Origin of the sequence: Hyalangium sp. (assembly GCF_045802625.1) — a bacterium.
Classification (GTDB): Bacteria; Myxococcota; Myxococcia; order Myxococcales; family Myxococcaceae; genus Hyalangium.
Genome location: NZ_JBJMQP010000037.1, coordinates 1 through 48,904 on the forward strand (window position 1 = coordinate 1; position 48,904 = coordinate 48,904).

General features: G+C 68.4%; 39 protein-coding genes, 1 tRNA gene and 1 pseudogene. 32 read left to right on the forward strand and 9 right to left on the reverse strand.

Going from position 1 to position 48,904, the window contains the following annotated elements; genetic code table 11:
• The 4 genes from ACJ8AT_RS05870 to ACJ8AT_RS05885 all read left to right on the forward strand — a co-directional run.
• Positions 1-513, forward strand: a 513-nt coding sequence (locus ACJ8AT_RS05870; RefSeq protein WP_407736620.1) for a DUF692 family multinuclear iron-containing protein, incomplete at its 5' end; no start/stop codon positions are given.
• Position 514: 1 nt separating this feature from the next.
• Positions 515-1,372: a hypothetical protein gene (locus tag ACJ8AT_RS05875; protein ID WP_407736621.1), complete on the forward strand. Its 858-nt coding sequence runs from the start codon at positions 515-517 to the stop codon at positions 1,370-1,372.
• A 68-nt stretch (positions 1,373-1,440) separates the two neighbouring features.
• On the forward strand, positions 1,441-1,599 hold the full coding sequence (locus ACJ8AT_RS05880; RefSeq protein ID WP_407736622.1) for a hypothetical protein: 159 nt from the start codon (positions 1,441-1,443) through the stop codon (positions 1,597-1,599).
• 16 nt (positions 1,600-1,615) lie between these two features.
• Positions 1,616-2,836, forward strand: coding sequence for an acetyl-CoA carboxylase biotin carboxylase subunit family protein (locus ACJ8AT_RS05885; protein WP_407736623.1), 1,221 nt, complete (start codon positions 1,616-1,618; stop codon positions 2,834-2,836).
• Between the two features lie 9 nt (positions 2,837-2,845).
• On the opposite strand, the gene ACJ8AT_RS05890 is transcribed toward ACJ8AT_RS05885, so the two are convergent.
• From ACJ8AT_RS05890 to ACJ8AT_RS05900, 3 genes are read right to left on the reverse strand one after another with little or no spacing between them, the layout of a single operon-like run.
• Entirely contained in the window at positions 2,846-5,320 is a 2,475-nt protein-coding gene (locus tag ACJ8AT_RS05890; RefSeq protein ID WP_407736624.1) for a biotin/lipoyl-binding protein, read from the reverse strand.
• Positions 5,317-6,405: an HlyD family secretion protein gene (locus ACJ8AT_RS05895; protein ID WP_407736625.1), complete on the reverse strand. Its 1,089-nt coding sequence runs from the start codon at positions 6,403-6,405 to the stop codon at positions 5,317-5,319. The genes ACJ8AT_RS05890 and ACJ8AT_RS05895 overlap by 4 nt, the downstream gene beginning before the upstream one ends.
• Before the next feature lie 56 nt (positions 6,406-6,461).
• Positions 6,462-8,723 (reverse strand): YcaO-like family protein, encoded by a 2,262-nt coding sequence (locus ACJ8AT_RS05900; RefSeq protein ID WP_407736626.1) that lies wholly within the window; start codon positions 8,721-8,723, stop codon positions 6,462-6,464.
• Between the two features lie 240 nt (positions 8,724-8,963).
• Here ACJ8AT_RS05900 and ACJ8AT_RS05905 point away from each other — a divergent pair, with 240 nt between their 5' ends.
• The 4 genes from ACJ8AT_RS05905 (at position 8,964) to ACJ8AT_RS05920 (ending at position 12,731) form a co-directional block, all read left to right on the forward strand.
• Positions 8,964-10,493: a class I SAM-dependent methyltransferase gene (locus ACJ8AT_RS05905; protein ID WP_407736627.1), complete on the forward strand. Its 1,530-nt coding sequence runs from the start codon at positions 8,964-8,966 to the stop codon at positions 10,491-10,493.
• A 120-nt stretch (positions 10,494-10,613) separates the two neighbouring features.
• Positions 10,614-11,939 (forward strand): hypothetical protein, encoded by a 1,326-nt coding sequence (locus ACJ8AT_RS05910; RefSeq protein WP_407736628.1) that lies wholly within the window; start codon positions 10,614-10,616, stop codon positions 11,937-11,939.
• Positions 11,936-12,307 carry a DUF2019 domain-containing protein gene (locus ACJ8AT_RS05915; RefSeq protein WP_407736629.1) on the forward strand — a complete coding sequence of 124 codons (372 nt, stop codon included), beginning with the start codon at positions 11,936-11,938 and terminating at the stop codon, positions 12,305-12,307. The genes ACJ8AT_RS05910 and ACJ8AT_RS05915 overlap by 4 nt, the downstream gene beginning before the upstream one ends.
• A gap of 268 nt (positions 12,308-12,575) precedes the next feature.
• Positions 12,576-12,731 carry a hypothetical protein gene (locus ACJ8AT_RS05920; RefSeq protein ID WP_407736630.1) on the forward strand — a complete coding sequence of 52 codons (156 nt, stop codon included), beginning with the start codon at positions 12,576-12,578 and terminating at the stop codon, positions 12,729-12,731.
• 382 nt (positions 12,732-13,113) lie between these two features.
• Here the strand turns inward: ACJ8AT_RS05920 and ACJ8AT_RS05925 are convergent.
• Both ACJ8AT_RS05925 and ACJ8AT_RS05930 read right to left on the reverse strand, forming a co-directional pair.
• Positions 13,114-13,212: transfer RNA gene (locus tag ACJ8AT_RS05925), tRNA-Sec, on the reverse strand.
• A gap of 52 nt (positions 13,213-13,264) precedes the next feature.
• Complete coding sequence (locus ACJ8AT_RS05930) at positions 13,265-14,338, reverse strand: metallopeptidase family protein (protein WP_407736631.1); 1,074 nt, start codon at positions 14,336-14,338, stop codon at positions 13,265-13,267.
• A 70-nt stretch (positions 14,339-14,408) separates the two neighbouring features.
• Between ACJ8AT_RS05930 and ACJ8AT_RS05935 the strand changes: the two genes are divergently transcribed.
• Positions 14,409-14,765, forward strand: a complete 357-nt coding sequence (locus ACJ8AT_RS05935; protein ID WP_407736632.1) for a response regulator — start codon at positions 14,409-14,411, stop codon at positions 14,763-14,765.
• 145 nt (positions 14,766-14,910) lie between these two features.
• Positions 14,911-16,560 (forward strand): chaperonin GroEL, encoded by a 1,650-nt coding sequence (groL, locus tag ACJ8AT_RS05940; protein WP_407736633.1) that lies wholly within the window; start codon positions 14,911-14,913, stop codon positions 16,558-16,560.
• Positions 16,561-16,652: 92 nt separating this feature from the next.
• Here groL and sinK read toward each other — a convergent pair whose 3' ends face one another.
• On the reverse strand, positions 16,653-18,164 hold the full coding sequence (gene sinK / locus ACJ8AT_RS05945) for a hybrid histidine protein kinase/response regulator SinK (protein WP_407736634.1): 1,512 nt from the start codon (positions 18,162-18,164) through the stop codon (positions 16,653-16,655).
• 130 nt (positions 18,165-18,294) lie between these two features.
• Here sinK and ACJ8AT_RS05950 point away from each other — a divergent pair, with 130 nt between their 5' ends.
• Positions 18,295-18,696 (forward strand): demethoxyubiquinone hydroxylase family protein, encoded by a 402-nt coding sequence (locus tag ACJ8AT_RS05950; protein WP_407736635.1) that lies wholly within the window; start codon positions 18,295-18,297, stop codon positions 18,694-18,696.
• Between the two features lie 12 nt (positions 18,697-18,708).
• Here ACJ8AT_RS05950 and ACJ8AT_RS05955 read toward each other — a convergent pair whose 3' ends face one another.
• The gene (locus ACJ8AT_RS05955) at positions 18,709-20,070 is read right to left on the reverse strand and encodes a diguanylate cyclase (RefSeq protein ID WP_407736636.1); all 1,362 of its coding nucleotides are present in this window, start codon (positions 20,068-20,070) and stop codon (positions 18,709-18,711) included.
• A gap of 47 nt (positions 20,071-20,117) precedes the next feature.
• Here ACJ8AT_RS05955 and ACJ8AT_RS05960 point away from each other — a divergent pair, with 47 nt between their 5' ends.
• From ACJ8AT_RS05960 to ACJ8AT_RS05995, 8 genes are all read left to right on the forward strand, one after another.
• Positions 20,118-20,933: a chemotaxis protein CheW gene (locus ACJ8AT_RS05960; protein ID WP_407736637.1), complete on the forward strand. Its 816-nt coding sequence runs from the start codon at positions 20,118-20,120 to the stop codon at positions 20,931-20,933.
• 117 nt (positions 20,934-21,050) lie between these two features.
• Positions 21,051-22,382, forward strand: a complete 1,332-nt coding sequence (locus ACJ8AT_RS05965) for a PleD family two-component system response regulator (RefSeq protein ID WP_407736638.1) — start codon at positions 21,051-21,053, stop codon at positions 22,380-22,382.
• Between the two features lie 51 nt (positions 22,383-22,433).
• On the forward strand, positions 22,434-25,946 hold the full coding sequence (locus ACJ8AT_RS05970; RefSeq protein WP_407736639.1) for a valine--tRNA ligase: 3,513 nt from the start codon (positions 22,434-22,436) through the stop codon (positions 25,944-25,946).
• 11 nt (positions 25,947-25,957) lie between these two features.
• Positions 25,958-26,839, forward strand: coding sequence for a carboxylating nicotinate-nucleotide diphosphorylase (gene nadC, locus ACJ8AT_RS05975; protein WP_407736640.1), 882 nt, complete (start codon positions 25,958-25,960; stop codon positions 26,837-26,839).
• A gap of 119 nt (positions 26,840-26,958) precedes the next feature.
• Positions 26,959-27,360, forward strand: coding sequence for an acyl-CoA thioesterase (locus tag ACJ8AT_RS05980; RefSeq protein WP_407736641.1), 402 nt, complete (start codon positions 26,959-26,961; stop codon positions 27,358-27,360).
• Between the two features lie 30 nt (positions 27,361-27,390).
• Positions 27,391-28,356, forward strand: coding sequence for a class II fructose-bisphosphatase (gene glpX / locus ACJ8AT_RS05985; protein WP_407736642.1), 966 nt, complete (start codon positions 27,391-27,393; stop codon positions 28,354-28,356).
• A 51-nt stretch (positions 28,357-28,407) separates the two neighbouring features.
• Entirely contained in the window at positions 28,408-28,833 is a 426-nt protein-coding gene (locus ACJ8AT_RS05990) for a type II toxin-antitoxin system RatA family toxin (RefSeq protein ID WP_407736643.1), read from the forward strand.
• 376 nt (positions 28,834-29,209) lie between these two features.
• Positions 29,210-29,383 (forward strand): hypothetical protein, encoded by a 174-nt coding sequence (locus ACJ8AT_RS05995; RefSeq protein ID WP_407736644.1) that lies wholly within the window; start codon positions 29,210-29,212, stop codon positions 29,381-29,383.
• 102 nt (positions 29,384-29,485) lie between these two features.
• Here the strand turns inward: ACJ8AT_RS05995 and ACJ8AT_RS06000 are convergent, their stop codons facing one another.
• Positions 29,486-30,640 carry an ADP-ribosylglycohydrolase family protein gene (locus tag ACJ8AT_RS06000; protein ID WP_407736645.1) on the reverse strand — a complete coding sequence of 385 codons (1,155 nt, stop codon included), beginning with the start codon at positions 30,638-30,640 and terminating at the stop codon, positions 29,486-29,488.
• A 101-nt stretch (positions 30,641-30,741) separates the two neighbouring features.
• On the opposite strand from ACJ8AT_RS06000, the gene eno reads away from it, so the two are divergent.
• The 8 genes from eno to ACJ8AT_RS06040 all read left to right on the forward strand — a co-directional run bounded on the left by eno (position 30,742) and on the right by ACJ8AT_RS06040 (position 39,259).
• Positions 30,742-32,037 carry a phosphopyruvate hydratase gene (eno, locus tag ACJ8AT_RS06005; RefSeq protein ID WP_407736646.1) on the forward strand — a complete coding sequence of 432 codons (1,296 nt, stop codon included), beginning with the start codon at positions 30,742-30,744 and terminating at the stop codon, positions 32,035-32,037.
• Between the two features lie 6 nt (positions 32,038-32,043).
• Positions 32,044-32,829 carry a 5'/3'-nucleotidase SurE gene (surE, locus tag ACJ8AT_RS06010; protein ID WP_407736647.1) on the forward strand — a complete coding sequence of 262 codons (786 nt, stop codon included), beginning with the start codon at positions 32,044-32,046 and terminating at the stop codon, positions 32,827-32,829.
• A 146-nt stretch (positions 32,830-32,975) separates the two neighbouring features.
• Complete coding sequence (locus tag ACJ8AT_RS06015) at positions 32,976-33,782, forward strand: LysM peptidoglycan-binding domain-containing M23 family metallopeptidase (RefSeq protein WP_407736658.1); 807 nt, start codon at positions 32,976-32,978, stop codon at positions 33,780-33,782.
• A 56-nt stretch (positions 33,783-33,838) separates the two neighbouring features.
• A complete protein-coding gene (locus ACJ8AT_RS06020) occupies positions 33,839-35,089 on the forward strand; it encodes a hypothetical protein (RefSeq protein WP_407736648.1) in 1,251 nt (416 codons plus the stop codon).
• 17 nt (positions 35,090-35,106) lie between these two features.
• Positions 35,107-36,246 (forward strand): tetratricopeptide repeat protein, encoded by a 1,140-nt coding sequence (locus ACJ8AT_RS06025; RefSeq protein ID WP_407736649.1) that lies wholly within the window; start codon positions 35,107-35,109, stop codon positions 36,244-36,246.
• A 75-nt stretch (positions 36,247-36,321) separates the two neighbouring features.
• On the forward strand, positions 36,322-37,377 hold the full coding sequence (locus ACJ8AT_RS06030; protein ID WP_407736650.1) for an AAA family ATPase: 1,056 nt from the start codon (positions 36,322-36,324) through the stop codon (positions 37,375-37,377).
• Entirely contained in the window at positions 37,374-38,147 is a 774-nt protein-coding gene (locus ACJ8AT_RS06035) for a hypothetical protein (protein WP_407736651.1), read from the forward strand. The genes ACJ8AT_RS06030 and ACJ8AT_RS06035 overlap by 4 nt, the downstream gene beginning before the upstream one ends.
• Positions 38,148-38,326: 179 nt before the next feature.
• On the forward strand, positions 38,327-39,259 hold the full coding sequence (locus ACJ8AT_RS06040) for a T6SS immunity protein Tli4 family protein (RefSeq protein WP_407736652.1): 933 nt from the start codon (positions 38,327-38,329) through the stop codon (positions 39,257-39,259).
• Positions 39,260-39,287: 28 nt separating this feature from the next.
• Here the strand turns inward: ACJ8AT_RS06040 and lexA are convergent, their stop codons facing one another.
• On the reverse strand, positions 39,288-39,950 hold the full coding sequence (gene lexA, locus ACJ8AT_RS06045; RefSeq protein WP_407736653.1) for a transcriptional repressor LexA: 663 nt from the start codon (positions 39,948-39,950) through the stop codon (positions 39,288-39,290).
• A 207-nt stretch (positions 39,951-40,157) separates the two neighbouring features.
• On the opposite strand from lexA, the gene ACJ8AT_RS06050 reads away from it, so the two are divergent.
• The 5 genes and pseudogenes from ACJ8AT_RS06050 to ACJ8AT_RS06070 form a co-directional block, all read left to right on the forward strand.
• Positions 40,158-43,493 (forward strand): response regulator, encoded by a 3,336-nt coding sequence (locus ACJ8AT_RS06050; protein WP_407736654.1) that lies wholly within the window; start codon positions 40,158-40,160, stop codon positions 43,491-43,493.
• Positions 43,490-45,322, forward strand: coding sequence for an ATP-binding protein (locus ACJ8AT_RS06055; RefSeq protein ID WP_407736655.1), 1,833 nt, complete (start codon positions 43,490-43,492; stop codon positions 45,320-45,322). Before ACJ8AT_RS06050 ends, ACJ8AT_RS06055 begins: the two co-directional genes overlap by 4 nt.
• 35 nt (positions 45,323-45,357) lie before the next feature.
• Entirely contained in the window at positions 45,358-46,338 is a 981-nt protein-coding gene (locus ACJ8AT_RS06060; RefSeq protein WP_407736656.1) for a FecR domain-containing protein, read from the forward strand.
• Positions 46,339-46,501: 163 nt separating this feature from the next.
• Entirely contained in the window at positions 46,502-48,328 is a 1,827-nt protein-coding gene (locus tag ACJ8AT_RS06065; RefSeq protein ID WP_407736657.1) for a hypothetical protein, read from the forward strand.
• A 5-nt stretch (positions 48,329-48,333) separates the two neighbouring features.
• Positions 48,334-48,904: pseudogene (locus ACJ8AT_RS06070) on the forward strand (flagellar motor protein); the annotation flags it as partial.

Here is a 48,904-nt window from a genome sequence, read left to right on the forward strand (position 1 = left end):
GAGGTCGAGCGGGTGGCGGGCCGAGCCGCGGCACTGCAGGACCGGCTCAAGCTGCCGCTGCTGCATGAGAACGCGTTCTATTACGCCCGCTTCCCAGGCTCACATATGGAGGAAGCCGAGTTCATCGCCGAGGTGGTGACGCGCGCCGGAACGTACCTGCAGCTCGATCTCCACAACATCTACGCCAACAGCGTCAACTTCAAAGGCTATGACTGCCAGAAGTACCTTCAGACCCTTCCGCTGGATCGGGTGAGGGCGGTCCACCTCGCGGGCGGCCAGTGGATCGACGGCTGGTATCACGACCTGCACAACAACTCTGTCCCGGAGCCTGTCTGGGAGCTGCTCGCCCAGGTCCTCCGGCACGCACGCAACCTCGAGGTCGTGATCTTGGAAGTGCAGGGCCCCGCGCACACCGCGCGCTCGCGTGCGGTGGACGCGTCCTGGCGCCGGATGATCCGCGACGATCTGCAGCGGGCCCGGTCGCTGTGGACCTCCATCCGAGGAGCCATCTGACATGCCGGCCACGTTCGATTCCAGGCGGGTCTATGACGTCTGGCAGAAGCTGATCAGCGACGAGGAGCTCTACGAGCTGCTGCTGGCCGACCGCCACCGAGAGCTCAAGGCCAGCCGTGGCCTGAGCGAAGAGGAGCTCACCATCCTGGACGAGTTCCGCAAAGAGGCGGGCCTGCGCTGGAATATCGAAAACCTCCGCTTCCGGGCGGCGGACCACGTGATGTCCACGCTGAAGGTGTACCTGCCGCGGACGATCTACCTGCTGACCCAGGGCCAGGAGGATTGGCTCCGTGACATCATCTACGAGTATGTGGCGCTGCACCGTTGGCAGGAGCTGGGCCGCAGCTGTCTCGCCGAGTGCGTGCGCTTCGGGCGCTACGTGCGGGAGCGGATCGCCAAGCGCCGGGTGCTGCCCGACATCGTCGAGCACGTCCTCTCGATGGAGCTTGCCGCCGTGGAGCTGCTGCGCGAGGCGGGCCAGGTGCCTGCCGAGAAGTGGCCACGGGAGCGCCGGGAGCTGGACGACGAGGCGCTCGCCGCCGCTCGTCCCCGCCGAGGCCCCGCGGTGAAAGTCATCGAGCTTCCGGTGGACTTCTCCGATTGGATTCACTCGGTCGACCCGAGCACCGGATCCGTCAAGGAGGGATCCCTCACGCTGCTCATGCTGGTGCCCTCTCCCGAGGAGACCTTCCGGATTCAGCGCATGAGTGAGGGCGCCCGCCTCGTGTTCGAGCGATTCACGGGGGAGCGGACGGCCGCGGAGATTGCCCGGGCCGTGGAGGACGAGCTCGGGCTCGAGCCGGCACAGGTCTACCGGTTGCTGCGACGCTGGCTGTCAGAAGGGGCCCTCCACGCGTAGAGTCCGCGCGTTGACTTCCCGGGGAAGCCCCCCAAGAATAAAAAGTCTTGCTGTCTGGGAGATCCATCATGAAAACCGAAGAGCAGCCGAAGAGTGAGAATGACAAGGCCGTGAAGACTGGCGAGGCAGACACCGCTCCTCAGAAGCCCGCCAAGAAGAAGCTGTCCCTCGAGATCGAGGATCTCTCGGAGACGATGACCCGGCTGGAGCGGAAGATTTCCCCTTGAGCCGTTGGAGCAGGGGATGGGCTTCGTCCTCTTCGTCACTCGCTGGAACGTGGAGGTCACGGTCCACCTCATCGAGGTGACGGCAAAGCTGCCGGGCATCCGGCTCGGGTTGATCACCGGAGAGTCCATCAAGTACCTGCCGGAATCGGCCCGGGACAAGCTGGTCTGCCATGCCGAGGTCAGCGATGTCCTGGACACGGCTCAGCTCCTGACGGCCGCGCGAGCGCTGTCCGCGGAGCATGGACGGATCGAGCGCATCTTCGGCAACTGGGAATACCTCCAGGTGCCGATCGCCGAAGTCCGGGAGACGCTCGGCATCGAGGGCATGGGTGTGGAGGCCGCCCGCAACTTCCGAGACAAGGCGCGGATGAAGGACCGCTGGCGCGCGGCCGGCCTGCCCTGCGCCAGGCACCGGCTGGTGAAGGACGAGGCGGAGGCCCTCCGTTTCGCGCAAGAGGTGGGCTACCCCGTGGTCGTCAAGCCACCGGCCGGTATGGCGGCGCGCTCCACCTTCCGCGCGCAGGAACCAGAGGCGCTGCGAGAGGCCGTCCGGCAGGCGATGACCAGCGCGGGAGGCGCGGCGCTCATCGAGGAGCAGCTCAGTGGGCAGGAGAGCTCCCTCGAGGCGGTCTCACTGGGCGGGAAGGTGCTCTGGCAGTCCTCGAGCCGGTACTTCCTGCACATGCTCAACTTCCTCGAGCGGCCCCAGGAGCCCTACCGGGTGCTGCTCCCCCGGGAGATGCCGGCGCCCGAGCACGACGCCATCTGCCGGCTCGCGCCGAGAGCCCTCCAGGTGCTGGGGATGGAGACCGGCATCTGCCACCTCGAGTGGTTCCTGCGCCCGGATGGCTCGGTGGCCCTCTCCGAGGTGGCGGCGCGTCCGCCGGGCGGGAAGATCTCCACGCTCATCTCCCATGCCCACGACGCGGACTTCCTCCTCGCGTGGGTGCGCCTGCTTCTCTTCGGGGCCTTCGAGTTTCCCGCGCGCCAGTATGCGGCTGGCGTCATCTGCCTTCGCGGCCAGGGCTCGGGACGCGTCCGGGCCGTCACCGGACTGCAGCAGGCGGAGGACGAGCTCGGTGAGCTGATCGTCGAGGCCCAGCTCCCGAAGATCAATCAACCGGCGGCCGAGGGCTACGAGGGGGAGGGCTACATCATCCTCCGCCACCCGGAGACGGCGGTAGTGGAGCAGGGGCTCCGCAGGCTTGGGGACCTCATCCGGGTCGAGATGGCCTGAGACGGTGGGTCACCACAGCGACCAGAGGTCCACGCCGACGAGCCGCCTCAGGGGCAGGTAGGCGAGGTTATAGCCCAGCATCCGGCGCTCGCCATGGATGCGGGCATGGCCGCGCATTCCCTGCCGGCCCTCCGCGAAGGCGAAGGGCTCCGTGAAGGCTGTCAGGCCGCCAGCGGGCGAGGAGGCCGCGGCGAGGGGGAGCCGCTTGAGCTGAGTGTGGAGCTCCCGGTCCGGAACGCCGTCAGCCCGAAGCTCCACGCGGTCTCCCGGACGAACCTCTCGCAGCGGCGAGGTGGCCCCAAGCTGGAGCTCGGCGATCACCTGGTCCAGGTCGTGGATTTCAACCACGAGGTCGCCCTTCTTCACGGCGGCCCCCAGGCGCTCCTCGGGACGCGGCGTCACGACGATCCCCGCGATCGGGCTGGTCAACGTGAGCCGCCCGCGGAGGCTCTCCAACTCGTCCCTGCGCGCCATGAGCGCCTCCAGCGCCGCCCGGGCCTGCGCGATGGCCTCCGGGCGGGCTCCGGCCTCGAGCAACGCCAGCTCCTGACGTGCCGCCTTGGCCTCCTTGCCCGTCCGGGTCGCCGCGCTCGTGCTCCCCTCGGCGCCCGCCGCCGAGAGCACTCCACGCTCCGCCTGCACCACCGAGCGCATGGCCTCCGCCTGCCCCCAAGCCGCCACCGCCGTCGCGCGCTCCAACCGCCGCGCCAGGACGGCCTTCTCGACCGGCCGGGCGCCTGCCTCCAGCAGTGCAAGCTCCGCTCGGGCCTTCTCGAGCTCCGCGGCGTTGACCTCCAGATCCCGGTCGAGTCGCTCATCCCGGAGGCGGGCGATGAGTTGTCCCTTCTCGACCCGGTCGCCCTCCCGGACGGCCATCTCCGCGATCAGCCCATCCGTCTCGGCCCGGAGGTAGATCCGCTGCCGGGGCGCGAGGACGAATGGCACATCCACCATGACCGGCCATGGCACCACGAGCGTGCAGCCCGTCAGGACCACGGCGCCCGCCCCCATGGCCATGAGCCGTGAGCGAGACAGCGCGCGCCAGTTCCTCGCCACGAACACCGCCGCGCGCCAGATCCGGTGGCCGATCGTCCTCCACGTGAGGACTCCGACGGCCATGACGCCCAGGACCAGCCCGAGGCCCCGGAGCCGCTCGATGAGCGGAGTGAAGACAAGGTACGTGTAGATGAATACGACCCAGCTGACGGTGAACGCTGCGCTGAGCGGAGCGTAGAGGAGGAACGCCCTCCGCTCCCGAGGTTGCACCGCGAGGGTCGGTGCCGGCATGCCCAGCAGCCGGTGCCGCAGGTGCACCCCGACGTACTCGAAGGACCGCTCCCGGAGGTTGGGGATCTCCAACGCGTCGGCCAGCGCGTAGTAGCCGTCGTACTTGACGAAGGGAATCACGTTCACGGCCACCGCGAGGCCGGTGTTGATGCCGAAGGCCAGCAGGAGCGCGGGGTAGATGGCCACGCTCTTGGGCACCACGGCCAGCAGCGCCACCAGCGTCGACGACACCATCACGGAGCCCACGGTCCCGGCCATCTGGACCAGGAGCTTGTGGCGCTTCTTCTCGAAGAGATAGCTGCTGCTGGTATCGCAGTAGGGGAGGGGCTGGATGTGGAATTGGAGGAAGATGCCAATCTCATGCACCGGCCCGCCGTAGTATTTGCAGGCCAACCCGTGGCTCATCTCGTGGATGAAGTCGGCGCCGAGGCTCAGGATGATGGCGAGCACGATGTCCCAGGGACCGATCGAGACATCCTCGAAGGAGAGGTCCACGTAGGTGTGCACGGCCCACGCGGCGAAGGCCGCCATCGACAGCACCCCCGCCCAGCTGAACAGGAAGGGGCCGATGGTCCGCGCCAGGAACCCGAGCAGGCGATCCGGGTCGATCAAGGGAATGGTGGGGTAGTCCGTGTTGCGGACGGCTGTGGCCCGGATATACGCCTGCTCGATGACGCGCAGCAGCTCCTGACAGCGCGCGTCGTCGGGATGGACCTCGCGGAACGAGCTCAACCATTCCACCGCGGAGGAGAAGTCCCCCGCTTCGAGGCAGGCCAGCCCCTCGCGCAGGAGGGTGAGATCCGAGTGCGCCATCAGCTCCAAAGGAGGCCGGGACGTGTCACCGCCAACCCCATATCCATGCCGCCGCAGCGCTCGGGCGATCCTCGCGTGGACCGATCCCCTCGGGATTTCGTACGCGGTGATATCCAGCAGCAGCTCCTTGCGGGCGTGCTCGATGAACCGCTCCAGGGACCGCAGCGGGATGTGCACCTCGAACGACTCGCCGAGCTCTTCGCACAGGGCCTCCAGGCTCTTCTTGCCGTCGAGGGCGCGCAGCATGGCCGCCTGGAGCGGGTTGTAGCGGAAGTACCCGCCGCGCACCGGGTCTCGGACAAGCACCACCTCCTCGCCGCCCAGCGTCACCTCGTTGTACTCGAGGTCGGTCCTGCTCCTGATCGGGCGGGCAGACGGACTCATAGGAGGAAGCGGACGCGAATCCATCGCACGAGGCGACGGCTCATCAGGCTCAGGATGGACTGGCGGTCCGCGTGGATTTCTCCGTAGCCGGTCATGTTCTGCTTGAGGAGCTGGCGGGGATCCTCCAGCTCGGTGACCACCCGCACGCACTCCAGCCCGTTGTGCTGCTCCACCGTGGCGCCCATGAACAGCACCTTCCCCTCGAAGGCCTCTGTCGGGTGGCTGGTCACCTTGACAGTCACGGGCAGCCCTGGCCGCAGGGCGTCCAGCTCCCGCTCGGGAACGAAGATCTCCGCCCGCATGGCTCCGGTGCTCGCGATCTCACAGACCTGGTCGCCCGCGGCCACGCGCTCGTGCAGGCGCTCCTTGAACTTCGGCGTCACCACCACCCCGTCGATGGGAGCCCGGAGGATCACCATGTCCGCCAGGCGCTGCTCGACGAAGGCGAGCTCCGCCTGCGCGCGCCGGAGCTCGGCCTCCTCGGCGGCAATCTCCTCCGGCCGTGTGCCGGCCAGCAGCTGCGCGAGCAGGGCCTGGGCCTCGGCGAGCTCGCTCTCGGCCACCCGCACGTTTCGCTCGGCCTCGTCCACCGACTGCTGGGACACGAAGCCGTTGCGCAGCAGTCCCTGCTGCCGCAGCAGCTCGCTCCGGGCGAAGGCGGCGCTGCTCTCCCGCGCGGCGATCACCGCCCGCTGCCGGGCGATCTCCTCCGGCCGCACACCGTTCCGCAGGCGCAGCAGGTTGGCGCGGATGCGCTCGACCTGGGCCTCGGCCTCACGCTTCTCGGCGGAGAGCTGCCGGTCATCGAGGCGGGCCAGGAGCTGGCCCTCGCGGACCACCGCCCCCTCATCCACGGCAATCTCGGAGAGCACGCCCTCCATCGCCGCCCGCACGTGGCGGCGCTGCGCGGGGAGGATCACACACTCGGCGGTCACCTCCAGCCGGTAGGGGATGACGGCGAGCGCGGCCAGTGCGAGCACCAGCGCCAGCGCGCCCTGGATCGCTCGGCGCTCGAGTGGCCCCATCCGCCTGGCTTGCCGCCACAGGCTCTCGCGCTCTTCCTTCGTGGACGCAGGCTCGGGCACGCTCGAAGGCTTGGGTGACACCGGCCCTTCCCTGGAAGGCTCTGGTCCGGAGCCGTTCACGAGAGCATGGGTCCCAGGTAGAGCTCGTCCACGTTGAACCGCGCGCCCGAGGGATCTCCCATCACGCGCCGGTAGTCCAGGACGCGCTCCGGGATACAGGTGGGCGGCGACTGGATCTGGTTCATCACCCCGCTCACGAAGGCGCGTACCACCTTGACCTCCGGAATCTCCGGACGGGAGAAGTCATACAGGCACACGTCCGCCCGGGGAATGCAGCGGGAGATCCGCTCGACGCACAGGCGGATTGCGCTGGGGATGTCCCGCACCTGGGGCGCCTTGGCCTGCAGCTCGGCGAAGCTCTTGGTTCCGCTGACGCGCCGGAACTGCTGGTGCAGCTCGGGGTTCCTCTCGAAGATGCTCACCTCGGAGTTGGCCTGGTGCGCGGACTGCGTCATGACCAGGATCGAGGCCAGGAACTGATACGCCTCGGTCAGCGCGCGCCGCAGGGCGATCACCGGATCCAGGTGGCTGCCCTGGCCTGGGCTCAGATAGGCCGTGTAGTCCCGCCGGGAGCGCAGGAGGACCTGCAGGCTCGGGATTTCGAGGTCATTCGTCAGCTCACGGATGAGGACCTCGAAGCCAGCGGCCTGGAAGCGTTCGATGAGCGCAACGGACTGCGGATCCGGCAGGGTCGCCGGATCAATGCTGGGCATCGCCAGCCCGGTGCGCATGGACGAAAACCACGCATCATGCTCGATGACCTCGAGGAGCCCCTGCAACAGCGCGTCCTCGAGGGTGCACCCGGCCGACACGCCCGACGAGCCGGGCATGGGCATGGCCATGCGGTGGCCTCGGAAGGAGACATCCGACCAGACGAAGAGCGCCGGGGCGGGCAGGAGGATCGGACGCTCACGCCGGAGGCAGTAGCCCCAGACCCAGTCCATCGGCTCGCGCTCGTTGAAGGGGCGCCGCCCGGGAACGTCATACGGCTCGAGCAGTCCCTGGACGTAGAAAGGCATGTCGATGGCCTGCTCCCGGACCTCGGCGTAGGGCGCTCGGAGGACACGCACGCCGCCGTGGTAGCGGGACAAGTGGCGCTCGAGCCACTCGAACGCTCCGGAGCACCAGGCCTGGTCCGCGCTCATTCCCTTGCCGAAGTTGTTCTCGGGGAGCTCGGAGGGCAGGACCAGCGGAGCGCCCGGCTCGAGCCGCTGCTCCGCGCGAGCATGGAAGAAGGGAACCTCTTCCAGCGGCTGGTGGTACGGGGCGGTGAGCCGGCCGCCACTCATGTGGAGTGTGACGTTCAGCTTCTCCAGGGCCGCCAGCGCACGCTCGCGCGCCTCGGAGGAGCTGACCGACCGGAGCCCGCCGGTGCGGTCGCGGATGGGACGCGCTGAGGACCAGTCCACACGAGGGGGAGGCGGCATCTGCTCCAACCGCGTCGCTGGCGGCGCCAGCGTCAGCCCGTGGCATAGCCCGCACTCGGTGCTGGGCTCCGCCTGCAGGAACGCCTTGCCCCCGGCGCCGTCCACGCGGAGCACCCGCCCGATGAGCGAGGGATACGCCGAGCCCGTCACCAGCCGCTCGAGCTCGAGCACCGCCTCCCTCCCTCCGAGCTCGCGCACGTGCGCGGGCAAGGGCCTCGACGGGTGGCCCAGTTGGAGGGAGGGCAACACGTCCCTCAGGTTGTAGCCCTGATCCCCCTGCGCGAAGGCCGTCCAGCAGGCGCACTCGAAGCAGGCGGTCTTCCAGGGGATGACGGTGGGCCCGACCGAGAGCTCCTCCCCCCAGCGCACCATGGGGAGCAGGGGCGTACGGCTCTTCAGGGCGGCCGCGTTGACCTGGAGCAGCACCCGGCCCGGCACGCCGTCCAGGCAGAAGACCACCGCCGCGGCCTGGGAGAATCGGCTGGCGAGCGTCTCTTCCCAGGCCCTGTCCGGCACCCCTTCCACGGCGAGCCCGAGCTCACGCAGGCCGCGGAGCACCGGCTCCGCCATCGGCCCGGTGCCCAGCACCAGCACCGGCCGCTCCGGGCGGGCTTGCGCGCGAGCTGAGGCGCTGCGCTGCAAGAGCGTTCCCTCCAGCGCATCGAGCAGGTGCTGGATGCTCTCCACGTCGTAGTCGGACGAGAGCGCCTCGCAGATCTCCCCAGCCGTCCGGCGCCCATCCACCAACGACAGCAGCCGGTCGAGGTCGGCGGGAGCTACGCCCCCCAGCGAGCGCAGCAGGCGCCACCCGCGTACGAGACAAAGCCTCCCCCGCGCATCAGGTACTACCTGCACAGTGGGATCCACCACCGGGATGCTCGCCGAGTCCATGCGTGCCCTCTCTCCGAAGCGCGGAGGCGCGAGAGGATAGAGGTTCGCGCCGGGCGTTTCACGGCGCTCCGCGTCACCTCACTCCATGGGTATGCCCCGGTCTCGGTATGGTATGGAGCCACGATGAGCGACTCCGTCGTCCTCGACCCCGCCGTCGAGCTGTTCGAGACTGGACCGTCGGGCTGGGCGCTGTGCCACAACGCTCTGTGTACCGGCCTCATCGTCCCTCCGGGAGAGGGGTTGCTGGACCTGCTGCGCGAGCTGGCTCAGCCGCGGACCATGAGCGCGCTGGTCGATGAGTATGGGGATCGGGATCTGGTCGAAGCCATCGTCGGGGGGCTGCTCGAGCGAGGCTTTGCGCATCGCGCCGGCGAAGACCTGCGGGGCTCCCGCGAGCGAGTGCGCTCCCAGGCAGGCTTGCGGGACACCCTCCCGGTCGATCTCGACACGCCCGGTGCGCTTGAGAACGCACTGGGAGTGGCTGCCCGCAGCGAGCCGCCCCCCGCCCTCGAGCTCACGTGCGCCCGTCTGGCCGACCATGCCGAGGCGCTGTCGCATCTTGCCGAGCTGCGCGGCAGCGGCCGGCTGCGGCTTCATGGAGTCACGGTTTTGACCTCGAACCTCGAGGTCCCCGTCGGCCTTCTGTCCCAGCTCCTCCGTCTCGGTGCGGCGATCGAGCTCCTCGGGTTGCCCTGGCCGCATCCCGCGACGACGCCCGAGGGAGTGTTGGCCGCGGTGGCAGCCCGCCTGGAGGTCGGTGTCCGCCTGCGCGTGGACGCCGCCGCGCTCACGCCCGCCGCGGTGGACGCGTGCGCGGAGTGGATGGAGCGTGAGCGCATCAGCTTCGTCTCGCTGGCGCCGGACGGACAGATACCTCCGGAGCTTCTGGCCGGGAGCGCTGAACGACTCGAGGAGCGTGTCTGTAATGTCCGCTTGGTGGATCTGCCCGCGGATCCCATCATCGTGGGCTTCGCGCGTGCGCCCGCCAGCGGCGCCGGCTCCAGCTTCCTGCGCGCCCACATGGCGCCCCATCTCAAGCGTCGCATCAAGTACCTCCTGGCACTGGAAGGCCGCATGACCTGGGCCCAGCATCCGGCCGCGGAGGATGCCTGGCTTCGCCCCGAGGATGACTTCCTCGCGAGCCACCCCGAGCTGCTGCGGCTCGGTCCCGGCAAGGTGGTGGCGGAGCTCTGCGCGGGGCTCGGCCGCATGGGGAGGCGGCTGGCCCGTCATGTCGCGCCTGGAGGGACGATCCTCGGTTTTGAGAAAGAGGAGTTCTACATGGATCGTGGCCGCCGGTTCGCCGCCGAGGGCGCGTACAGCGGCGTCCAGCTCCGAAGAGGCCTTGCCCAGCGCACGCCGCTTCCGGACGCCTCGGTGGATGCCGCGTTCATGGAGTGGCCCGGGGGCGTCCTGCGTGCCGGGCTGACGGGGAGGGCCGTGGCCGAGATGACGCGCGTGCTCCGACCCGGCGGTCGCCTGGTGGTCTCGGCCAGACTGTGCCAGGTGGATCTCTACGGCTTGGGGAATCCCCCTGAGACACGAGACGTCGACAGCTATCGCAAGCTGGAGAGCGCGTTGGAGGGCACCCCGCTAAGGAGGGTGCTCCTGAAGGTGTGGAACTTCAAACAGCAGATGGATGGACAGCCGCGCCTGTGGTTCGTCGAGCGCTTCGTGCCCCGCCTCGTCGAGCCCCTCGCCGGGCAGCACTATCCAGAATTCGATCCGAGCGTCGACCTGAATGCAACGCTCGTCGCGGAGAAGCCCTGAACTGCTGTTCCCACCGCTTCAGGTGTCCGTGAACTCCCGTGATTGACGGGCTTGTCATGGCGCCCCTGTAATCTCGGGTGGTGCTCCCGACGCGCGGGAGCCATGGCCAGGAGGCTTCATATGCCACGCTGGGCGGTTCTGCTGCTGTTCTCGTTCCTCGCGGGGTGCACCCCAACGAAGGTCGTCCGCCTGGACACAGGCCGGGGCGAGCCCAGCATCCACGTCCCGCGCCGCGACGTGGAGCCGGTGGCAGTGAGCGAAAAGGAGTTCAAGGAGGCCGTAGCGCAACACGCCCCCTCCGTGCCAGCCGTGGAGCGTCCCCTGGAGTACGCCGGGCGGCTGTTCGGAGTGCCCGAGCGAAGCGGCTGGTATCGGTACGAGGGCAAGAGCCAGCGGCTCATGGCCTCGGAGCCGGGCAGCCACCAGAACCTGCGCCTGCTGCCCGAGGACGAGGAACTCAAGCGCCGCTACCTGCTGTGGTGCGAGCAAAGGTGGGGAGGCGGGGATTGCCTGCGCCTGCTGGTGGACAAGCCCTTTCTGGATGGGGATGCCAAGTACGCCCTGGCCATGGCGATTGCCCAGAGCAAGGTGCTGGGGGCCATGAAGGAAGAACTCGCCCGGCAGGTGAGCCCCCAGGCGGTGATGGCCACGGTCGTCGGTGGCCTGACCATGTACGCGATCTTGCTCGCGCTGCCCGAGCCGGTGAGCAAGGGCGTGGCCGCGCTGCTGACGGCGGGGGCCATGGCGTACCTGGGCTGGGACACGGTGTGGCGCCTCATTGATGGGTGGCTGGTGCTGATGAAGGAAGTGGATCAAGCCACCACCTTCGAGGCCATCTCCGCGTCCGGAGAGAAGTTCGGGGACACGATGGGGGAGAAGGCGGCCCGAGCGTTCGTCATGCTGGCCACCGTGGCGATGGGGAACACGGCGGCGGGGATGGCGGCGACCCTGCCGAAGCTGCCTGGGGCCGGGCAGGCGGCGGTGGTGGCCGAGACGCAGTTGAACATCCGCTTCACGGCCCCAGCGCTGACTCAGGTGGAGTCGGTCGCCATCAGTGCCGAGGGCGTCACCATTGCGCTGGCCCCCCATGCAGTCGCCATGACAGCGGGGGGGGCTGATGGTGCGACCAAGGCTGACTTCAGGGCCTTCAAATCCATGAGGGACTTCAAGAACGCGATGGGCTCTGCGGGCGAGGGCAAGAACTGGCACCATATCGTCGAGCAGACACCGGGTAACGTCGAGCGCTTCGGCCCCGAGGCCCTGCACAACACTGAAAATGTGATTGCGATTGATTCCAACGTACACAGGGAAATCAGTGCATTCTACTCGTCCAAGCAGGAACTCACGGACGGCATGGTTGTCCGCGAATGGCTGAGAGGGAAGAGCTACGAGGAGCAGCGGGCCTTCGGACTGATGATCTTGAGGCGGTTTGGGGTCATCCCATGAAAGAAGCTGCGCTGAAGGCACTGGAGATGGATAAGCTCATTGAGAGGTACAGAATCTCTTCAGCAAAGCACGGCCGCGCCATTTCAGAGGGTAAGCCTGGAGCCGCCAATAGAGAGTTCGACACCCTCGTGTCGCTCCGAAAAGAATTGCGTTCACGAGGTGAGGAAGGATGGCAGCGTCTGCGCGGCTTGCTTGGCGACCCTGAGCCGGGAACCCGATACTGGGCTGCCACTTTTCTGCTAGAGTTCGCGCCCCATGAAGCCGAGCGCGCGCTAGATGAGCTTGCAAGTATTCCCAAGAGCCTTGTGGGGTTTAGCGCAGAAATGGTTCTCAGAAAGTGGAAGGACGGAACCTTCAAGCCTGCGTGATCACCTCGTGTGTGGAGAGGCTGACGCCACTGCACTGTGTCCTCCATGCGGTGCGCGCATGGAGGGTATGGCGCCCATATGGAGCAGGTGCTTACCGCCGCTGAGAAAGGCTATTCGGGTTGCTCTACAACTCCGCGCCGCAAGTGGATCGCAATAATTCGTCTTGGCGGCGCGCCCTGAGGCATCCCCTCATTTTGCAAGCAGGCAAGCAAGCGTTGACTGGGCTGTCTGATGCAATAAGTAGGGTGCAGCGGCCACTACTTGGCCGGTGAGGTCATCGGCCATCAACGAGGAGCAGGTCCATACCTTCCTGGAGGGGTTGTTCGGGCAGGATCTCCACGCCAAGCGAGTGCTGTCGCTGTCGCTGGCGACGCTGGGCGTCATCCACGCGGCCAGTCTGTCGGTGTACGCCATCGGGCAGTGAGTATGTAGCCCCGCAAGCGAGCGGATGCGATGGTGGGTACCGACTTTACTCCCCCCAGGGCCGTCGGTGCTCAACATGAAGTCCACGTAGTCACCTCCGCCAGGGCCGTCCTCCGAGACATGAGCGGCAACCTTCCACGGGGGCGTACTGGCAGGACGGTGGAGGATGGGCAAACTACGCCCGAAGAGACCGGGGACCGGGCTGAGGGCCCGAGAAGCCTTCTGCGTCGAGGATGGGGCGGACGTCATCGTAGAAGGACATCTGTATGCTCCTCTGTTGTACGCAATCTGTACGTAACCGACTGAACGCCTGCGCATCCGTCCGAACGCTGCGACCCTCGCCCGGTACCAGCCGCAACCGCCCGATTTCAGAGGGGAATAAGTGGCGGTAGGGCATGAGAATCGAACTCACCAGGGACCGCTCTCACGGCCCCTCACCGGTTTTGAAGACCGGGCCGGCCACCAGATCCGGAGGCCCTACCACTCGCGATTAGTGCCGCCCCTTCGGCATCGCGTCAATCTCGCTCGACACGCTCAGTCCAGCCCGCGCTCCCACAGGTCATCCTCGTCGAGCCCTACCAGGTGCCCCACCTCGTGCATCACGGTGATCCCGATCTGCTCGATGAGCTCCTCCCGCGTCTTCGCGAAGCGCTCCAGGTTCTTCTGGTACAGCACGATCGCCGCGGGGAAGTGATCGTACGCGCTCGTCACGCTCCGCTCGCCCACCGGCGTGCCTCGGAACACCCCCAGGATGCACGGCGACAGGGGAGGGGACTGGCCCGTCAAATCCTCGTCCGACGGAATGTCCTCCACCGAGATCGTCGCGTTGTCCAGGTAGCCCTTCACCCGCTCGGGCAGCGCCTTCACCGCCGCCTCCAACGCCCGATCGAACTCCTCCTCGGACAGCTCCACCGGCGGCGGGAACTCCTCCGGCATCAGCGCCTGCGCCTTCGCGAACCGCCTCTTCGCCTCCTTCACCTCCCCGCGCCGCTCCGCCATCAACCCCAGGTAGTGGTACGCCCAGGCCTCGTCCGGCGCGTCCTTCAACACCCGCTCGAACGCCCCCTGCGCCTCCGCGAAACGGCACAGCTCGAACAGCGCGATTCCTCGCTCCACCGACGCGTCCACCGAGCGCGGCATCAGCTCCAGCGCGGCGTCCAGGTGGGCCAGCGCTTGCTCGCACTCGCCCACCTGATTCAGCCCCATGCCTTCCAGGAAGAGGAACTCGAACACCAGCTCCACCTCGTCCGCGTGTTCCGCCAGCTTCCGGCCCCGGCCACACAAGGCGAGCCCCTCTTCCAACGCTTCGCGGTCTTCGCCTACCCGACAGATGAGGAAATCCGCCGCGCCCAGCAGGAGCTCCAGATCCTCCGGGCCCGCCTTCAACGCCTGGTGATAGGCCTGGGCTGCTTCTTCCAGCCTCTCCAACTCCGCCAGCGCCGCGGCGCGGTAGTGCAGGACCCAGGGATGCCTTGGCGCCTCCGTCAGCAGCGCGTCCGCCTGCGCCAGCACCGCCTCGAAGTCTTCCTCCTCGAAGGCCCGCGCCGCTCCCTCCAGCCGCTCCTCCACGTCCCCCAGCCCCGCGCGCTTCGCCGTCCGCTTCCCCATGAGGGCCTCATATCCAAGCCCCACTGTGCGTTGTCAACGCGGAGGGTGGTGGTTACCTTCGGTGCCTCCCGTGAACCTCCTCGTCGTCGATGATGACCTGAGCCTGTGCGCCAGCCTCTCCTACTTCCTGGAGAGGCATGGATACACGGTCTACTCGGCCGCGGATGCCCTGCAGGCCCTGGATGTTCTCGAGCGCGAGCCCATCGGCCTCATCATCACCGACTACCTCATGCCCCACGTGGACGGCATCCGCTTCACCGAGATGCTCAAGGCCGACCCTCGCTTCCAGTCCATCCCTGTGCTGCTCGTCACCGCCTCCGTGGATGACTCCATCTCGGACAAGGGGCTGCGCAAGGGCGTGGCGATGACCCTCCAGAAGCCGGTGGATGTGGGCCAGCTGCTCAACCTCGTGCGCTTCGCCGAGTAGTCCCGCCAACCCTCCAGCCGTCCTTCCGTCCACACCCGTCACCTTCCGTGTTGACAACCCCGGCCCGACCCTTATTTTGGCGCTCGCCAGGGCCGAGTGCTAACGGCCAAGATTTCCCATTCCCTAGTAGTTCCAGGAGGTTACGATGGCAGCGAAGGAGATTTTCTTCCACCAGGCCGCCCGTGAGGCCATTCTGCGCGGCGTACGGATCCTGTCCGACGCGGTGGCCGTCACGCTGGGCCCCAAGGGCCGCAACGTGGTCATCGAGAAGAGCTTTGGCTCTCCGACGGTCACCAAGGACGGCGTCACCGTCGCCAAGGAGATCGATCTCGAGAACAAGTTCGAGAACATGGGCGCGCAGATGGTGAAGGAGGTGGCCAGCAAGACCTCCGACAAGGCCGGTGACGGCACCACCACCGCCACGGTGCTCGCCCGGGCCATCTATGAGGAGGGCCTCAAGCTGGTGGCCGCCGGCCACAGCCCCATGGATCTCAAGCGCGGCATCGACAAGGCCGTGGAGACGGTGGTGGCGGAGCTGAAGAAGCTCTCCAAGCCCACCGCGGACAAGAAGGCCATTGCCCAGGTGGGCACCATCTCCGCCAATGGGGACGAGAACATTGGCACCATCATCGCGGACGCGATGGAGAAGGTGGGCAAGGAGGGCGTCATCACCGTCGAGGAGGCCAAGGGCCTGGAGACCACCCTCGACGTGGTGGAGGGCATGCAGTTCGACCGCGGCTACGTCTCGCCCTACTTCGTGACGAACCGCGAGCGCATGGAAGTGGTGATGGATGATGCCTACATCCTCATCAGCGAGAAGAAGGTCTCGTCGATGCAGGACATGATCCCCATCCTCGAGCAGGTGGCGCGCTCGGGCAAGCCGCTGCTCATCATCGCCGACGAGATCGAGGGCGAGGCGCTGGCCACCCTGGTGGTGAACAAGATCCGCGGCGTGCTGAACGTGGCCGCGGTGAAGGCGCCGGGCTTCGGTGATCGCCGCAAGGAGATGCTCAAGGACATCGCCACCCTCACCGGCGGCATGGTGGTCAGCGAGGAGCTGGGCCACAAGTACGAGACCCTCACGCTCAATGATCTCGGCCGCGCCAAGCGCCTCACGGTGGACAAGGACAACACCACGATCGTCGACGGCGCGGGCAAGAAGGCGGACATCGAGGCTCGCATCAAGCTCATCCGCTCGCAGATCGACACCGTCACCAGCGACTACGATCGCGAGAAGCTCCAGGAGCGCCTGGCCAAGCTCGTGGGCGGCGTGGCCGTCATCAACGTGGGCGCGGCCACCGAGACCGAGATGAAGGAGAAGAAGGCTCGTGTGGAGGACGCGCTGCACGCCACCCGCGCGGCCGTCGAGGAGGGCATCGTCCCCGGCGGCGGCGTGGCCTACCTGCGCACCCTGAAGGCGCTGGAGGGGCTGAAGCTGGGCGGTGAGCTGGACTTCGGCGTGGAGATCATCAAGAAGGCCCTCACCCAGCCGCTGTGGAAGATCGCCAGCAACGCGGGCCTCGAGGGCGCCGTGGTCATCAACAAGGTCAAGGAGGGCACCGGCGCGTTCGGCTTCAACGCTCGCACCGAGGTCTACGAGGACCTGGAGAAGGCCGGCGTGATCGATCCGACCAAGGTGGAGCGCACCGCGCTGCAGAACGCGGCCTCGGTCGCCTCGCTGCTGCTGACCACCGAGGCCATGGTGGCCGAGCGCCCGAAGAAGAAGGGCAAGAGCGCTGGCGCTGGCGCTGGCGGCGGCATGCCGGACTACGGCGGCGACGACATGGACTACTGAGCCGCGCGTCAGCGGTTCGTGGACGGTCTCGGGTGAGGCCGTCCACGGCGAGCCCCGGGTCGCCTCGCGAGAGGCCCCGGGGTTTTTGCTTTTCAGGTGGTGCTGAGCTTCAGCGCGCGGGACAGCTCCCGGCTGAGCGCGGCCGCGTCGAAGAAGAGCCGCGGCAGGCAGGCAATGGCACCGGCCCGGAGCGAGTCCAGCGTCGTCTCCATGGTGAGGTGCTCCACCAGGACGATGAAGGGCGCGCCCTGGGCGAGCGCCTTGCCCAGCTCCAGCGCCTTGCGGCCATAGGCGGGCGTGAAGTCCCAGCTCACGAGCACCGCCATGGGCGGCTCCATGGCCACCACCTCGGTGTTGCTGATGAGGCGCGCCTCCAGCCCCAGCCGCCCGAGCGCCTCGGCGATGATGCGCGAGGAGGTGGAGTTGTCGTCCAGCACGTCCACGCGCTTGCCGGCGGCGGGCCGGGGCTGCGCGGGCGGCGCCGCGAGCGCGGAGCGGATGAGGGCGCGCACCTGGCGGATGTCGTCGAAGGGCTTGAGCAGGTAGTCCATCACCCCCAACTCCAGCGCCTCCTGCGTGGTGCCGAGCGAGGGGTAGCCCGTCATCAGCAGGACGCGGGCTTGCGGGTTCATCGCCCGCGCCTGCTGCGCCAGCGCCAGGCCCGAGATGCCCGGCAGGTTCTTGTCGGTGATGATGAGATCCACCGGCTCGTTGCGCAGCAACTCGAGGGCCTCCTCGGCCGTGCCCGCCTCGAGGATCTCGCACTCCTTGCCCATCAGGTCCCGGAAGACCATGCGGATGATGCTCTCGTCATCGACGATCAGCACCCGCTTGCCCTGGGCGGGCGCCTCCACGACGGTGGCGGGGAACGCCACGCGGAAGACGGTGGAGGGCGGCGGCTGGTCCGGCATCGAGTCGTTGGGCGCGAGGCTGAGCTCCGCGTGGTGCTCGTGGGCAATGCGCCGGCACACCGCCAGCCCCAGGCCCGTGCCGCGCTTGCTGCTGGAGACGTAGGGCTCGAAGATCTTCTCCCGCATCTCCCGCGGGATGCCCGGGCCCCAGTCCGCTACGTACATCACCGGCGCCGTGCCCTCGGTGGTGAGCCGCACCTTGATACGCCCGCGGCCGGCCATGGCATCGCGTGCGTTGTTGAGCAGGTTGAGGGTGAGCTGCTCCAGCAGCCGCGAGTTGCCCTGCACGGTGATGTGCTCCGGGGCCTCCACCTCCAGGGCGATATGGGAGGAGTCCGGGTTCAGGGCGAAGAGCTTGGCCGCGGCCCACACGGCGGTGGCCAGCGGCAGGGGCTGCTGGGGCGCGGCCCGGTCGCTGGAGAGGCGGACGAAGTCGGAGATGATCTGCTCCATCCGCTCCACCTGGGCCAGCAGCAGCTTGAGCGGGCCCACGGGCCCGGTCTCCTCGGAGAGCAGCTGGGCGTAGGCCTTCACTCCGAGCAGGGGCTGGCGCAGCTCGTGGAGCACCTCGGCGGCGAGCTGGGTGGGGCCTGCGCTGGTGCGCTGCAACGCCGCGGCGGCGGCCTTCGCCGCTGCCAGGTCACCGACCTCCAGAGCCTGCAGGAGATGAGCGAGCGGGGCGGGAGTCTCCATGCCCGTGCAGCATGGCGGACCCTGTGTCCTTGCGCAACGCACCTTCGCGGAATCCGTTGACCGGAGCCCCGCCCCTGCGGATGCTTCCGCCCCCCGCCCCAGAACCCGGGCCGGGCCGCCGGAGGCTGACATGCCGCAGACCAACCCGTTCCACTCGGTGGTGCCCCCCCGCAAGCTCACCGATTCCGAACTGGCTCGCTCCATCCGCCTGAACATCGAGGCGGAGCTGGACGCCATCAACCTCTATGCCGCGCACATCGAGGCGACGGACAACGAAGAGGCCAAGGCCGTCCTCCGGCACGTGATGGACGAGGAGCGTGAGCACGCCGCGCTCTTCTGGCAGCTCATCGCCCGGCTGGATCCGGCGCAGGCCCACCATGACAGTGAGGCCTCGCGGAAGTACCAGCTCATCGTCACCGGCGCCCCGCACGAGGCCGTGGAGGCCGTGGGCGAGGGCGCAGGGAAGGGTGGGGGCCAGGCGGTGGAGCCCGTGCTCCCCAAGCAGCTCACCGTGGGCAACCTGCGGCGCTGAGGCCGGGAGAGGCTAGCCCGCCACCTTGCGCTCGGCGGGCGTGGCCTCCAGATCCAGGGCCGCCATGTAGATGACGTTCCGGGTGCCGCGCTTGCCGCGGTACATGGCGCGATCGGCCATGTCGAGCAGTGCGCCCTTGTCCCGGGCGTGCTCGGGGAAGCTGGCCACGCCCACGCACGTGGTCAGCGTGATGGAGATGCCCTCGCGCGGCACGAAGTGGTGGTTCTCCATGGTGCGGCGGATCCTCTCGGCCACCTTGAGCGCGCCGCCCGAGTCCGTGCCGCGCAGGAGCACCACGTACTCGTCTCCGCCGTAGCGCACGACGACGTCGCGCTCGCGCACGCAGCCCTTGAGCACCCGCCCCACCTCGACCAGCAGCCGCGAGCCCACCAGGTGGCCGTGGGTGTCGTTCACGGACTTGAAGTGATCCAGGTCCATGAACAGCAGGCTGAAGGTGCCCTCGGTCTGCTGAGCGTTCTTCACCTCGCGATCGAGCACGAGGTGCAGGTAGCGCATGTTGTAGAGGTGGGTGAGATCGTCCATGTAGGCCAGATCTTCCACCTCGGCGAAGCGCCCCAGGTTGCGCAGCGCCATGGCGTAGTGGCGCGAGAGGTATCCGGCCACCTCGCTCACGTTCTCCGGCGGCGGGCTGGAGAAGAAGAGGACGATCTGCCCGAGCGTCAAGTCTCCATCGGTGGCCGGGAAGGTGAGCACGTGCGCGGGGGCCCCCGGCAGTGCCTCCAGGACGCGAGGCGTGCGGGCGCCCTGCAGCTCCGCGGCGAGCACAGGCTCGAGCTCGGCCACCTGCTCCGGCTCCAGTCCGCTCAAGCCGTGGAGCCGCAACGGGCCTCCATCGCGCAGCAGCAGCAGCACGCCGTTGGCCATCGTCTGCGCCTCGATCGCGCTGGAGACGGCGATGGCCAGCCGCTCGCGATCCAGGGTGGTGGCGATGCGCTGCCCCATCTCCAGCAGGGAGACGTACTGGCGCAGCGAGGCGTTCTCCCGCAGCAGATCCCGCGTGGTGAGGGCGCGGCGCACCGCGTGCTGGAGCGCCTCGGGCGCCACGGGCTTGACCAGGTACTCGGCCGCGCCGCTCTTGATGGCGCGCACGGCGGGATCCACCTTGTCCAGGCCGGTGATCACCACCACCTCGATGCCCGGGTAGCGCTCCTTGGTATAGCCGAGCACCTCCATCCCATCGGCACCCGGGAGGATCAGATCCGTCACCACGGCGTCATACGGCGCGGACTCGAGGGCCTGGCGGACCTCGTCGAAGTTCCCCACCGCGGTGACGGAGTGTCCGGACGCACGGAGGTAGTCCCCATACAGGGTCCGAGCCATCTTTTCGTCATCCACGAGGAGGATGCGCGCCATCATCTCTCGCTTACCATCATTGGCTGGGACGCTGCTAGCCTCCGGCCGTGGCTCCTTTCGAAAGCGGACGCCGGCTGTGCCTGCTCGTGGAGGCGGGCGAGACGCGCTACGCCATTGAGGCAACCTCCGTCATGGAGGTGGCCCTTCCGGGCAGTGACGGCACCAGCCTGCGAGGCATGCTCGAGGTGAAGGACTTGTCCGTCCTGCTCGGCGGCGCGCCCGAGCTTGGCACGGGCATGGTGGTGGTGCTGGATGTAAGCCCCACGCTCGCAGTGCGAGTGCGCTCCGTGGTGGAGGTGGCGGACGTGGCGCGTACGCCGTTCTTCCTGCTGCCCGCGGGGCTCGGGGAGACGCTGGCCCCGCTGAGCCGGGGCGCCATCCTCCATAAGGAGCGGCTCTACCTGGAGCTCATCGCCGATTCGCTGGCGCAGCGCGGCGTACTGCGCGGCCTCTCGGCCGTGGCGAGGCCTGTCCACCTGCTCGACAGTCCACCCGAGCGAGCGCTCGTCTTCGAGTCCCAAGGCCGGCTCTTCGGACTGCCGCTGGGGCTGGTGTCCCAGGTTGTCACTCGGGGTGAAGCCTTCAGCCGGCTGCCGGTGCAGAAGGGCGCGGTGGCGGGCGTCTTCCCCCACGCCCAGGTGCTCTGGCCTATCTTCTCGGTGCCCGCCATGCTGGGGGCCGAGCCCCAGGTGGAGGCCTTCTTCGTGCTCGCGGAGATGGCAGGCCAGAACGTGGGGCTGTGTGCCACTCGGGTGCTCGGCGTGTTGCAGCGCTTCGAACCGACGAGCGAGCGTGGCGAATTCACGGCGTCAGGACTGAGCGGCCCCGTACTCTTCCTGGATCTGCAGCACATGTTTTCTTGATTGCTTCAGAGCGCAAACCCTAAGCTGCCCCGATTGACGCCAGGGTGTCCTACGTTTCCAGACGCCTCTGTTTTCCTAACGAATTCTGGGGGTTGATTCCCCCGAGGCCCGACGCCGATGCCGAAGAATCTGTTGGTCGCCGACGACTCGCTCACCATTCGCAAGGTCATCGGGATGATCTTCGCGACGGAGGACTTCCAGGTGACCGCGGTGGACAACGGGTTGGATGCGATCTCCCGTTGCCGCGAGCTGCGCCCGGATGTGGTGCTCGCTGACGTGATGATGCCCGGCAAGAGCGGGTACGAGGTGTGCGAGGCGCTCAAGGGCGACCCCAACACCCAGCACATCCCCGTGCTGCTGCTGGCCGGGACCTTCGAGGCCTTCGACGAGAACCGCGCCCGCGCCGCCCGGGCGGATGATCACGTCACCAAGCCCTTCGAGAGCCAGGTGCTGCTCGACAAGGTGAAGACCCTGGTGGGGCAGAAGTCGAACACGATGCCCGCCTCGGCCGCCACGCAGATCACTCCGCAGGCGGCGGCTCCGGCGCCCGCTGCTCGCCCGCCTGCACCGCAGCCTCCTGGGGCTGCCGCGGGGGCTCCGCGTCCTCCCGGTCCGGGCGCCGTGCCGCGTCCGCCGGGTCCAGGGATGCCGCCGGGTCCTGGAGCTCCGCCGGGTGCTCGCCCTGCCGGGCCTGGGATGCCGCCGGGGCCGGGGATGCCGCCGGGCATGGCGCGTCCGCCGGGGCCTGGAATGCCCGCGGGTCCGGGCGCCGTGCCGCGTCCGCCGGGTCCTGGGATGCCGCCGGGTCCTGGAGCTCCGCCGGGGGCTCGTCCTGCCGGGCCTGGGATGCCGCCGGGGCCGGGCATGGCGCGTCCGCCGGGGCCTGGAATGCCCGCGGGTCCAGGCGTGCCGCGTCCGCCGGGTCCGGGGATGCCGCCGGGTCCTGGAGTTCCGCCGGGAGCTCGTCCTGCCGGGCCTGGGATGCCGCCGGGGCCGGGCATGGCTCGTCCGCCCGGGCCAGGAGCGCCGCCTGCGCCGGGAGCGATTCCTCGGCCACCGGGTGGCGCCGCGCTGCCGTCCGCTCCTCCGGGAGCCCAGCCCGTGCCTCGCGGGAGGGATCCGTTCGGTCTCGGAGCCCAGGCGCCTCAGGCTGCTCCCCAGCCGAGACAGGCCGCGCCCGCAATCTCCATCGAGGACTCCCTGCCCGAGCCGAGCGGTGCCGAGGAGATCTCGATCGACGTCGGAGCGCCCGCGCGGGCCCCTGCCCCGGGCCGAGCCGCTGCGCCCGTAGCGGCGGATGGCGGAGAGGCCCAACTGCGACAGGCGCTGTCGAAGGCCTCGCGTGAGGTCATCGAGAAGATCGCCTGGGAGGTAGTACCGCAGCTCGCCGAGACCATCATCCGAGAGGAGCTGGATCGGCTGATCAAGGACCGAGAGACGCAGCACTGAGTTTCCTACCCGAGCTGATTGCCTGCCGGCCCGCGGGGCCGGCCCCCCGCGATGACTGACACAATCGAGCTGTCCAAGGCCTACGAGCCCACCGAGGTCGAGAGCCGCTGGTCGAAGTTCTGGCTGGAGCGCAAGTACTTCCACGCCGAGGCCACCTCCGACAAACCGCCCTTCAGCATCGTGCTGCCGCCGCCCAACGTGACGGGCAGCCTGCACCTGGGCCACGCGCTGACGGCCGCCATCGAGGACACCCTCATCCGGTGGAAGCGGATGAGCGGCTACAACGCGCTGTGGATGCCGGGCGTCGACCACGCTGGCATCGCCACGCAGATGGTGGTGGAGAAGGAGCTGAAGAAGACGGAGAAGAAGAGCCGGCACGATCTGGGCCGCAAGGAGTTCCTCAAGCGCGTCTGGGAGTGGAAGGATCAGTACGGCAAGCGCATCACCGAGCAGTTCAAGTACCTGGGGGCCTCGCTGGACTGGGAGCGCGAGCGCTTCACCATGGACGAGAAGTCCTCGGCCGCGGTGCGCGAGGTCTTCGTCCGGTTGCACGAGGAAGGGCTCATCTACCGGGCCCAGAAGCTCATCAACTGGTGCCCCTCGTGCCACACGGCGCTGAGCGACCTGGAGGTCGACCACGAGGAGAAGAAGGGCTCGCTCTGGCACATCCGCTACCCGGTGAAGGGCACGGACCGGACGCTCACCGTGGCCACCACGCGTCCGGAGACCATGCTGGGCGACACGGCGGTGGCCATCCACCCGGAGGACGAGCGCTACCAGGGCCTGGCCGGGGGCACCGTGGTGCTGCCGCTGGTGGGCCGAGAGATCCCCATCATCGCGGACGCCGAGCTGGTCAACATGGAGTTCGGCACCGGCGTGGTGAAGGTGACGCCCGCGCACGACTTCAACGACTACCAGACGGGGCTTCGGCACAACCTGCCGATGATCTCCATCTTCGATGACAGCGCGCGCACCAACAAGGAGGCCGGCGCGTACGCGGGGCTGGATCGCTTCGAGGCGCGCAAGAAGGTCCTCGAGGATCTGACGCTGCAGGGGCTCCTGGAGAAAGAGGAGCCGCACAACCTCTCGGTGGGCCAGTGCCAGCGGTGCGGCACGGTGGTGGAGCCGCGCCTGTCTCCGCAGTGGTTCGTGAAGATCGAGCCGCTGGCCAAGCCCGCCATCGAGGCGGTGGAGCAGGGCCGCACGAAGTTCGTCCCCGAGTCCTGGACGGAGACCTACTTCCACTGGATGAACAACATCCACGACTGGTGCATCAGCCGCCAGCTCTGGTGGGGCCACCAGATCCCCGCCTACTACTGCACCGCGTGCAGCCCGAGGGTGGGGGATGACACGGATCTGCCCCTCGACGCGCCCACGGTGCGCGTGGGCGGCGTGGACTTCTCCCGGGCCGATCCGATCGTCTCCCGGCAGCAGCCCACGCACTGCCCCAAGTGCAACGGCACGAACTTCACCCAGGATCCGGACGTGCTGGACACCTGGTTCAGCTCCGCGCTCTGGCCCTTCTCCACGCTGGGCTGGCCGGAGAAGACGCCCGAACTGAAGACCTTCTACCCGACGTCCGTCATGGAGACGGGCCACGACATCATCTTCTTCTGGGTCGCCCGGATGATGATGATGGGCCTGCACTTCATGGGCGATGTGCCCTTCCGCACCGTCTACCTGCACGCGATGGTGCGCGACGAGAAGGGCGAGAAGATGTCGAAGACGAAGGGGAACGTCATCGATCCCCTCGAGATCATCCTGGGCGCCCCGGCGGACAAGCTCCAGGCCACCCTGCGCAACAAGTTCCCCCAGGGCATGCCGGCGTTCGGCGCGGACGCGCTGCGCTTCACGCTGGCCTCGCTCACCCAGCAGGGCCGCGACATCAAGCTGTCGATGGACCGCGTCGCTGGCTACAAGGCGTTCTGCAACAAGCTGTGGAACGCCAGCCGCTTCGTGCTGATGAACCTGGGCGGCTTCCGCCTGGACACGCGCCCCATCAAGGAGCGCGAGCTGACGCTGGCGGATCGGTGGATCCTCGCCCGGCTGCAGCGCGCGATCGTCGACACGCGCCTGGCGCTGGAGACGTATGCCCTCTCCGAGGCCGCCACCACGCTGTACCAGTTCCTCTGGTCCGAGTTCTGTGACTGGTACATCGAGCTGGCCAAGAGCTCGCTCTACGGCGAGGACGAGCGCTCCAAGGACAACACCCGCGCGGTGCTCGTGTTCTGCCTGGAGCGCATCCTGCGGCTGCTGCATCCGTTCATGCCCTTCATCACCGAGGAGATCTGGCAGAAGCTGCCCATCTCTCGTACGGCCGACTCGATCATGATCTCGCCGTATCCGGAGCCGGACTCGCGGCTGGCGGACTTCGCGGCCGAGACGGAGATGGCGCCCGTGGTGGCCGCCATCGAGGGCCTGCGCACCATCCGTGGCGAGAGCAACCTGCCGCCCTCGGCGAAGCTGGTGGCGTACGTGCAGAGCGCCAACCCGGCCCTGCGCGCCACGATCAACCGGTGCCGCGGGTACCTGCTGCCGCTGGCGGGCCTGTCCGAGCTCCGCGTGGAGCCGCCCGGGCGCAAGCCGCCTCAGGCCGCCGCCTACGTGGGCCAGGAGCTGGAGATCTACGTGCCGCTGGCCGGGCTCATCGACGTGGACGCCGAGCGCGAGCGGATGAGCAAGGAGGTGGCGCGGGCGGACCAGGAGCTGGCCAGCGTGCTGCGCAAGCTGGAGAACCCCAACTTCGTCGCGAAGGCCCCGCCGGACGTGGTGGAGAAGGATCGGGCTCGCGTCGAGGAGCTGAAGGCTCGGAAGGCGAAGCTGCAGGAAAACATCGATCGGTTGGCACCGGAGGCTCCCATGACTGAGACCGAGACGACACCCGAAGCAGAGGACACGCTCGCCAATCCCCAGACGGGCCAGGTGAAGGTGGCCCCTCCTAGCGCCCCCGCGGAAGGGGGCGGCGTGGATCTGAGCAAGGAGCTGAAGGGCGAGCTCGAGTCCAGCGCGGACATCGTGAACCCGCAGATCACCGACGCGCTCACCAAGCTGCGGGAGAGCACCAAGGAGGGGCTGTCGGCCAAGGACCACGAGGATCTGGGCGTCGCGTACATGAGCATGGGGCTCGTGGACGACGCGCGGCGTGAGTTCGAGCAGGCCAAGCAGGGCGAGGCGGCCGGTGCGGCGCTCGAGAAGCCCGCGGCGAAGAAGGCCGCGTCGGCGAAGAGCGCCGCGACGAAGGCTCCCGCCCAGAAGGCCGCTGCCAAGAAGGCTCCGGCCAAGGCTGCGGCCAAGAAGGCTCCAGCGAAGAAGGCTGCGGCCAGGAAGGCTCCGGCGAAGAAGGCCGCTGCCAAGAAGGCCCCGGCCAAGAAGGCCGCTACGAAGAAGGCCCCGGCAAAGAAAGTGGCCGCCAAGAAGGCTCCGGCGAAGAAGGACGCTGCCAAGAATGCCCCGGCCAAGAAGGTGGCCGCCAAGAAGGCCCCAGCGAAGAAGGCCGCTGCCAAGAAGGCTCCGGCCAAGAAGGCTCCGGCCAAGAAGGCGGCTGCGAAGAAGGCTCGGCGTTAGGAGGCGGGACTTTGAAGGACTATCTCGACCGCCTCATCGAACTCGCCTTGGATGAAGACCTGGGGGCGGCGGGGGATGTGACCTCCACTGCCCTCGTGCCTCCGGAGGCGAGGGGCTCGGGAGAGCTGGTCGCCAAGGAGCAGCTGGTGCTCGCCGGGCTCCAAGCCTTCACCCGCGTGTTCCACTACGTGGATCCCGAGGTGAAGGTGGAGCCTCTCCGGCGCGACGGGGAGGAGCTCAAGCCCAAGGCCGTCGCGGCCAGGGTCTCCGGGCGGCTTCGCTCGCTGCTGGCCGCCGAGCGCACGGCGCTCAACATCGTCCAGCGGATGTCCGGCATCGCCACGCTCTCCCAGCAGGCCATGACGGCGGTGCGCGGCTCCAAGCTCAAGGTGCTCGATACGCGCAAGACGCCTCCGGGGATGCGCTCCTTGTCGAAGGAGGCCGTCCGCCTGGGCGGTGCCTCCAACCATCGCTTCGGCCTCTTTGACGGCATCCTCATCAAGGACAACCACATCGCGGCCGTGGGGGGCTCCATCACCGAGGCCCTGCGCCGGGCCCGGCAGAACGCGCCGCGGCTGGTGAAGATCGAGATCGAGGTCACCAGCCTCAAGCAGCTCGCCGAGGCCATCGAGGGCGGCGCGGACGTGGTGATGCTCGACAACATGGATGACGCGCAGATCCGCAAGGCGGTGGAGCTCGCTGCGGGCCGGGTGCCGCTCGAGGTCTCCGGTGGCGTCACCCTGGAGCGCCTGTCCCGGCTGTCCAAGCTGGGCGTGGACTTCGTGTCCATGGGCTCGTTGACGCACTCGGCGCGGGCCATGGATCTCTCCCTGGAGATCGCCACGACCCGGGGCTCCGGGCGGGCCCGGGCCAGCAAGAAGCCGCAGGACTGAGCGCGGCCGCGGCTCGCCTCGGCCGGGGACTGTCTCCCGGCCGGGACTGGTCAGAAGCCACCAACTCGCCGCCCCATTGCTTGGAGGGGCTTCGTGGCCCTGTTACGGTCCGCGCCCACATGGTGGAAGCGCGGCTCCGAGTCATCTACGGCGACACCGACCAGATGGGCGTCGTCTATCACGCCAACTACTTCCGCTATTTCGAGTTCTCCCGCATGGAGTTCTTCCGCGCGCGCGGAGGCAGCTACCGCGAGATGGAGGGCGCGGGCTTCATGCTCCCCATCGTCGAGGTCTCCTGCCAGTACAAGGCACCCGCACGCTACGACGATCTGCTCCTCATCCGTCCGAAGGTGAGCGAGCTGCGCCGCGCCTCGCTCATGTTCACCTATGAGGTGGTGCGCGAGGACGAGCCCTCGACGATTCTGTGCACCGGTAGCACCCTCCATGCCTGTGTAGGACGGGACGGCAAGCCCACGCGCTTCCCGGACATGTTCCTGCGCCTGATCGAGCAGTCTCCCTGAAGCTTCCACCGTTTCACCAAGGAGTCCCCAATGGATCGCAACCTGGCTATGGAGGCCGTGCGTGTCACCGAGATGGCGGCCATCGCCTCCGCCCGTCTGATGGGCCGCGGCACCAAGAACGAGTCGGATCAGGCCGCCGTGGATGCCATGCGCCGCGCCTTCGATGCGCTCTACATCGACGGCACCGTCGTCATCGGCGAGGGCGAGCGTGACGAGGCCCCCATGCTCTACATCGGCGAGCGGGTGGGCCGGCGCACCGACGGCGTCCCCGAGGTGGACATCGCCCTGGATCCGCTCGAGGGCACCAACCTGTGCGCCTACGGCCGCCCGGGAGCCATCTCCGTGGTGGCCATGGCCGGCAAGGGCGGGCTGCTCAACGCGCCGGACACCTATATGGAGAAGATCGCCGTGGGCCCCAAGGCCCGGGGCGCCATCGATCTGCGCCGCTCCGCCACGGAGAATCTCCGCGCCGTCGCGGAGATGAAGAAGGTCTACGTGGAGGATCTCACCGTCATGGTGCTTGATCGCGAGCGGCACGCGGACCTGATCAAGGAGGTGCGGGCCGCGGGCGCGCGCATCCGCCTGATCGAGGACGGGGACGTGGCCGGCGCCATCTCCACCTGCTTCGAGGAGACGGGCGTGGACGTGCTGATGGGCATCGGCGGCGCGCCCGAGGGCGTCATCGCCGCGGCGGCCATCCGCTGCGTGGGCGGCGACATGCAGGGCCGCCTCGTGCCGCGCAACAACGGCGAGATCGAGCGCGCGAAGAAGATGGGCATCTCCGACATGAGCAAGATCTACACGGCCGAGGAGCTGGCCAAGGGCGAGGTGATGTTCGCCGCCAGCGGCGTCACCTCGGGCGACTTCCTCCGCGGCGTGCGCTTCTTTGGCGGTGGCTGCGAGACGCACTCGGTGGTCATGCGCAGCAAGACGGGCACCGTCCGCTTCGTGCAATCCATCCACAAGTTCGACAAGAAGCCGGGGTACGCTCCCTAGCGTCGGGCCGCACCCCCATCCTCACCCGTTGCCATCCTCCGGAGAGTCCCCATGGCAGGCGCCACCAAAACGATCCTCATCAACGCTCCCGTGGAGAAGGTGTTCGACACCATCATCCAGTATGAGAAGTACCGGGAGTTCCTCCCCGAGGTGAAGGAGGTCCGCACCTCCAACCGCCAGGGCAGCGAGGTCAATGTCCACTACAAGGTGGATGTGGTGAAGACCATCAAGTACACGATCCGCGTCAAGGAGGAGCGCCCCACCCGCATGTCCTGGACCTTCGTGGAAGGCGAGTTCATGAAGGACAACAAGGGCAGCTGGGTGCTCGAGCCCGCGGGCGAGGGGAAGACCAAGGCCACCTACACCGTCGAGATGGCGCTCGGCGCCCTGGTCCCGAAGACGATCGTCAACGCCCTGGTGGAGACCTCGCTGCCGAAGATGCTCGAGGCCTTCAAGCGCCGGGCAGAGACGCCCTGAACCGCTGTGACTTGGTGCGTCATCCCTTGAGCCGCCTGGACCCACCCAGAGCGAGCGGCCCATGGGGGGCTGTCCTGGGTGGGTTGCGGGGTGGGATGGCCGTGGCCAAGGTCGTTGGTTGGACGGCTTGCGGGCCGCCACAACTGCATTAGAATCAACGTACCCAGTGGCAGCAGGTCGAACGCCAACCATGACATCCCTGACACAGGGGTGCGCCTTCGATGTCGGGCGGTGAACGAGCAGCCGGGCCAGTCGGCAAAGCTGTACCCCAGCGGAACGGGGGACCTAACTTTGCATCAGAAGGGATATGCAGATTGGAACCGGGTTGGGGTGGCGGGCGTACACCGGGGTATGTAGGCTGAGGGAGAGCGAACCCATGCTGGACGCCTTCATCATCGAAGAGATCAAACGCCGCGAGCGCAATCGCGAGGACCGCGATCGCCCCGTGGTGGAACTGCCGCTGCCGGCCCCGCCGGATCGTCCGCACCGTCGCACCGAGACGGACGACGACGAGAAGCCTCAGCGCGGCGTTGTCGTCATCGATCTCTGAGGCCGAGTCCCTTCGGCCTCAGCGTGGCCCTGAGCCCGCGGTAGGTGTCCCCAGGGACGGCCTACCGTGGGCTTCGTGTTTTCAGGCCCGTGGGGGCCGGGCTCAGCTCGGCGCCAGCGCGAGCAGGTGGCGCGGGTGGTAGAGGTTCCACAGCGGCCCGCGCACGGAGCTCATCGCTTCCAGCACCAGACGTTTCCACTCGGCGGGGATGGCCTCCTCGCCGTGGAATGCGCCCAGCAGGGCGCCGGTGATGGCGCCGTGGGCATCCGCATCGCCGCCGCGGTTCACCACATCCACCAGCCCCTCCTCGAGGGTGGGGGCGTGTAGCAGCTCCCAGAAGGCGATCCGGAACGCGGTGCGCACGTACCCGTATTGGCGGTGCAGGTGCAGCTCCGGGCCGTAGAGCATGGGGTTGGGCTGCTGGGCCGCCTCCAGGTCCGCCAGGAGCTGGCCCTTGGCGAGCGTCACCTGCTCGATGTAGTCGGCCGCCGAGCGGGCGAGGGCGGGGGCTCCGATAGAGAGCGCCGTCTGCGCGGCGGTGATGAGCTCCTGGGCCTCCAGCTTCGGGCCGCCGGTGATGGCCTTGGCGATGGCCCCGTTGAGGGCTGCACAGGCGAGCTGGCAGCGCGGATCGAAGTGGGTGAGGGCCGAGTCCTCGAAGGAGGCCAGCATCCGCGCCGCGTCATCCTTGGCGAAGAAGACGCCGATGGGCGCCGTGCGGGCGAGGCTGCCGTTGGTGCTGGAGCGGCGGTGGTTGCGCAGCCAGACGCGGCGCCCGGCGCTCAGCACCGGCAGCCCGGAGTCCATCTCGTCCAGCACCTCGCGGACGGACTCGCTCATGTCGAAGGCGTGGGCCTTCCAGGCGCGGTAGCGGCGGGCGACGTCCGCCGCGTTGAAGCTCTTCACCTCGCGCAGGCTCCAGGCGAGGCAGCAGGCCATCTGCGTCTCGTCCGTCACCTGGCCCTTGCGCAGCTCCACCACGGGCGGCTCCCAGGGGATATCCTCCGGGATTCCCTCCTCGGGGAACTCATCCATCAGGGGATCTTCCTTGGGGAGCCGGGGCTTGATGATGCCGCCGGTGGGCATGCGGCGCAGGCCCATGGCGAGCTGGGGAAAGAGCGGGGCGATCAGGTTCCGGCCGCGCAGCGGGGCCCCCAGCGCATCCCCCACGGCCAGGCCCAGCAGGGCGCCTCGGCCGCGCTGGCCAGGGAGGGGGTCAGGCCCTTGAGGTTCTTTACGGCGAGGCGGCGGGGGCATGACAGGCCTGAACGAAAGGGAGCTTCACAGGTGGACACTGTAGCAGCGGGAGCGGTGTGCAAGCTTGCGAGGCTCGGGGGCCTCCTCTAGAACCCCGCGCCATGACCGAGATCGCTCAGATTCTGGCGCGTGAAGTGCTCGACTCCCGAGGCAACCCCACCGTGGAGGCCGAGGTCCATCTGTCCGGAGGGGCCCGGGGCCGGGCGGCGGTGCCCTCGGGGGCTTCCACCGGTGAACACGAGGTGCTCGAGCTACGGGACGGGGACAAGAACCGTTACCTGGGCAAGGGCGTGAAGAAGGCCGTGGCGAACGTCATGGAGACGATCGCCCCCGAGCTGATGGGCATGGATGCCACCGACCAGGTGTCCGTGGACATGCGGATGCGCGAGCTGGACGGCACACCCAACAAGGGCAAGCTGGGCGCCAACGCCATCCTCGCGGTGTCCATGGCCACGGCGCGTGCGGCGGCGGATGCGTTCGGCCTGCCGCTCTACCGCTACGTGGGCGGCCTGCAGGCGCGCACGCTGCCGGTGCCGCTGATGAACATCCTCAACGGTGGCGCGCACGCGGACACGCGCGTGGACGTGCAGGAGTTCATGGTGGTGCCGGCCGGCGCCTCCTCGTTCGCCGAGGGCGTGCGCTGGGGCGCCGAGGTGTTCCACGCGCTGAAGAAGATCCTCAAGGCCCGCAAGTTCGCCACCGGTGTGGGCGACGAGGGCGGCTACGCCCCGGACCTGCCGGCCAACGAGGAGGCGCTCAAGCTCATCATGGAGGCCATCAGCAGCGCGGGCTTCAAGGCGGGCGAGCAGATCTACCTGGCCATGGATGTGGCGGCGAGCGAGTTCTTCGACAAGGCCAGCAAGAAGTACAAGCTCAAGGGCGAGGGCAAGGAGTACGACTCGTCTGGGATGCTCGACTACTACCGCGGGCTGTGCGACCGCTACCCGATCGTCTCCATCGAGGACGGCATGGCCGAGGACGACTGGGAGGGCTGGAAGAAGCTCACCGACGCCATCGGTGGGAAGATCCAGCTGGTGGGGGATGATCTCTTCGTCACCAACGTGGAGCGGCTCAGCCGCGGCATCCAGAGCGGCACCGCCAACTCCATCCTGGTGAAGGTGAACCAGATCGGCTCGCTGACGGAGACGTTCGACGCCGTGCGCATGGCGCACCGAGCCGGGTACACCTCCATCATGAGCCACCGCTCGGGCGAGACCGAGGACACCACCATCGCCGACCTGGCGGTGGCGCTCGACTGCGGGCAGATCAAGACGGGCTCGGCGTCGCGCTCGGATCGCGTGGCCAAGTACAACCAGCTCTTGCGCATCGAGCAGGAGCTGGGCGCGGGGGCTCGCTACGCGGGCCGCATGGCGATCAAGGCCACCCAGGCGAAGTGAGGCGAAGTGACTTCGGCACGACGGCCTCGCATCCTGGTCTCCAACGATGATGGGTACTTCTCCGAGGGCCTCCAAGCCCTCGTGGATGCGGTGAGCCCGCTGGGAGAGGTGTGGGTGGTGGCGCCGGACCGCGAGCAGAGCGCGGCCTCGCACGCCATCTCCCTGCACCGCCCCCTGCGCATCAAGGAGATCCGCGAGCGCTGGTTCGCGGTGGATGGCACCCCCACCGACAGCGCTTATCTGGCGATCAACCACCTCCTCAAGGATGATCGCCCTCAGATCATGGTGTCCGGCATCAACCACGGCGCGAACCTGGCGGACGACGTCACCTACTCGGGGACGGTGGCCGCGGCGATGGAGGCCGCCCTGCTCGGGGTGCCCGCCATCGCCTTCAGCCTCGCGTCCAAGCCGCCGTTCGACTTCGCGCCGGCGGCGCGCTTTGCCCGCTCGATCGTGGCCGCCGCGCTCTCGCAGCCGCAGCCTCCGCGGATGCTCCTCAACGTGAACATCCCCGGGGGCGAGCCGAACGGCTATGCCATCACCCGGATGGGGCGCCACTCGTACGGGTACTCCGTGGTGGAGAACGTCGATCCGCGCGGCAAGAAGTACTACTGGATCGGAGGCACCGAGTACGAGCACGAGGACATCCCCGGCAGCGACTGCAACGCCGTGCACCTCGACAAGCGCGTCTCAGTGACTCCGCTGCACCTGGAGCTGACGGACCTCAACCGGATGGCCGATATGGCGGGCTGGACGCTCGAGGGCTTCCAGCGCTTCGAGCCGAGCCGGTGAGGTTGGAGGGGCGCCGTCTCAGCCGAGCGGGTCTGGCGCTCCTCCTGGTCTTCGGCGCCACCCGATGCGCCAGCTCCAAGGCGGCTTCTCGCCCGCTCGGGCCCGAGGCGCCGCCCACGCCCTCGGAGGTCTCCGCGTCCAAGGCCGTGGCTCCGGCGGCACCCGCCGTGCTGCCCATCACGCTGCGGGAAGCGCACCCCGAGCCGGAGCTGATCACCGTCCGGCACAAGGTGGCTCCTGGAGAGACCGCGTTCCGGATCGCCCGGACGTATGGGATCACCGTGGAGGAGCTGACCGCGGCCAACGGCATCAAGGATCCGCGCAGCATCACCGTGGGCCAGGAGCTGCTCATCCCCACTGTTGAGCCCGAGCAGGAACCTTCGGAGCCTCACCTGGAGTGGGATGTAGCCCCCGCCGCTGGAGGAGAGCAGGCCACCCGGCCCGCAGCGGACACGGAGAGTTCTCGGCCTGTGGCGGGTCGGGAGGAGTTGCCGCCCCGTCCCCGAACTTCGAGCCACCCCGTGAGTCCTCGGACCGGTGGCGCTGCCTCACGCCCCGAACCTGCGACCAAGGGGATGCTCGATTGGCCGCTCCGAGGCGTGCTGTACGGCCGCTTTGGCAAGAAGGGCCGAGAGCCTCATGACGGGATCGATCTGGCGGCGCCCGCGGGGACTCCGGTCAAGACGGCCCAGGAAGGCACCGTCCTCTACGCGGGCGAGCAGCGCGGCTACGGGCTCATCGTCATCGTCCAGCACCCGACCGGGCTCATCACCCTCTATGCTCACAACCGGGATCTGCGCGTGAAGACGGGGCAGGGGGTCCGCCGCTCCCAGGTCATCGCGACGGTGGGAGAGTCTGGGCGCACCTCGGGGCCCCACCTGCACTTCGAGGTCCGCGTGGACGGCAAGCCCGTGGACCCGGGCGACTACCTGGGGCCTCTCCCATCCTCGTGAGGCGGGCAGGCGGGAGGGGGATGGCCTCCGGCGCTGATTCTCCTAGAGTGTCGCCGGTGAAGCGCCTCAGCCCCCTGTTTCTCGCCACGCTGCTGCTCGCGACGGTTGCTCGTGCCCAGACACCTGCTCCCGCCGCGGAGAAGCCCTCTTCCTCGTCCAGCCCTGCCGCGCCCGTTGAGCCCACGCCCGCGCCGCAAGCCGCTCCTGCTCCGGACTCGGCTCCGCCCACTTCGGGCGCTCCGCCTGCCGCGCCCACCGCGGGTACCTCGACCGAGGGGACTCCAGCCGCGACGCCTGCTCCCGCCGTGGCGGCTCCCGCTGGGGCCTCGGCTCCCGCGAAGCTGGACAAGGCCCAGGGGCTGCCCACCGTGGCCGTGCTCTCCCTCGAGGCCAACAAGTCGGCCCAGGACTCCGCGCCGGCCATCGCCTCGCTCATCGCGAGCCACCTCGCCGAGTCTCCCAAGCTCAAGGTGCTGACTCAGCGCGACATCGAGACCATGCTGAGCACCGAGCGTCAGCGCCAGCTCCTCGGCTCCGGCTCGTGCTCCGCGCAGGGCTCGTGTCTGGAGGAACTGTCCAGCGTGGTGGGCGCTCGCTACGTGGTGACCGGACGATTGGACCAGTTCGGGGACAAGTACCTGCTCACGGTCACCCTGCTGGATACCTTCTCTGGACGCAGCCTGGCTCGGCCCCGTGCCGAGGCCTCCAGCGGCGAGGAGCTCCTGCAGCTCGCCGAGGCCGTGGGGGATCAGCTCCTCGCCCGGCTGGCTCCCGAGGGGAAGACCTCCGAGGCCCAACCCCTGTTCGGCAGCGCCAAGGAGACTCCGGGCGGGGGCCTGGTGCTGGGGCTGCGCATCAACAACAGCTTCATCTCCGACCTGGCGACCCTCAACCCGGGCGCGGACTTGGAAGTGGGCTATGCCTTCCATCCGGAGTGGGTGGGCTTCCTGCAGGTCGGTATCACCTTCGTCCGCTCCGGCGATGACAGCCCGGCGGGGCGCCTCAAGGTGCTGCCGAGCGTGCTGGGCGCGCGGCACTACTACCGGCTGGAGCACTCCCTGCGGCCCTACTGGGGACTGGGGCTGGGCGTGCAGCTCTCCTTCGGAGAGTTTGGCATCTTCCAGTCCACCGGCCCGCTGCCCACGGTGATCGGCTTCCTGGGCGCCGAGTACTTCATCGCGGGCAAGGTCGGCCTCCACATCGAGGCGGGCACCAACCTGGCCCAGGCCACGCTCGGCCTCGCCCAGAACGGGCTAGGGGATGGGCTCAACCTCGATCTCACCGCCGGCATCGCGTATCACTTCTGAGCTTCGGAGCCCTGTTCATGCCTTCGCGTCTGCGTGTCCTCCCGCTGCTCGTCATGCTCGCCGCCGCTGCTTGTGACGACGCGCCCAAGATCGATCCCAAGGATCGCGCCGAGGGGCTCTACATCAAGGGCAACGCCGAGTACCTCCATGGGGACTTCGATCAGGCGCTCGCCTCGTTCAGCGAGATGAAGCAGATCGTCCCGAACGATCCGCGCCTGCCCGCCGCCGTCGGCGAGGTCTACCTCTCCATGGGCAAGTACGCCGAGGCCCTCACCGAGTTCCAGGCGGCGCTGGCGCTCGATCCCAAGCGCTCCACCACTTGGAGCCGCATCGGCTTCATCCAGGCGCAGACGGGGAAGACGGACGAGGCGTTGTCCTCGCTGCGCAAGGCCATTGGCCTGTACCCGAATGACTTCAACGCGCTGGAGCAGCTCGCGCTGATCCACCTCAAGCGCGGCGAGAAGGACGAGGCCATCCGGCACTTCACGCTCGCGGCCCAGGCCAGCCCGGACAGGCTCAAGCCTGACTATGTGATGCGCGCGGTGGAGCTGCTCCAGCAGGACGAGCGGCACGCGGACGCGTTGGCGCTGCTACGGAAGTTCGCGGAGCAGGGCGTCCGGGCGCCCGAGGTGCTCACCGCGCTCGGGGACGAGCAGGTGCGCGCCGGGAAGATGGACGAGGCCCTGGCCGCCTACCGCGAGGCCGCGGGCAAGGCGCCCAAGGATCCGGCGCTGTGGGAGCTGGTCGGGCAGATCTACGCCAGCCAGGGCAAGCGGCCCGATGCGCTGGCCGCCTTCCAGGAGTCGCTCAAGGTGAAGAACCGAGCGATCGTCCACGTGGCGATCGCGCAGCTCCACCTGGCCGATAACGATCGCAAGGCCGCCGAGGAGGAGCTGGGCAAGGCGCTGGAGAGCGTCTCGGGCTCGGACGTGCGTGAGCTGCTCGAGCTGTCGGAGCTGCTCGTCACGTTCGGGCGCAAGCCGGACGCGCTGCGCATTCTCAGCAACCTCGCCGCCGAGCCGGACAACGCGAAGAACGTGGACCTGCAGTTGCGCACCGCTCGCATGGCGCGCGAGCTGAAGGATCAGGCCATCGTCAAGGCCGCGTGCGGCCGGGTGACGGGGCACGACGGGGGCGGTGTTGCCTCGTGTCCGTGAGCGAGTGGACGGTGCGGCTGGGACACAGGAACTAAACTTTTCCGTTCTCGTACCGATGCCCCTACACTGACCGACGTGATCGAATCAGTGGAGATCAAGAACCTGCGCGGGATCCGGGAGGGGGCACTCAAGGACCTCACTCCATTGACGGTGCTGGTAGGTCCTAACAGCAGTGGGAAGAGCACGGTGCTGGACGCGCTCCTGATGGGTGCGAGCAACTCGCCCGGGGATTCTGTTGGGCAAGCTGTTGGCCGGAGGAGTACTCGCGATGCCGATGCGCGGTGGTTGCTATGGCGCCAGGGACAGGACGGGGTCACGACGCTCATGGTGCTAGGCCATCAAGGCCAATATCGAAGGCATTGCAGCCTCGTGTGGAGATCTGAAGTACCAAACGATCTCATTGCTCGCTTGCGAGAACTTGGCCGTGAATCTCCGTTCTCTTGTATTGAGGCTAGACTCAGCCTTTTCAACCCCAGTCAGCAAGTGTCCGCGTGGACTGCATTCGCGGCTGACAACAGTTATGAGTACAAGCAGTCTCCAGAATTCTTGCCCCAATACCACCAGAGAGTTGAATCTGAAGTCAGCTTTGTCGATATGCGAGGGGTTGGGTTGGGAACGCCGCTCGCGCAGCTCTACACAGAGTCTGTGACGCAAGGGCGCCGTGAGGACGTGCTCGAACTCCTGAAAGTGATTGTTCCGGGCCTGCGCAACCTCGAGATCCTTGTCAGCCATCGGTTGCAGCCTGTCTTGCACCTTGTTTTCTCTGACAAGAGCGTTCCAGTCGCATTGGCTGGCGACGGCATTCGTTCGATGTTACGGCTTAGCCTGGAACTGGCCTCCAGAGGACGGGGGGTTGTCCTTGTCGAGGAACCTGAGGTGCATCAGCACCCCAAGGCCCTCCAGCAGAGCGCCAAGATCCTGCTCGCCAGTGTCCGCCGAGGACTCCAGGTCGTGCTTGCTACTCACAGCATGGAGTTGATCGACGCCCTGCTCCTTGAAGCCACTCAGGACGATCTCCAGAACCTCTCCACCTATCGGCTCAAGCTAGAGGATGGCGTGCTGGCGTCCAGCCGGCTTGATGGGGACCGGATGGCCTTCGCCCGAGGGCAGATCGAGGAAGACCTGCGATGACACAGGAGTCGGTCATCCTCTGTGAGGGCTATCACGACCGCGCATTCTGGGACGGCTGGCTGCGATTTCTGAAGTGCGACGTGCCTCAGGCCAACAACAAGGTCGTCTCGAACAAGATCATCAAGGACCCCTGGGGAAGGACCGTCAGTGGTGGCCAGTTCGGGTACCAGTCCCCCACGGGGAGTTTCGTCCGCGTTGTTCCGTGTGGTGGGGATGTCTTCATCCCTGCCGCGCTGAAAGACCGTCTGGCGGGACGGACCACCCACGCGCTTCGGCACCTCGTGGTGAACTACGACGCGGATACGGACGCGAGGACCGAGTCCGACGCCAGGACAGGAGTCGAGGCGGCTCACAACTCGGTCCAAACCATCCTGAAGAGCGTCGATCCCGCATTCACGACCAGCCCCCAGGGAGATTACCTGCTGGATGGCGGCAAGACCGTGGTGTCTGTCCTGGTCTGGTGGACACCTGACGCGCATTCGGACGGACTTCCCTGGAAGCACACGCTCGAACGACTCGTGTGCGCCGCGCTGAACACGACGCTCCCCGGTCGAGCCCAAGCCGTGGAGCAGTGGCTCCAGAGTCGCCCAGGCGGTTCGCCCGCCGGTCCCAAGGAGTACGCCTGGTCCAACATGGCGGGATGGGCCGCAGAGAAGGGCTGCGAAGCTTTCTTCTCGGCCCTGTGGAGCGATCCTCAGGTTGTCACCGAGCTCCAGTCGCGGCTCGTGCAGACCGGAGCTTGGCGGATCGCTGAATATGCTGCCGCGTGAGGCACCACCTCCTGCTCCTGAGCCAGAGAGCCGGCCGTTCCCCCCGGGTGGTACATCCCTGAGCCCTTCCGCTGGATAGCCTCTGTCTTGCGCATGACGCCCGCCTTCCGCGGACACCGAGCGCCTCGTCGTTGGTGCACGCCAACCGGGCCCGTTCGTGAGCGCAAGAGGAGGGAGATGTGCCTTCCGCAGTCGTCGCCGCCAACAGTGCTCCTCTCCGGGGGATGGCCGAGGTCCTCGCTGCAGTGCCCGTCGAGCACCTCGTGGGGCGCTTCGCCCTCCTGGTGCCCGCGGCGATGCGGCGGGTAGGGCGCGAGTCCATGCTCCGCTCCTCCGTCTTCCTCCGGGAGGTGGAGTGGACCCATTCGGGGCACTGCGAAGAGGAGTGGAGCGGCTGGCTCCAGCGGCTGGCCGCGCGGCGGCCTCCTCCAGGAGTGCGGGAGGCGATCGTCGAGCAGCGGGAGATCGCTCCGGGGTGCCGGGCGGTGCTGGCCCATGAGAGCGAGTACGATCGGGACGTCCGCACGTGGTTCGCCCTGCAGAACGAGGGCACGCATGGCGTCTGGTTGGAGTGTGCCCAGGAGCCGCGCACCCCCCATCGCGCCCTGTTCAAGCTCGCGACCGTGGCGCGCTCCTATCTCACGCTCGATGCGCAGAACCGGCTCCAGCCCCAGGAGTGGTTCTACCTGGAGCGGGGCGCCGTGGCCCTCCCGCCGCTGGGAGAGGAGGAGTTCTTCGTCCAGTTTGACGGCTATCCCCTGGATGTGCGGCTGGAGCTCAGCAGCAAGGTCGCAGCCGCGCCGGATCCCGAGGGAGGGCTCATGGCCCGGCTCCAACGCGCCGTGGCCCTGGGGTTCCAAGAGGACATGAAGGTGGAGATCCTCCGGGCGGGCTCACGGATCGTCGCGGGCCTCGACGGGGAGGAGCTGATCTTCCAGGTCGAGAGCGAGCGCGACAAGCACGTGTCCTGGGGCTGGTGGTGCCCAGGACGGCCCGGGAACGCTCGCGCCCCGCGAGTCGAGCTCACCCTGCACTCGACCCACCACGAGCAGGATGCCAAGACGCTCCTCTGGGACGCCTCGCTGGACTCGGTGCGCTACCTGCGTCCCTGACGGTCTTGCCACCCGGGAGGGGCGCGGCTCAGTTCCGGCCGCCGGGCAGCTTGCGGTACACGCCCACCACGAGCCCGAGAATCATCGTCGAGCGGAACTCCGCCTTGCTCACGTAGATGGGCGACATGGTCGCGTTGGCCGGCTGGAACCGGATCCGCTCGCCCTCCGGGTAGTAGCGCTTCACCGTCGCCTCGTCCTCGATGAGCGCCACGACGATGTCCCCGGGCTGCGCCGACGGCGTCTTGCGCACGAACAGGTAGTCCCCGTCGTGGATGCCGTCCTCGATCATCGACTGGCCCTTCACCCGAAGCGCGAACACCTCGCGGCCCGCGCCTCCGATGAGGAAGCTGTCGATCTTGACCGAGTCCTCCATGTTCTCTTGCGCCAGCGCCGGCGCACCCGCCGCCACCTTGCCCAAGAGCGGCACCTCCACCATCCCCGAGTCCTTCTTCGCCCCCAGCCCCAGCAGCATCCGCGCCCGCTTGGTGGGCACCAGCGAGCGGCTCTGCTGCTCGCCCCGGTTCAGGTAGCCCTTGCGCTCCAGGGCCTTGAGGTGATCGTTCACCCCGTTGGTCGAGCGGATGTCCATCTGCTCGCCAATCTCGCGAATCGTGGGCGGGAATCCCCGCGACTCCGTCTCCTTCACGATGAAGGTGAGAATCTCGCGCTGGCGCTCCGTCAACTCTTCCATGCCACGCTCCCTCCCTCAGTCAGGGGGCTGGGAAGCTTCCCCCTGAGGGCAACAGGCTTTCAGTATCTAATGTCCCTGAACAGGCGTGTAGAGTCAACGCTTTCAGGCGGGCAGCCGATCCAACCGGCCGGGTTGCTCGCCTCCCTCCAGGGAGCCTTGAGATATCTTGAGGTTCCGCGGGGAACTGGGCGTACAATTTCCACTGTCTTGTCCGAGCTCCGACACACCCTGCTTCTCGTCGATGACGAAGCGGACGTTCTGGACATCCTTGGCCGGATGTTCCAGCGGCAGTATCGCGTCCTGACGACGACCTCGGGGCAGGAGGCGCTGTCGATCCTTCGGACCCAGCCGGTAGACGTCCTCATCACCGACCAGCGGATGCCCGAGATGACGGGCATCGAGCTCGTCACCGCGGCCCGGGCCGAGGGCATCGATATCACCGCGCTGCTGCTCACCGGCTACACGGACCCGGAAGACATCATCGCCGCCATCAACCAGGGGCAGGTGTACCGCTACATCACCAAGCCCTGGGAGGTGAATGATCTCCTCATCACCGTGAAGAACGCGGTGGAGTACACGCAGCTGCGCCGCGACAAGGAGCGCCTGCTGCGCCAGCTCAACCAGCGCGTGGAGGCCCTCTTCGTCCTCTACGAGGTGAGCCGGGCCAGCGCCTCGGATCCGCCCAGCTACGAGGCCATCATCGATCGCGTGCTGAGCGCCGTGGCGCGCGTGCTGCCGTACGACTGCGGCGCGGCGCTGATCGCCCCGGACGACGCGCGCTCGGCCATTCTGCGCCTGCGGTGCATGGGCACGGTGGGCGAGAAGGCCTTGCTGGGCGTCAAGGAGTCCATGCTCGGGGCCTACCGGCGCAGCTCCGGCCAGCTCTTGCCCGAGGACCGGCTCACCACTCGCGTTACTGGCACCATCACCCAGGACTCGAGCGCCCCGGCCGTCTACCCCAGCCAGCTCACCGTGTCCCTGGTGGCCGGTGGCAAGCCGGTGGGCATGCTGTCGCTGTTCTCGCAGGATCCGCAGGCGTTCAGCGAGGACGACGGCGTGCTCCTGGACACGCTGGCCAACCAGACCGCGGATGCCATCCAGTCCCTGCGCACGGTGGAGGAGGAGGCCCGCCGCCGCATCGAGCGCATGGTCGAGTCCATGGCCGACGGCGTGCTGCTCACCGACGAGCAGGACGCCATCGTCGTCATCAACCCGGCCGCCCGGCGCCTGCTGCGGCTGACCGAGGACATGGTCGCGCTCACCGGGCAGATGCTGGAGGAGCGCCTGGGCTTCGAGCCCTCCGAGCTCATCCGCGGCTGGGAGTACAGCGGCTCGCAGGTGCTCAAGGAGGAGGTGGAGCTGTTCGAGCGCCACATCCAGTGCACCGTGACGCCCGTGAACGACGCTCGCGGCACCGTGCGCGGCGTCTGCGTGGTGCTGCGTGACGTCACCGAGCAGAAGGTGCTCGAGGAGCGCAAGGACGAGTTCGTCTCCATGGTGAGCCACGAGCTGCGCACGCCGCTCACCTCCATCTCGGGCGCGCTGGATCTGGTGCTCAACTACCTGGCCGGGCCCATCAACGAGAAGCAGCAGCGCTACCTGGCCATGGCGCGCGACTCCACGGAGAAGCTCAACTCGCTGGTGGATGATCTGCTGGACCTGGCGAAGTTCGCCAAGGGCCGCCTGCAGATGAACTTCGAGCTGACGTACCTGGACGAGCTGATCCGCCGCGCGGTGGAGAAGTACGGGCCCACCTTCCAGGAGCGCCAGGTCAAGGTGACCACCGCGCTGCCGCAGTACGGGCTGCGCGTGATGGCCGATCCCGACCGCGTCAACCAGGTGCTCAACAACCTGCTCACCAACGCCGCGAAGTTCACTCCCGAGGGCGGCGAGGTGATGCTGGAGCTGCGCGCCACCTCGGCGCTGCCCGGCTTCGTGGCGCTCACGTGCTGGAACAGCAGCGAGCCCATCGCCGAGGAGAACCTGGAGCGCATCTTCGACCGCTTCGAGCAGGCGCGCACCCCGTCCAACCGCACCGTGCGCGGCACCGGCCTGGGGCTGGCCATCTGCCGCCACATCGTCGAGGCCCACGGCGGCCGCATCTGGTGCGAGCCCAGCACCCAGGGCGTGCGCTTCGTCACCGTGCTGCCCACCGAGCCGCCCCAGGAGCTACAGAAGCCCGAGGCCGCCGAGGCCCCCGTCGCCGCCATGGACAAGAAGCCCGAGCCTCGCGGCCGGGTGCTCGTCATCGACGGCGAGCTGGAGCTGGCCTACATCATCAAGGGGCTGCTGCTCACGCGCGGGTACGACGTGCGGATCGCCGGCTCGGCGGAGGAGGGCATCAGCTCGGCCCGGCGCCACCACCCGGACGCCATCCTCGTGTCGGTGCGGCTGCCAGACGTGGACGGGCTGCGGCTGGCGGAGATCCTCCGGCACGATCCGGACACCCGCCGCACGCCGCTGCTGCTCAACTCCTCCTTCGACGAGCGCCAGCGCGCGGTCCGCTCGGGGGCGGATGCCTTCCTGCTGCGCCCGCTGATGGTGGACAAGCTGCTGGCCACCGTGGACTCGCTGGTGCGCGGGCGCACCGGCCAGCAGCACGGGCGCGTGCTGGTGGTGGACGACGATCCGAAGACCGGCAGCATCTGCAGCGAGGTGCTCGCCAGCCTCGGCTTCGAGGTGGCCGTGGTGGGCACGCTGGAGGAGGCCCGCCGCTCCCTGCGCGAGCACCGCCCGGACGTCATCCTCCTGGACGTGGGCCTGCCGGATGGGGATGGCTTCGTCTTCATCGAGGAGATCAAGGCCGAGCGCGCCAGCGGCCACATCTCCGTCATCTTCCTGTCGGCCCGCGCCGAGACGGCCTCGAAGATCCGCGCGCTCAAGCTGGGCGGGGACGACTACATCACCAAGCCCTTCGACGCGCTGGAGCTGGGCGCGCGGGTGGAGAGCGTGCTGCGCCGCAAGGAGCAGGAGCTGAGCGCCTCGCCCACCACGCAGCTTCCGGGCTCCAACGCCATCGAGCGCGAGGTGCAGCGCCGGCTGATCGCGCGCAAGCCGTTCTCCTTCTGCTACCTGGACCTGGACAACCTCAAGGCCTACAACGACTACTACGGCTTCGCGAAGGCCGACGGCGTGGTGCGCCAGACGGGAGATCTGCTGCGGGAGATCTTCGTCCAGGAGGGCACGGCCGGAGACTTCCTGGGGCACGTGGCCGGGGACGACTTCGTCTTCATCACCGCGCCCGAGTCCGTGGACCGCATCTGCCAGCGGGCCATCGAGGCGTTCGATCGCATCATCCCGCTCTACTACGATCGGCAGGATCGCGAGCGGGGCCACATCGAGGCGGAGGACCGGTCCGGCGAGAAGCGGAAGTTCCCCATCATGAGCGTGTCCATCGTCGCGGTCATGAGCGACGGCGTGTCCCATGACCATGCCGAGCTGGCCCGGCGCGCGGCGGACATGAAGAAGCAAGCGAAGGCCATCCAGGGGTCCATCTACCTGCGCAGTGACCGCGAGCGGGAGACCCGGACCATCACCGGATGAAGCTCTATCAGCAGCTCATTCTGTTCATGCTGGCGGCCACCGTGCTGCCGCTGGCCGTGGTCGGCTTCCTGCTCCTGTCTCGCGCAGAGACCGAGCTGAGCGACCGCATCGCCGCCGAGCAGCGCACCCTGGCCTCCTCCACCGCCGAGAGCGTGGCCACCACCTTGATGAAGACGGTGGACGACATGGCGCAGGTGGCCGAGTCCTTCGACTGGGATCACCTCAATGACGAGGAGGTTCGCGGCGCGCTCACCCTGGTGTTTCATCAGTCCACCGCGGTGAGCGCGGTGATGCGGCTGGATGCCTCGGGCCGGGCCCTGGGCAAGCCCGTCTACTCCCAGGAGAGAGACGGCCACCCGGGCTTTGATCCGGCCTCCCTGGAGGCCCTCGCCAAGGCCATGCCTGTCCAGCCGCTGCGGCGCGGAGAGAAGGGCACGGCGGCGCTGGGGCCGGTGTACTCGCACACGCGCAGCGGGAAGGCCGCCGTCCCCGTGGCCATCAAGCTGGGACCCGGCGAGGGCGCCTCCTTCGTGTTGGCGGAGCTCGTCTTCAAGGACCTGGAGGAGCTGCTGGCTCGCAAGGCCAGCGACAGCCTCGAGCGCATCGATCTGGTGGACAGAGCCGGCAATATCCTCGCCAGCTCCGCCTCGGAGCCGCGGGGAAAGCTGGATGGCGCGGTCCAGGCGCAGCTCGCCGCTGAGGGGGTCAATGCCGCGCGCAGCTTCCGGGCGGGTGCCCCGGCCCTCCGGGTGAGCGCCGCGCGGGTGCCGCAGAATCTGGGCTTTGACGTGGTGGTGTCGGTGGATGAGGAGACCGCGCTGGCGCCGGTGCGCTCCATGCGGCGCACGGTGCTGGTGTCCATCGGCGCGGCGCTGGTGGTGCTGCTCGCCCTGGGCTCGCTCTTCACCCGGCGGATCACCGCGCGGCTCTCCCTGGTGTCCTCGGCCGTGGAGGCCTTCGGCCGCGGCGAGCTGGAGCGGCGCGTGCTGCTGGAAGGGGACGACGAGATCAGCGCCCTGGCCCACACCTTCAACCAGATGGGCTCCGAGCTGGAGGCCGCCCGCACCCGGCTGATGCGCTGGAACGATGATCTGCGCGCCAAGGTGGACGAGGCGATGGCCGAGTTGAAGGCCGCCCAGGTCCAGCTGCTCGAGGCGCAGAAGCTGGCGGCGGTGGGCCAGCTCGGCGCCGGCGTGGCCCACGAGCTCAACAACCCCCTGGCCGGCATCCTCGGCTACGTGCAGCTCATGCTGATGAGCCGCGGCGACGCCGACCCGGACATGGACACGCTGCGCAAGATCGAGCAGAGCGCCAAGCGCTGCAAGGACATCACCCAGAACCTGCTGCGCTTCTCCCAGCAGCGCGCCCGCGCGGATCTGCGCTCGGTGGACCTGAACGCCGTCGTCAAGGACGCGCTCAACCTCACCGAGAACCAGATGAAGACCGAGGGCATCACCCTCAAGCTGGAGCTGGCCCACCCCTCGGTGCGCGTGCTGTCCGATCCGGGCCACACCTCGCAGGTGCTGCTGGCCCTGGTGTCCAACGCTCGCACCGCCATGCTGAAGACGGGCACCAAGGTGCTCACCCTCCGGACGGGCGAGCGCGAGGGCCGTGGCTTCCTCGAAGTCGAAGACACCGGCAAGGGCATCCTCCCCGAGCACCGCAACCGCATCTTCGAGCCCTTCTTCACCACCAAGGATGTGTGGTCGAATGTGGGCCTTGGGCTCTCGGTGGCCTACCGCATCGTCAGCGAGGCGGGGGGGACGATCGACATGAAGACCGAGGTGGGCAAGGGCTCGTGCTTCACCGTGTGGCTGACGAAGGCGTGAGCGCGCCGCCGGTTGTGCGGTAGCCTCTGGTGAGAATGGCTGGAACGTCCCCCCCCAAGCGCCAGGTGCCCTTTATTCTCGGGCTGATCCTGATCCTGGCGGCTCTGCCGCTGGGGTACTTCCTGTTTCTCCAGCAGCCCCCGCCGCCGCCGCCTCCTCCTCCCACGCCGTCGCCTGCTCCCGTCGAGGCGAAGGCGCCGGAGAAGCCGGTCCAGATGGAGTTCGGCGAAGTCACTGGCACCGTCGAGGTGCGTCACGAGGGCGGCACCTGGGAGCCGGCCAAGCGGGGCATGCCCCTGCGCCCCTCGGACTCGGTGCGCACGAAGGAGGGTTCGAGCGCCGAGCTGCTGAGCGAGGCCGTCAAGGTCACCATGGATCCGGCCACCGATGTGTCGGTGCAGGAGCTGACGAGCTCGCTGTCTCGCATCCTCCTCGAGAACGGTATGGCGACGGCCGTGGTGCGCCCGGGCAAGCGGGAGACCTTCGAGATCAAGGCCGCCGGCAGTGACGCGGTGGCTAGCACCACCGGGGGTACGTTCACCATGAGCAACAACGGCGCGGGCACCGTGGCCGTGGGCACCCGCGAGGGCGAGGTGTCGTTCCTCGGCGGCGGCAAGGTGGTCATCGTCCGCGCCGGCCAGCAGTCCATCATCCGGCCCGGCAGCAGCGCTCCCTCCGAGCCGACGGAGATCCCCTCCAGCCTGCTGCGCAAGGTGCAGTGGCCCACGGGGCGGCAGAAGCAGCGGGAGGTGATTGTCCAGGGCGAGGCCGTGCCGGGCAGCCGCCTGGAGATCGCCGGGGAGAGCTTCTCTCCCACCCCGGATGGGACCTTTGTGCGCAAAGTGTCCCTCAAGGAGGGGGAGAACGAGGTGAAGCTCAAGGTCTCCTCGGTGGGCGGCAACAAGGAGGAGGCCAGCGAGAAGATCCTCGTCGACACCCGCCCGCCGAAGCTGAAGATCAAGACCCCCTGGCAGAATTCAGACGGGCAGCCTCCCCCGGGCCCAGGCCAGCAGTAGGTTGCTCCGATAACGTTTCGGAGAACCCGGAGAGCCTTGTAGAGTCAGAGATGATCTGAACCGGCTCGCTCCAGTCCTGCTCCTGCTGCTCGCCTCGGCGGCACCGGCGGATACGCTCGAAGTCCTTGGGCCTTCCGAAGCCGTGCCGCCCGAGGGCTTTTCCGTGGCCCTTGTGCGCCGCGACGCGTCCGGGGCTCTCGTGGCGCCGCAGGCTCCCACGCTGTCCCCCGAGGGCGCCGAGGTGCAGGCCGGGCCTCCCCAGCCTCCGCTGAGCACCTTCGTCGTCGTGCCCCAGCCGGGCGCCCGGACCGTGGTGCTGAGGGCGCGAGCGGGCTCGCTGCAGACAGAGGCGCGGTATGCGATTGGGCCTCCGGCCGCCGGGGTGACGCTCTCGCTGGAGCCTCCCGAGCCCGTGAAGGGGCGGGACAAGGAGGCCGCGCTCACCGTGCGGCTGCTGCGGCCAGATGGGAAGCCGGATGACTCCGGAGCGCCGCCGGTGGTGCAGGTGAACGTGGGCCGCGTGGAGGAGCTGGTTCGCACCGGGCCGGGGACCTACCGGGCTCGCTATGTCCTGCCCACGACGACCTATCCGGAGGTGGCCATCCTCGTGGCGCTCTCCGCCTGGCCGCATCCCCAGTCCATCTATGGCGCGTACGGGAAGATGCTCGTCCCGCTGGCCGCGGCGGTGGATCTGCCGGGCGAGACGGAGCCGAACTCGAAGATCTCCATCACCATCGCCGGGACGACGTACGGACCGGCGCAGTCCGCCCGCGATGGCAGCTTCCAGCTCCCGGTGGTCATTCCTCCCGGGCATCCGTTCGGGCAGGGGCGGGTGGTGGACCTGGCGGGCAATGTCGAGCGCAAGCCCATCAGCCTGGGGTTGCCTCCCACGGATGGCCTGGCCTGTGTGCTCAACCCGAGCCGGCTCCCCGCGGATGGTGCGTCCCGCTCGCGGATGCTGTGCGCGGCGAGCGATCCGCTGGGCCGGCTGGTGCCGGATGCTCGCGTCACCGCGAAGGCGCGCCATGGCACGTTGAGTGGGCCTCAGCGCGCCGAGGGTGGGTTGCTCGAGTGGATCTACACGGCGCCCCGAGAGCTGCCCTCCGAGCCCGAGCGCATCCAGGCCGTCTGGCCGCAGGGGGGCGCGAACTCTCGGGAGGATCTGTCGCTCCAGCTGATCCAGGGGCGGGCGGAGAAGATCGTCCTGACCGTCGCCGAGCCGCAGGTCCATCACGGCGCCCAGGTGGGCGTGTCCGTGTCGGTGCAGGATGCCTTTGGCCGGCCGCGGCCCGGGGCCCAGCTCGCGCTCGCCGTGCCCGAGGGGACCTTCTCCCCGCTACGAGAGGAGCGCCCTGGCTTCTTCACGAGCACGTGGACCCTGCCCGCCGAGGGAGCCAGCCGCGAGGCCTCGGTGACGGCTCGCGCGTTCGGGCCGGTGGGGAACGAGCCCGCGCGGATCAGCGCCTGGGTGAGGGATGGGGCGCTCCTGGTGGGGGTGTCGAATCTGGCGGGGTTGCCCATTCCCGCCCAGCCGTTGAAGGTCGGCGGCGAGCAGCGCGTCACGGGCGAGGATGGAACGGTGAGCCTGGGCCCCTTGCGGCCCGGGAAGATCGAGGTCGTCCACGGCATCTGGCCGGGGCTTCGGAAGGTGATCTACGTGCTGGGGCCGAGCGGCCCGGTGTACCCGCAGGATCCGCCGCTGGTGCCCGCGCCAGTCGAGCAGCGGATCCGGATTGAGACCTTTGTGCCCGTGAACGTCCGGCTCCAGGTGGAGGGCGCGCGGGTCACGTACTGGGTCGAGGATCCCCAGGGGCACGTGCTCGCGGATCGTCCGGTCTTCGTGGCGCTCTCCTCCGGCCACCAGGAGGCGGTGGAGACCCATGACGGGCGGACTCGCTTTACCGTCACGGGGGCGGCGCCCGGGCGCGTGAGCGTGTCCGTGGCGGACGTGAAGACGGGGATGACGGCCGTCGCCGAGGTGAAGCCTTGAAGTGGATGGCCTTCATCCTCGCGGCCGTGCTCCTGCCCTGGGCGGGCCAGGCACAGCAGGCGGTCCAGGATCCGCCGGGGCTCGCGTCCACCCTTGCCGGACGGGTGTGCGAGGACCGGGATGGAGACGGGGTCTGCGGCCCCGACGAGCCAGGGCTCAAGGGCGTGCGGCTCGTTCTGGCCACGGGCAGCGAGGTCCGCACGGACGAGCAGGGGCGCTACCACCTTACGGGCGTGGACTCGCGCACTCCGGATGCGACGGGCGGTGTGCACCTGCGCCCTGGACGCCATCGCATCCGCGTGGATCCGCGCACGCTGCCTCCGGGCGGACGCGTGAGCCCCGAGGCCGTCACCGTGGAGGTGCCCTGGGGCGCTGTCGTCCTCCAGGACTTCGCGGTTCGCGTTCGAGTGGAGTCCGTGCGGCCCCTGTCGCCCGCTCCCGCGGAGGCGCCTCCCCAGGCGGAGCTCCGCTCGGAGGATGTCGCCTTCGTCGCTACCGGCCAGGCCTCGCCGGGAGATCAGGTGCGGGTCGGAGGCGTCGACGCCCAGGTGGAGGAGAAGGGCACCTACCGGGCGA

What these genes read in the sequence shown, in the direction of transcription:
- ACJ8AT_RS05915 (WP_407736629.1), top strand. Translation starts at nt 11,936, where the DNA reads ATGAAAGAAGCTGCGCTGAAGGCACTGGAGATGGATAAGCTCATTGAG.
- ACJ8AT_RS06000 (WP_407736645.1), bottom strand. Translation starts at nt 30,640, where the DNA reads ATGCCCCCGCCGCCTCGCCGTAAAGAACCTCAAGGGCCTGACCCCCTC.
- ACJ8AT_RS05890 (WP_407736624.1), bottom strand. Translation starts at nt 5,320, where the DNA reads ATGAGTCCGTCTGCCCGCCCGATCAGGAGCAGGACCGACCTCGAGTAC.
- ACJ8AT_RS05885 (WP_407736623.1), top strand. Translation starts at nt 1,616, where the DNA reads ATGGGCTTCGTCCTCTTCGTCACTCGCTGGAACGTGGAGGTCACGGTC.
- ACJ8AT_RS05950 (WP_407736635.1), top strand. Translation starts at nt 18,295, where the DNA reads ATGCCGCAGACCAACCCGTTCCACTCGGTGGTGCCCCCCCGCAAGCTC.
- ACJ8AT_RS05930 (WP_407736631.1), bottom strand. Translation starts at nt 14,338, where the DNA reads ATGGGGAAGCGGACGGCGAAGCGCGCGGGGCTGGGGGACGTGGAGGAG.
- eno (WP_407736646.1), top strand. Translation starts at nt 30,742, where the DNA reads ATGACCGAGATCGCTCAGATTCTGGCGCGTGAAGTGCTCGACTCCCGA.
- sinK (WP_407736634.1), bottom strand. Translation starts at nt 18,164, where the DNA reads ATGGAGACTCCCGCCCCGCTCGCTCATCTCCTGCAGGCTCTGGAGGTC.
- ACJ8AT_RS06055 (WP_407736655.1), top strand. Translation starts at nt 43,490, where the DNA reads ATGAAGCTCTATCAGCAGCTCATTCTGTTCATGCTGGCGGCCACCGTG.
- ACJ8AT_RS05900 (WP_407736626.1), bottom strand. Translation starts at nt 8,723, where the DNA reads ATGGACTCGGCGAGCATCCCGGTGGTGGATCCCACTGTGCAGGTAGTA.
- lexA (WP_407736653.1), bottom strand. Translation starts at nt 39,950, where the DNA reads ATGGAAGAGTTGACGGAGCGCCAGCGCGAGATTCTCACCTTCATCGTG.
- ACJ8AT_RS05980 (WP_407736641.1), top strand. Translation starts at nt 26,959, where the DNA reads ATGGTGGAAGCGCGGCTCCGAGTCATCTACGGCGACACCGACCAGATG.
- ACJ8AT_RS05995 (WP_407736644.1), top strand. Translation starts at nt 29,210, where the DNA reads ATGCTGGACGCCTTCATCATCGAAGAGATCAAACGCCGCGAGCGCAAT.
- ACJ8AT_RS05875 (WP_407736621.1), top strand. Translation starts at nt 515, where the DNA reads ATGCCGGCCACGTTCGATTCCAGGCGGGTCTATGACGTCTGGCAGAAG.
- ACJ8AT_RS06025 (WP_407736649.1), top strand. Translation starts at nt 35,107, where the DNA reads ATGCCTTCGCGTCTGCGTGTCCTCCCGCTGCTCGTCATGCTCGCCGCC.
- ACJ8AT_RS05910 (WP_407736628.1), top strand. Translation starts at nt 10,614, where the DNA reads ATGCCACGCTGGGCGGTTCTGCTGCTGTTCTCGTTCCTCGCGGGGTGC.
- ACJ8AT_RS06035 (WP_407736651.1), top strand. Translation starts at nt 37,374, where the DNA reads ATGACACAGGAGTCGGTCATCCTCTGTGAGGGCTATCACGACCGCGCA.
- ACJ8AT_RS05880 (WP_407736622.1), top strand. Translation starts at nt 1,441, where the DNA reads ATGAAAACCGAAGAGCAGCCGAAGAGTGAGAATGACAAGGCCGTGAAG.
- ACJ8AT_RS05970 (WP_407736639.1), top strand. Translation starts at nt 22,434, where the DNA reads ATGACTGACACAATCGAGCTGTCCAAGGCCTACGAGCCCACCGAGGTC.
- ACJ8AT_RS05955 (WP_407736636.1), bottom strand. Translation starts at nt 20,070, where the DNA reads ATGGCGCGCATCCTCCTCGTGGATGACGAAAAGATGGCTCGGACCCTG.
- ACJ8AT_RS06060 (WP_407736656.1), top strand. Translation starts at nt 45,358, where the DNA reads ATGGCTGGAACGTCCCCCCCCAAGCGCCAGGTGCCCTTTATTCTCGGG.
- glpX (WP_407736642.1), top strand. Translation starts at nt 27,391, where the DNA reads ATGGATCGCAACCTGGCTATGGAGGCCGTGCGTGTCACCGAGATGGCG.
- ACJ8AT_RS05965 (WP_407736638.1), top strand. Translation starts at nt 21,051, where the DNA reads ATGCCGAAGAATCTGTTGGTCGCCGACGACTCGCTCACCATTCGCAAG.
- groL (WP_407736633.1), top strand. Translation starts at nt 14,911, where the DNA reads ATGGCAGCGAAGGAGATTTTCTTCCACCAGGCCGCCCGTGAGGCCATT.
- ACJ8AT_RS05990 (WP_407736643.1), top strand. Translation starts at nt 28,408, where the DNA reads ATGGCAGGCGCCACCAAAACGATCCTCATCAACGCTCCCGTGGAGAAG.